The sequence below is a fragment of the Nocardia sp. NPDC004123 genome, from assembly GCF_053603795.1.
The window spans coordinates 280,161-337,508 of the sequence record NZ_JBSGGG010000001.1 but is presented as its reverse complement, the minus strand read 5'-3'; the positions used below and the strand labels follow the sequence as shown (position 1 = coordinate 337,508).

Annotated in this window: 48 protein-coding genes, 3 tRNA genes and 1 pseudogene (2 of these 52 running past the window's edge); 23 read left to right on the top strand and 29 right to left on the bottom strand. The window is 68.3% G+C overall.

Going from position 1 to position 57,348, the window contains the following annotated elements; genetic code table 11:
• On the bottom strand, window positions 1-911 hold the beginning of the coding sequence (locus ACWEQQ_RS01540; RefSeq protein ID WP_452346771.1) for an arabinosyltransferase domain-containing protein. The gene continues 2,449 nt to the left of window position 1, outside the view; 911 of the gene's 3,360 nt are visible here — the first part of the coding sequence; its start codon is at window positions 909-911; its stop codon lies off the left edge, out of view.
• A 153-nt stretch (window positions 912-1,064) separates the two neighbouring features.
• Window positions 1,065-4,316, bottom strand: a complete 3,252-nt coding sequence (locus ACWEQQ_RS01535; RefSeq protein WP_452346770.1) for an arabinosyltransferase domain-containing protein — start codon at window positions 4,314-4,316, stop codon at window positions 1,065-1,067.
• A gap of 158 nt (window positions 4,317-4,474) precedes the next feature.
• Here ACWEQQ_RS01535 and ACWEQQ_RS01530 point away from each other — a divergent pair, with 158 nt between their 5' ends.
• Window positions 4,475-6,352 carry a serine/threonine-protein kinase gene (locus ACWEQQ_RS01530; protein ID WP_452346769.1) on the top strand — a complete coding sequence of 626 codons (1,878 nt, stop codon included), beginning with the start codon at window positions 4,475-4,477 and terminating at the stop codon, window positions 6,350-6,352.
• Between the two features lie 14 nt (window positions 6,353-6,366).
• Window positions 6,367-8,016, top strand: coding sequence for a serine/threonine-protein kinase (locus ACWEQQ_RS01525; RefSeq protein ID WP_452346768.1), 1,650 nt, complete (start codon window positions 6,367-6,369; stop codon window positions 8,014-8,016).
• Here the strand turns inward: ACWEQQ_RS01525 and ACWEQQ_RS01520 are convergent, their stop codons facing one another.
• The 4 genes from ACWEQQ_RS01520 to ACWEQQ_RS01505 form a co-directional block, all read right to left on the bottom strand.
• Complete coding sequence (locus tag ACWEQQ_RS01520) at window positions 8,017-9,882, bottom strand: glycosyl transferase (RefSeq protein ID WP_452346869.1); 1,866 nt, start codon at window positions 9,880-9,882, stop codon at window positions 8,017-8,019.
• 303 nt (window positions 9,883-10,185) lie between these two features.
• Entirely contained in the window at window positions 10,186-12,120 is a 1,935-nt protein-coding gene (locus tag ACWEQQ_RS01515) for a galactan 5-O-arabinofuranosyltransferase (RefSeq protein ID WP_452344421.1), read from the bottom strand.
• Window positions 12,121-12,295: 175 nt separating this feature from the next.
• Window positions 12,296-13,057, bottom strand: coding sequence for a decaprenylphospho-beta-D-erythro-pentofuranosid-2-ulose 2-reductase (locus tag ACWEQQ_RS01510; RefSeq protein ID WP_354838564.1), 762 nt, complete (start codon window positions 13,055-13,057; stop codon window positions 12,296-12,298).
• Window positions 13,054-14,559 carry an FAD-binding protein gene (locus ACWEQQ_RS01505; protein WP_452344422.1) on the bottom strand — a complete coding sequence of 502 codons (1,506 nt, stop codon included), beginning with the start codon at window positions 14,557-14,559 and terminating at the stop codon, window positions 13,054-13,056. The genes ACWEQQ_RS01510 and ACWEQQ_RS01505 overlap by 4 nt, the downstream gene beginning before the upstream one ends.
• Window positions 14,560-14,624: 65 nt before the next feature.
• On the opposite strand from ACWEQQ_RS01505, the gene ACWEQQ_RS01500 reads away from it, so the two are divergent.
• Window positions 14,625-15,080, top strand: a complete 456-nt coding sequence (locus tag ACWEQQ_RS01500; RefSeq protein WP_354838570.1) for a GtrA family protein — start codon at window positions 14,625-14,627, stop codon at window positions 15,078-15,080.
• Window positions 15,081-15,092: 12 nt separating this feature from the next.
• Here ACWEQQ_RS01500 and ACWEQQ_RS01495 read toward each other — a convergent pair whose 3' ends face one another.
• The 3 genes from ACWEQQ_RS01495 to ACWEQQ_RS01485 form a co-directional block, all read right to left on the bottom strand.
• Window positions 15,093-15,710, bottom strand: a complete 618-nt coding sequence (locus tag ACWEQQ_RS01495) for a pyridoxamine 5'-phosphate oxidase family protein (protein ID WP_452346767.1) — start codon at window positions 15,708-15,710, stop codon at window positions 15,093-15,095.
• 440 nt (window positions 15,711-16,150) lie between these two features.
• Window positions 16,151-18,364: a molybdopterin-dependent oxidoreductase gene (locus ACWEQQ_RS01490; protein WP_452346766.1), complete on the bottom strand. Its 2,214-nt coding sequence runs from the start codon at window positions 18,362-18,364 to the stop codon at window positions 16,151-16,153.
• A gap of 205 nt (window positions 18,365-18,569) precedes the next feature.
• Window positions 18,570-19,034 (bottom strand): hypothetical protein, encoded by a 465-nt coding sequence (locus tag ACWEQQ_RS01485; RefSeq protein ID WP_379393126.1) that lies wholly within the window; start codon window positions 19,032-19,034, stop codon window positions 18,570-18,572.
• 350 nt (window positions 19,035-19,384) lie between these two features.
• On the opposite strand from ACWEQQ_RS01485, the gene ACWEQQ_RS01480 reads away from it, so the two are divergent.
• Both ACWEQQ_RS01480 and ACWEQQ_RS01475 read left to right on the top strand, forming a co-directional pair.
• Window positions 19,385-19,972: a DUF4282 domain-containing protein gene (locus ACWEQQ_RS01480; RefSeq protein ID WP_354838582.1), complete on the top strand. Its 588-nt coding sequence runs from the start codon at window positions 19,385-19,387 to the stop codon at window positions 19,970-19,972.
• 129 nt (window positions 19,973-20,101) lie between these two features.
• Window positions 20,102-20,974: a helix-turn-helix domain-containing protein gene (locus ACWEQQ_RS01475; RefSeq protein ID WP_452346765.1), complete on the top strand. Its 873-nt coding sequence runs from the start codon at window positions 20,102-20,104 to the stop codon at window positions 20,972-20,974.
• On the opposite strand, the gene ACWEQQ_RS01470 is transcribed toward ACWEQQ_RS01475, so the two are convergent.
• Entirely contained in the window at window positions 20,971-21,384 is a 414-nt protein-coding gene (locus ACWEQQ_RS01470; protein WP_452346764.1) for a MarR family transcriptional regulator, read from the bottom strand. The two genes, ACWEQQ_RS01475 and ACWEQQ_RS01470, sit on opposite strands and share 4 nt — an antisense overlap.
• Before the next feature lie 161 nt (window positions 21,385-21,545).
• Between ACWEQQ_RS01470 and ACWEQQ_RS01465 the strand changes: the two genes are divergently transcribed.
• On the top strand, window positions 21,546-22,937 hold the full coding sequence (locus ACWEQQ_RS01465) for an MFS transporter (protein ID WP_452346868.1): 1,392 nt from the start codon (window positions 21,546-21,548) through the stop codon (window positions 22,935-22,937).
• Between the two features lie 177 nt (window positions 22,938-23,114).
• Here the strand turns inward: ACWEQQ_RS01465 and ACWEQQ_RS01460 are convergent, their stop codons facing one another.
• Together ACWEQQ_RS01460 and rfbA are read right to left on the bottom strand one after the other, a co-directional pair.
• A complete protein-coding gene (locus ACWEQQ_RS01460; RefSeq protein WP_452344426.1) occupies window positions 23,115-23,699 on the bottom strand; it encodes a dTDP-4-dehydrorhamnose 3,5-epimerase family protein in 585 nt (194 codons plus the stop codon).
• Window positions 23,700-23,701: 2 nt separating this feature from the next.
• A complete protein-coding gene (gene rfbA, locus ACWEQQ_RS01455) occupies window positions 23,702-24,577 on the bottom strand; it encodes a glucose-1-phosphate thymidylyltransferase RfbA (RefSeq protein ID WP_354838594.1) in 876 nt (291 codons plus the stop codon).
• A gap of 247 nt (window positions 24,578-24,824) precedes the next feature.
• Here rfbA and ACWEQQ_RS01450 point away from each other — a divergent pair, with 247 nt between their 5' ends.
• The gene (locus tag ACWEQQ_RS01450; protein ID WP_452346763.1) at window positions 24,825-25,823 is read left to right on the top strand and encodes an alpha/beta hydrolase; all 999 of its coding nucleotides are present in this window, start codon (window positions 24,825-24,827) and stop codon (window positions 25,821-25,823) included.
• 159 nt (window positions 25,824-25,982) lie between these two features.
• On the opposite strand, the gene ACWEQQ_RS01445 is transcribed toward ACWEQQ_RS01450, so the two are convergent.
• Window positions 25,983-26,693, bottom strand: coding sequence for a hypothetical protein (locus ACWEQQ_RS01445; protein WP_452346762.1), 711 nt, complete (start codon window positions 26,691-26,693; stop codon window positions 25,983-25,985).
• A gap of 434 nt (window positions 26,694-27,127) precedes the next feature.
• On the opposite strand from ACWEQQ_RS01445, the gene rfbB reads away from it, so the two are divergent.
• On the top strand, window positions 27,128-28,132 hold the full coding sequence (gene rfbB / locus ACWEQQ_RS01440; RefSeq protein ID WP_452346761.1) for a dTDP-glucose 4,6-dehydratase: 1,005 nt from the start codon (window positions 27,128-27,130) through the stop codon (window positions 28,130-28,132).
• On the opposite strand, the gene ACWEQQ_RS01435 is transcribed toward rfbB, so the two are convergent.
• The 3 genes from ACWEQQ_RS01435 to ACWEQQ_RS01425 form a co-directional block, all read right to left on the bottom strand.
• Window positions 28,129-29,181: a hypothetical protein gene (locus tag ACWEQQ_RS01435; RefSeq protein WP_452346760.1), complete on the bottom strand. Its 1,053-nt coding sequence runs from the start codon at window positions 29,179-29,181 to the stop codon at window positions 28,129-28,131. The genes rfbB and ACWEQQ_RS01435 overlap by 4 nt on opposite strands.
• Window positions 29,178-30,722: a DUF2142 domain-containing protein gene (locus ACWEQQ_RS01430; protein WP_452346759.1), complete on the bottom strand. Its 1,545-nt coding sequence runs from the start codon at window positions 30,720-30,722 to the stop codon at window positions 29,178-29,180. The genes ACWEQQ_RS01435 and ACWEQQ_RS01430 overlap by 4 nt, the downstream gene beginning before the upstream one ends.
• Window positions 30,723-30,784: 62 nt before the next feature.
• Window positions 30,785-31,756, bottom strand: coding sequence for a glycosyltransferase (locus tag ACWEQQ_RS01425; protein WP_452344433.1), 972 nt, complete (start codon window positions 31,754-31,756; stop codon window positions 30,785-30,787).
• A 96-nt stretch (window positions 31,757-31,852) separates the two neighbouring features.
• On the opposite strand from ACWEQQ_RS01425, the gene ACWEQQ_RS01420 reads away from it, so the two are divergent.
• Window positions 31,853-32,356 carry a GtrA family protein gene (locus ACWEQQ_RS01420; protein ID WP_452346758.1) on the top strand — a complete coding sequence of 168 codons (504 nt, stop codon included), beginning with the start codon at window positions 31,853-31,855 and terminating at the stop codon, window positions 32,354-32,356.
• 249 nt (window positions 32,357-32,605) lie between these two features.
• Window positions 32,606-34,501, top strand: a complete 1,896-nt coding sequence (locus ACWEQQ_RS01415; RefSeq protein ID WP_452346757.1) for a glycosyltransferase — start codon at window positions 32,606-32,608, stop codon at window positions 34,499-34,501.
• A gap of 59 nt (window positions 34,502-34,560) precedes the next feature.
• Here the strand turns inward: ACWEQQ_RS01415 and ACWEQQ_RS01410 are convergent, their stop codons facing one another.
• Together ACWEQQ_RS01410 and ACWEQQ_RS01405 are read right to left on the bottom strand one after the other, a co-directional pair.
• On the bottom strand, window positions 34,561-35,403 hold the full coding sequence (locus ACWEQQ_RS01410) for an SDR family NAD(P)-dependent oxidoreductase (RefSeq protein WP_452346756.1): 843 nt from the start codon (window positions 35,401-35,403) through the stop codon (window positions 34,561-34,563).
• Window positions 35,404-35,493: 90 nt separating this feature from the next.
• On the bottom strand, window positions 35,494-36,342 hold the full coding sequence (locus tag ACWEQQ_RS01405; protein ID WP_452346755.1) for an SDR family oxidoreductase: 849 nt from the start codon (window positions 36,340-36,342) through the stop codon (window positions 35,494-35,496).
• A 265-nt stretch (window positions 36,343-36,607) separates the two neighbouring features.
• Here ACWEQQ_RS01405 and ACWEQQ_RS01400 point away from each other — a divergent pair, with 265 nt between their 5' ends.
• Both ACWEQQ_RS01400 and ACWEQQ_RS01395 read left to right on the top strand, forming a co-directional pair.
• A complete protein-coding gene (locus ACWEQQ_RS01400; protein ID WP_452346754.1) occupies window positions 36,608-37,795 on the top strand; it encodes a serine hydrolase domain-containing protein in 1,188 nt (395 codons plus the stop codon).
• An 11-nt stretch (window positions 37,796-37,806) separates the two neighbouring features.
• Window positions 37,807-39,333, top strand: a complete 1,527-nt coding sequence (locus tag ACWEQQ_RS01395; protein WP_452346753.1) for an alpha/beta hydrolase — start codon at window positions 37,807-37,809, stop codon at window positions 39,331-39,333.
• On the opposite strand, the gene ACWEQQ_RS01390 is transcribed toward ACWEQQ_RS01395, so the two are convergent.
• The 7 genes from ACWEQQ_RS01390 to ACWEQQ_RS01360 all read right to left on the bottom strand — a co-directional run bounded on the left by ACWEQQ_RS01390 (window position 39,334) and on the right by ACWEQQ_RS01360 (window position 45,975).
• A complete protein-coding gene (locus ACWEQQ_RS01390; RefSeq protein ID WP_452344440.1) occupies window positions 39,334-39,981 on the bottom strand; it encodes a response regulator in 648 nt (215 codons plus the stop codon).
• Window positions 39,969-41,297 (bottom strand): sensor histidine kinase, encoded by a 1,329-nt coding sequence (locus ACWEQQ_RS01385; protein WP_452346752.1) that lies wholly within the window; start codon window positions 41,295-41,297, stop codon window positions 39,969-39,971. Before ACWEQQ_RS01385 ends, ACWEQQ_RS01390 begins: the two co-directional genes overlap by 13 nt.
• A 21-nt stretch (window positions 41,298-41,318) precedes the next feature.
• Window positions 41,319-42,425: a ribosome small subunit-dependent GTPase A gene (gene rsgA, locus ACWEQQ_RS01380; protein ID WP_452346751.1), complete on the bottom strand. Its 1,107-nt coding sequence runs from the start codon at window positions 42,423-42,425 to the stop codon at window positions 41,319-41,321.
• Window positions 42,426-42,651: 226 nt separating this feature from the next.
• Entirely contained in the window at window positions 42,652-43,575 is a 924-nt protein-coding gene (gene glfT1, locus ACWEQQ_RS01375; protein ID WP_452344443.1) for a galactofuranosyltransferase GlfT1, read from the bottom strand.
• Window positions 43,572-44,393, bottom strand: a complete 822-nt coding sequence (gene wzt / locus ACWEQQ_RS01370; protein ID WP_452344444.1) for a galactan export ABC transporter ATP-binding subunit Wzt/RfbE — start codon at window positions 44,391-44,393, stop codon at window positions 43,572-43,574. The genes glfT1 and wzt overlap by 4 nt, the downstream gene beginning before the upstream one ends.
• Window positions 44,394-44,400: 7 nt before the next feature.
• Window positions 44,401-45,255, bottom strand: a complete 855-nt coding sequence (gene wzm / locus ACWEQQ_RS01365; protein WP_354838645.1) for a galactan export ABC transporter permease subunit Wzm/RfbD — start codon at window positions 45,253-45,255, stop codon at window positions 44,401-44,403.
• Between the two features lie 123 nt (window positions 45,256-45,378).
• On the bottom strand, window positions 45,379-45,975 hold the full coding sequence (locus ACWEQQ_RS01360; protein ID WP_452344445.1) for a bacterial proteasome activator family protein: 597 nt from the start codon (window positions 45,973-45,975) through the stop codon (window positions 45,379-45,381).
• A gap of 347 nt (window positions 45,976-46,322) precedes the next feature.
• Between ACWEQQ_RS01360 and ACWEQQ_RS01355 the strand changes: the two genes are divergently transcribed.
• Entirely contained in the window at window positions 46,323-47,528 is a 1,206-nt protein-coding gene (locus ACWEQQ_RS01355) for a cysteine desulfurase-like protein (protein ID WP_452344446.1), read from the top strand.
• Here ACWEQQ_RS01355 and ACWEQQ_RS01350 read toward each other — a convergent pair.
• Complete coding sequence (locus ACWEQQ_RS01350; RefSeq protein ID WP_452344447.1) at window positions 47,525-48,517, bottom strand: NAD(P)H-quinone oxidoreductase; 993 nt, start codon at window positions 48,515-48,517, stop codon at window positions 47,525-47,527. The genes ACWEQQ_RS01355 and ACWEQQ_RS01350 overlap by 4 nt on opposite strands.
• Before the next feature lie 347 nt (window positions 48,518-48,864).
• Here ACWEQQ_RS01350 and ACWEQQ_RS01345 point away from each other — a divergent pair, with 347 nt between their 5' ends.
• The 5 genes and pseudogenes from ACWEQQ_RS01345 (at window position 48,865) to ACWEQQ_RS01325 (ending at window position 52,145) form a co-directional block, all read left to right on the top strand.
• Window positions 48,865-50,043 (top strand): lactate 2-monooxygenase, encoded by a 1,179-nt coding sequence (locus tag ACWEQQ_RS01345; RefSeq protein WP_452346750.1) that lies wholly within the window; start codon window positions 48,865-48,867, stop codon window positions 50,041-50,043.
• Between the two features lie 172 nt (window positions 50,044-50,215).
• The gene (locus tag ACWEQQ_RS01340) at window positions 50,216-50,650 is read left to right on the top strand and encodes a MarR family winged helix-turn-helix transcriptional regulator (RefSeq protein ID WP_452346867.1); all 435 of its coding nucleotides are present in this window, start codon (window positions 50,216-50,218) and stop codon (window positions 50,648-50,650) included.
• Between the two features lie 64 nt (window positions 50,651-50,714).
• A tRNA-Ser gene (locus ACWEQQ_RS01335) sits at window positions 50,715-50,799 on the top strand.
• An 84-nt stretch (window positions 50,800-50,883) separates the two neighbouring features.
• Window positions 50,884-50,976: pseudogene (locus ACWEQQ_RS01330) on the top strand (HoxN/HupN/NixA family nickel/cobalt transporter); the annotation flags it as partial.
• 119 nt (window positions 50,977-51,095) lie between these two features.
• Window positions 51,096-52,145: an alpha/beta hydrolase gene (locus ACWEQQ_RS01325; protein WP_452346749.1), complete on the top strand. Its 1,050-nt coding sequence runs from the start codon at window positions 51,096-51,098 to the stop codon at window positions 52,143-52,145.
• Window positions 52,146-52,153: 8 nt separating this feature from the next.
• Here ACWEQQ_RS01325 and hisC read toward each other — a convergent pair whose 3' ends face one another.
• Window positions 52,154-53,233 (bottom strand): histidinol-phosphate transaminase, encoded by a 1,080-nt coding sequence (hisC, locus tag ACWEQQ_RS01320; RefSeq protein ID WP_452346748.1) that lies wholly within the window; start codon window positions 53,231-53,233, stop codon window positions 52,154-52,156.
• A 165-nt stretch (window positions 53,234-53,398) separates the two neighbouring features.
• Here hisC and ACWEQQ_RS01315 point away from each other — a divergent pair, with 165 nt between their 5' ends.
• The 3 genes from ACWEQQ_RS01315 to ACWEQQ_RS01305 all read left to right on the top strand — a co-directional run bounded on the left by ACWEQQ_RS01315 (window position 53,399) and on the right by ACWEQQ_RS01305 (window position 54,375).
• A complete protein-coding gene (locus tag ACWEQQ_RS01315; protein WP_452344451.1) occupies window positions 53,399-54,088 on the top strand; it encodes a dienelactone hydrolase family protein in 690 nt (229 codons plus the stop codon).
• Window positions 54,089-54,176: 88 nt separating this feature from the next.
• Window positions 54,177-54,266: transfer RNA gene (locus tag ACWEQQ_RS01310), tRNA-Ser, on the top strand.
• Window positions 54,267-54,302: 36 nt separating this feature from the next.
• Window positions 54,303-54,375: transfer RNA gene (locus ACWEQQ_RS01305), tRNA-Arg, on the top strand.
• Window positions 54,376-54,441: 66 nt separating this feature from the next.
• Here the strand turns inward: ACWEQQ_RS01305 and ACWEQQ_RS01300 are convergent.
• Complete coding sequence (locus tag ACWEQQ_RS01300) at window positions 54,442-54,903, bottom strand: hypothetical protein (protein ID WP_452346747.1); 462 nt, start codon at window positions 54,901-54,903, stop codon at window positions 54,442-54,444.
• Window positions 54,904-55,409: 506 nt separating this feature from the next.
• Window positions 55,410-55,565 carry a hypothetical protein gene (locus ACWEQQ_RS01295; RefSeq protein ID WP_452344453.1) on the bottom strand — a complete coding sequence of 52 codons (156 nt, stop codon included), beginning with the start codon at window positions 55,563-55,565 and terminating at the stop codon, window positions 55,410-55,412.
• Window positions 55,566-55,661: 96 nt separating this feature from the next.
• On the opposite strand from ACWEQQ_RS01295, the gene ACWEQQ_RS01290 reads away from it, so the two are divergent.
• Together ACWEQQ_RS01290 and ACWEQQ_RS01285 are read left to right on the top strand one after the other, a co-directional pair.
• Entirely contained in the window at window positions 55,662-56,282 is a 621-nt protein-coding gene (locus ACWEQQ_RS01290; protein WP_452344454.1) for a TetR/AcrR family transcriptional regulator, read from the top strand.
• Between the two features lie 141 nt (window positions 56,283-56,423).
• Window positions 56,424-57,348, top strand: partial view of a flavin monoamine oxidase family protein gene (locus ACWEQQ_RS01285; protein ID WP_452346746.1) — the 5' portion only. The gene runs 425 nt beyond the window's last position; the window shows 925 of its 1,350 coding nt (coding positions 1-925); its start codon is at window positions 56,424-56,426; the stop codon falls past the right edge of the window.

Here is a 57,348-nt window from a genome sequence, read left to right as displayed (position 1 = left end):
TGCGGGGCCGCCCGCACCATGGTCAGGATGTAGCCGTCGTCGGAGGTGTTGGCGCCCACGAAGTGCCACAGCAGCAGGGTGCCGATGATGCCGCCGTCCGCCCAGGTCGGCTTCAGCCAGTGCGCCGGCAGGATGCGCCGGTGCCCGCGGCCGTCACTGGTGTCCAGGACCGCGAGCGCGCCCATGGCCAGCAGAGTGAGCAGGACCGCGGCGATGATGGCCACCAGCTTGATGACCGTCGGCGAGGAGGAGAACCGGGAGTCCACGGTCATGTGGAACGAAAGGCCCGCCGGCACGCCGCCTTTCATGTCGGTGAACACGCCCACCACCTGGGGGCGCAGATCGCCGAGCAACCGGCCGTCCACGGGCACGGTGACCATTTCCCGTCCGCCGTCGGCGGTGGGCTTCTCGACGGTGCGGGTGACGCCCTCGAAACTGGCGTAGGTCTGGGCGCTGTCGGAGGTGATGACCAGCTGCGAGCACTGGCTCATCTCGGTGCGGGTGGCGCTGGCCACCACGGCATTCCGGTCCAGCACGTCCACGCTCTCGCCCGAGACGCGGACGAACAGGGCCTCCAGGTCCGCGCCCTTGCCCTGCGGCGGCGCCGTTGCCAGCAGGATGCCGCCGCGCGGATCCAGTTGCTGGACCGCGGAACACGGGATGGTGGCGTTCGCGTCGATGGGCACCTGCGACATCAGTGCCGCCTGCACCGGATCGAGCGAGCCGCCCTGCGGCCAGCTCACCTCCGCCTGGGTCTGCTGTACCGGCAGGAACGGTGTCGCCAGCGCGAACAGCGCCCCGAGCACGCCCGCGACGATCGCTATGAGCTTCGCGAAACGATAGTCGCGCGATGTCGCGGGGGCGGTCGCCGGGGGATTCGGCTTTGTCAGTACAGCGGAGGCGTCTGGCACGGTTGCTGATGGTAGTCCCCCGGCCTCCCCGAGACTGGGCGCACGGCGTGGGAGCCGTTGCCAGTTTCGCACGTGTGCCGGCGGTTGGGTGCCAACCCGATTTCGGCCGTACCCGACGAGTTACCCTCACCTCACGAAATCAGTGGTCACCTCTCATTTCGTCTTGATGGGCGAATCCTTGGCCAGGCCGGAGCGGGACTGGACGGTGACGTCCAGGGTCGGCGCGAAGTTCGCATTCGGGACATAGGGGGTGAACTTCTCGAGCGAGCCCCAGTCCCGGCTCCAGTCGTGATTCAGGTACGACGGCCGGGTCTCGGACTTGAGTAGCAATCCGGTCCAGCCCAGTGGGCCGCCGCCGATGTCGTCCTGCCAGGCATTGGAGGCGTCCTGGCCGACGCGGTCCGGCAGAATGCGCCATTCGGGCACCTCGGCCACGCCGTCGTGGTGATCGAAGGGGCGCTGGCACGGGAAGGCGAGGCCGACGTGCCAGTCCTCCAGCACCGGAGCGCTGTCGCCGACAAGGGAATTCAGGGTCTGCAGCCGGGGCAGCCGGGGCGGGGTGACGGCCAGCCACTGGCGCGGGGTGATGTCGGCGTCATTGAGCACCAGGCGAATCGCATTGGCGCCCGCGGGAATCTGATCCAGCGGCACGCGCAGGTTGCGCCAGGACGGGCTCGGGCCGATATCGATCGGCCGGATCCGCCCGGTGTTCGTGACCGTGCCCTGGGCGTCGCGGGTGCCGTACTCGACGAACAGGTCCTGCCCGTAGGTCTCCACACCGTCCTTGTTGAAGGACCGGATGCGCCCCGCGGCCGTCACGACCAGCACCTTGTAGGCGGGATCATTGCGGAGAGTGGTCAGCTTCTCCGCGTTGTACCACTGGGTGGTGAGCTTCGAAACCTGCTGCTCGCCATCGGAGTAACTGCCCTCGACCGGAGTCTTGGCCGGGTCCAGGCCGAAGGGCAGGGCGACGGAGCTGCCGTTGATGCCGGCCTCTTCGCTCTTGCCGCCGCCGGTGCCCGCGCCCGTGGTCTTGGACGTCTTGTTGCCGGACTTCTCGTTCACCGAGTTGGCCCCGCCGGTGACGGTCTCCTCCGCGTCCGCGGTGAGGTCGGAGGCGACGCCATTGGGCGTGAATCCGGTGCTCTCGGCGGACAGACCGTCGGCGTCGGATCCGGTCCACGGGTGCAGCAGCGAATCGGCGGTATCGGTCTCCACCAGCACCTCGTTGGCCAGCGCGCACGAATCACCCTGCAGCGCACGCAGATTCGACTCCGCGATGGAGTAGGCCGGGTACTGGCCGACGGCCGCCTTGGCCAGCGACAGCACCTCGAACAGCACCAGCACGGCCGCCGCGATGGTGAGCGGCATGCTGGCGAACTTGTCGAAGCCGCGCGCCGGTTTCGGCTGCGTGTACGGCTCGCGGAAGTGCTGGTAGGCGGCGATGAGCAGGCACAGCACCGCCAGTCCCAGGAACAGCGTGGAGAAGCCCTTGCCGGCGATGAGCGGCGCCTTGTCGAACCACGGCACGCCGTAACTGGACACGTACCACCAGCCGTTGGGCCCGGTGAAGGTCATGGCCAGCAGGAAGAACACCGCGGCGGTGAACAGCGTCCGGTTGCGCGGCGAGCGAATCCCGTTGAGCCCCACCGCGACCGCGGCCAGCGCCGCCACCGATCCGGCCAGTCCGGCATACACGCCGAAGTGGTGGGTCCACTTGGTGGGCGTGAACATCATCAGGAACAGCGACATGAAGATGATGCCCAGGATCCGCGCCGACGGCCCGCGCGAGGTCCCGGGGATGCGGCCGTTCTTGCGCAGCATCACCATCACGCACACGCCCAGGCACAGCAGCATGGCCAGGATGCCGAAGCGGCGGGCCAGCGAGCCGTCGGGGGAGAGCATGAGCAGCGCGTCCCAGCGCGTGCGCTCGTCGAACCAGGCCACATTGGGGCCGATGAGCTTGCGCACCCGGGTCGCCTCCATGACCGAGGCGAGGGTCTGATCGCCGAAAACCACCACCAGCACCAGGGTTCCGGCGGCCACGCCGGGCGCCAGCAGCGCGCCGTAACGCAGCAGCCACGATCCCGGGCCCTTGGCGCGCTTGTTGACGACCATGAGCACCGGCCGCGCGCCCGCGATGAGCGCCGCGATGCAGATGAGCCCGGTCGGCCCGGCGGCCAGCGAGAAGGCCGCGATCAGCACGCCCACGGCGGCGGGCAGCAAACGCCCGGTGGCCACGGCCCTTTCGATGGAGCACCAGGTCAGCAGCGCGCCCGCGGCGATGAGCGGCTCCGGGCGCAGGCCGTTGTCGTAGGGCATCCAGGCGGCCAGGAACACCAGTCCCGCGGTCCAGATGGCGATGGTGTCGCGTCGCACCCGCGAACCCAGGCGCGGCAGCACTTCCCGGCTGATGACCAGCCAGCACACGATGCCGGCCAGCAGTGCGGGCAGGCGCATCCACGGGCTCGAATCGCTGATCCGGGTCATCCAGGCCAGCACCTCGTACGGCCAGCCGAAGGGCGCCTCGGCCACCCCGAACCAGCGGTAGTAGTTGGCCATGTAGCCCGAAACCTTCGAGGCCCGAGCCATATTCAGGATGTAGCCGTCATCGGAGGTGTTGGCGCCGATGAGGTGCCACACCACCAGCGTGCCCAGCACCGCGACGTCGGCGAGCCGCACCCGCCACCAGTGCGCGGGCAGGAATCGGCGCGGCTTGCGGCCGTCGGAGGTGTCCAGCAGGTGCAGGGCGTAGAGGGCGAGCAGGGTGAACAGCACCGCCCCGAGCGTCGCGAGGCGCTTGACCCAGGTCGGGCTGGAGGTGAAGCGCGCGTCGATATCCACGGTGGCGGAGGCGTTCCCGAGCTGATCCCGCTTCAGATCGGTGAACAGGCCCACCACCTGCGGCCGGGTGTCCCCGCCGACCCGGCCGGCGAAGGGCGTGCCGTCCTGGCGGTGCACCCCGGCGAATTCGACCCGGGTCTCGGCGGCGTCCGAATGCACGGTGATCGCCGTGCAGTCCTGGATCTCCGCCGCCGGCGCACTGAGCAGCGGAATCAGCCGCACCAGCACCGATACCGTGCGTCCCTGGCCGGGCTCGTCGGTGACCTTGACGACCAGGCCCTTCGACTCGGCCTGCCCCGAAGCCGCGGGCACGGTCGAGAACAACGTGCCGGTCGGCAGTTCCCGCAGCACCTGGCACGGCAGGCTCACGTCCAGGCTCAACGGCACGTACGACACCAGTGGCGCCGCGACGTCGGCCGTATCCCCTTGCGGCCAACGCAGTGTCGGCCGGTCCTGGTTCACCGGCAGGATCGGCGTGATCACCGCCAGCAGGAATCCGAGTAACCCGGACACCAGGGCGAGGATGCGGAGGCGGTGGAACGCTCGGGAGTCTGCGCGCACGAGCACCGACTCTAACCATCGCGCCCGCGGCGTCTGTACATCTCCCGGCGTTCCAGCCGCCTCGAACCGGCTGACCTGTAGCCGAATCGGCGGATGTCCGTCAGGATGGTTGTTATCCGAACTGGGCGTGGGGCCGGGCCGGAAGACGAAGAGGAAGCATGACCGAGCTGCGACCTGGCGAAATCATCGCCGGGTATGTGATCGCGCGGCGAATCGGGGCCGGTGGTTCGGGCGTCGTCTACGCGGCGCGGCATCCGCGGTTACCCCGGCTGACGGCCCTCAAGATCTTGAAGCGCGACGATGTCGCCGAGGATGACGAGGTCTGGCGGCGCTTCGAGCGCGAGGCCGATATCGCGGCCCACTTCGACCACCCCAATATCGTGCAGGTCTACGACCGCGGCGTCGCCGAGAACCAGTTCTGGATCTCCATGCAGTACATCGACGGTGTGGATGCCGCTGAACTGCACCATGTTTCGCCGGATCGGGGCCTGCGCATCGGCGCCGAGATCGCTGCCGCACTGGATTACGCGCACGGCAAGGGCGTCCTGCACCGGGATGTGAAGCCCTCCAACATCCTCATCGCCGATCCCGACAGCGGCCGCCCCGAGCGCGCCCTGCTCACCGACTTCGGCATCGCCCGGCTGCGCGACGAGACCACCAAACACACCCATACCGGAAATATCTCCGCCACTTTCGCTTTCGCATCACCGGAGCAGGTGAGCGGGCTGCCGGTGGGTCCGCGCTCGGACCAATACTCGCTGGCCTGCACACTTTTCGTGCTGCTCACCGACCGCCGGCCGTTCCGCGCCGACAATCCGCTGGGCTGGGTGCACGCCCACACCCGGGAGCGGCCGCTGCGCCCGAGCGAGGTGAATCCCGAGCTGCCGGCAGCCCTGGACGAGGTCTTCGACCGGGCCCTGGCCAAGGATCCGGAGGACCGCTTCGACAGCTGCGCGGATTTCGCCTTTGCCGCCACCCAGGCGTACTACTCCGATCCGGCCCTGGCGGTGACCGCCGCGGCCGGTCTGCTGCCGCATCCGCCGCCCCGGCACCTCCGGAGCTGGGGCCGGAAACCGTTGTGGCAGCGCGTCTTACACCGGCGCGTCCTGGTCCCGGTGGCGGTGGCCGCGGTGACGGCCGCGGGCGTGGGTTTCGCACTGCACCAGGGCGATTCGCCACCGGCCCGATCCGGTCCGGGCCTGGTGCCGGACACGTTCGTGGGCACCTGGCTGGCCACCGAGGGGCAGACCAACTACCGGCTGACCGTGCAGCAGGCCAAGATCGGCGATCCGGTGCTGTCCAATCGCGTGGACGGCGTGCTGCCCGACGGTTCTCCGTTCCACTGCGAATTCTCCGCGCCGCTGGACCGGGTGCCCCACGAGGGCGACCGCCTCATCATCGGCACCTCCGAGATCGTGGTCCGGGAGCCGGCCAATGCCTGCCGCGCCAACGGTCCCACCACCCTCACCCTGCTGCCCGACGGACGGATCAGCCGCAAAACCGATGTGAGCGGGCTGATCACGTACAGCAGTGCGAATACGCTGGTCTCGTCCTGGGGGCGCGACGCCGCCGCCATCGCCCGCGCCTTCCCCAGCCTGGTCGGGCAGCTCGCCTCCACCGGCACCGCGGTGGGCTGGCAGGGCGGGTCCTGCCGGCCGCGGGATCCGGGTCCGGGCGAGGCGGCGCAGGGCGCGCATCGCGTGCTGTGCAATGGCGACGACGGCACCGGCCAGGTGCACTTCGACGTCTTCGACTTCGACACCCGGCCGGGCAGTTCCGTCGCCGCGATCTTCTTCGGCAACAACGCCCACATCACCACCCGCACCCACGAGGACGTGGCCGGTGCCTTGACCGTCACCACGGCTGCCGGCGTGGATCCGGCCGCCACCCAGGACACCGACGCCCATCGCGCGCTCGCCGCCGTCTCCTTTCCCGACGGTGATCCGAGATCGCGCTTCGTCATGGTGCTGCGCTGGCCCGGGCACACGGTGAACAGCCTCCTGACCGACTGGCTCGAAAGGGCTCCCCTGAAGTAGGTAGGTGCGCGACCATGGCCGATCTGAAGCCGGGCGAGGAGATCGCCGGATACCTCATCGAACGCTGGATCGGGGCCGGGGGTTCGGGCACCGTCTATGCCGCGCGGCATCCCCGGCTACCGCGCCTGGCCGCCCTCAAGGTCTTCAACCGGGACGAGGTGACCGCCGACGCCGAGGGCTGGCGGCGCTTCGAGCGGGAGGCCGACATCACCGCCCGCTTCGACCATCCGAACATCGTGTCGGTGTACGACCGCGGCCTCGACGACGGACGCCTGTGGATCGCCATGCAGTTCGTGGCAGGCCCTGACGCGGACAGTCTTTCGGGCCTGGCCCCCGAGCGGGCGCTGCGCGTCGGCGGCGGCATCGCCGCCGCGCTGGACTACGCGCACGGCAAGGGCGTGCTGCACCGGGATGTGAAGCCGTCGAACATCATGCTCTCCCCGGCCGAGGACGGCCGCCCGGAACGGGCCCTGCTGACCGACTTCGGCATTGCCCGGCTGCGTGACGAGACCACCCACGTCACCAGGACCGGGGACATCTCCGCGACCTTCGCCTTCGCCTCGCCGGAGCAGGTGTCGGGCCGCTTCCTGGATCCGCGCACCGATCAATACTCGCTGGCCTGCACGCTTTTCGTGCTGCTCACCGGATCCCGGCCGTTCCTGGCCACCGATCTGGCGGGGCTGATCTACGCGCACACCAGCACGCCGCCCCTGCACGTCACGCAGGTGCGCCCCGATCTGTCCGCGGGCTTCGACGCCGTCTTCGACCGTGCGCTGGCCAAGCATCCGGACGAAAGGTTCCCCAGCTGTACGGATTTCGCCGAGGCCGCCTGGGCGGCGTGGCGAGTGGCGACCACACCTACCGTGCTGACCACGCCGCCGATCGGCTTCGTCACCGATCCGGCCGCGCTGCGTTCGCCCCGCACCGATCCGACGGTGCTGCGTTCACCGCACACCGATCCGGCCCTGCTGCGTTCGCCCCGCACCGATCCGACCGTGCTCGGTCCGGGGCGCTACTACACCGAGCCCGGCGCACCCGCGTACGGCGTGGCCTACGGTGCGAGCACCGGATCGTTCGAAGACGCTGCGCCGCACCGGCATCGGGTCCCGGAACCGGCGCGGACCGGGTCCGGGGTGGGCCGCGGCGTGCTCACCGGCCTGCTGGCGGTGCTGGCCGCGACCGTGATCGCGGGCGGCGCCATCCTGGTGACGGTCGATCTGGAGAGCCACGGAAGAACAAGTGGCGCACCGGTATCCGCGTCGGTGCCGACCGTGGCGACCGCAATGTCCACCGGCGGGCAGACCCCGGTCGCCGCCGTGCCGCCCTCGACTCTCGCGGGCCGGGTGCCGGGCGACTTCATCGGTCAGTGGGCGGGCACCAGCGACGCCAATGCCGACGACTACCGCCTGGTCATCCGGCAGGGCAACCTGAACGACGATGTGGTGACCTCCACGGTGCTGCGCGACAACCGGCCGATCTGTGTCTTCGACTATCGCCTGCTGGGCGTTCCCGGCGCCGGCGACATCACGGTCGGCGCCGGCACCCTCGTCTCCGGCGGCTCCGGCTGCAACCCGCAGAGCACCCACGAATTGCTGCTGAGCAATGGCAGGATCACGCGCGCGCTCTCGACCAGCGGCTACGTCACCTACACCCGCGTCGGCTGACTACGCCGGAGCGTTCGCGCCCACCAGGTCGCGCACGTCCCAGAGCCAGACGCCGTCGACGTATCGGGCGGGGAATCCGATCAGCTGGTCGACGGTCAGGCGCAGGGTGTCGCTGTTGTCGGTGGGCGGCAGCACCACCACGTCGGCGCGCCAGTAGCGCAGATCGGCCAGCGCCTGCGCCCGGGTGGCGTCGTCCACCACCGGAATGGTGTTGGACCGCTGCGCCTTCATCAGCAGGCTCGCGGTGGGCCGGTCGTCCGGGCCGTAGCGGCCCTTCTTGGAGGTGCCGGTCGGGCCGACGAAATAGCCTCCCGCGAGCGGGAATTCGAAGCCGGAGTCGGCCTGCCAGTGCAGCGCGCGGGCGTCCGGCGGGGTCGGCGGCGGTGCGACCACCACCGAACCGTGCGAAACGTATTGGCGCACCGTGCCATCCGCGAAGAAGTCCGGGGTGGGCGGGCGCTGCACCGCGGGCAGGATGGTCGGGGTGAGCGGCAGCAGGGCGAAGGCCAGCGCGCCGAACAGGGCCAGCGGCCGCCAGTCGGTCGCCGAGACCTTCCAGTAGTCCAGGGCGCGCTGGGTGGCCAGCGCCAGGATCAGGGCGATGGCCGGAATCGCGGCCATGGTGAAGCGCGACTCCAGCACCGAATTCAGCAGCGGCACATCCTCGAGCCGCTTCCACGGCAGGGTGATGCCGGTGTTGTGATGGCCGATCATCAGGGTCGCGCCCAGTGACAGCACGGTGAACGCGACGATCACCGCGGCGGCCGCGCGCACCGCCCGCTCCCGCCACATGAACGCCACGGCCACCGTGACCACGATCCACAGCGGCCAGCCGAAGTACGAATTCTCCTCGGTCGGATTGATGGCCACGTTCTGCCCGTGCGAGAACATCCCGCCCAGCGACTCGGACGGGAACTGGAACAGCGCCTTCAGGTCGTTGTTCATCGGCCCGTGCTCGATGGACCGGTAGGACTGCGGGCCGAAGAATTGCCACCACAGCGGAATCTCGGTGAGCGCCACCGTGATCAGCGCGGCCAGCAGCACGGTCGGGGTGATGGCGCGCAGCGCGCGCCACCCGGTGCGCGGGGTGTGCAGGTGGTAGACGAGCGCGAAGACGCCGAAGGACAGCGCGAAGATGAGCAGCGGCTCCTCGCCCAGCGCGATCTGCAGGGCCACCAGCAGGCCCAGCAGAAAGCTGTGTTTAATTTGCCCTCCGCTTCGCTCCGGGCGGGTTCGCGGCGCTGAAGGTCTCGTTCTTCCCTCCTCCGCTCCTCCGCTTCGCTCCCCCGCTCCGTCAGTCCAGAACGAGCGCTCCGCCTCCCCGCGCTTGCGCCGCGAACCATCCAGGCGCCGGGCCATCCGGATCAGCTGCAGCACGATCAGCGGAAGCAGCGCCAGCACCACGAAATTCGGGTGTGCGTTGGCGTGCGAGATCATGGCCGGGGCGAAGCCACAGAACAGACCGCCCACGGCCGCTGCGAATTTCGACGCCACCAGTTCCCGTGCGAACAGCCAGTACCAGGCGAACGCGGTCCCGAACAAGCCCACGGTGAGCACCAGCACGAAGGTGACGGTCGGCCCGAACATCAGGGTGACCGGGGTGAGCGGCACGCCGACGCCGAACATGGCGGTATTGGCCATCATGTTCACGCCGTCGGGATAGTTCTGCAGCAGCGAGCCCAGCGGGTTCTCCAGATGCGCGACATTGTGGGCGGTGACCGCGAAGAACCACTCCCACATGGTCTGATCCTGGCCGCTCTTGATCAGGTAGCCGCGATCGGTGTGCAGCCACTGACCCGACAGCACCAGCACCGCCAGCGACAGATAGGCCGCGGCGACGATCAGATCGGCGCGGGCCAGCCGGATGCGGCGGGCGACGCGCTGTGGCCGAGAAAGCTTGGGGGAAACCGTTTCCGGGGCGGCGTGGTCGAGAACCGCTACCGCTGAACCGCCGTCGTCCCCCGGGCTGGATGCCCACCCCTGTTTCACGCGCCAACTCCTCGGTGCCTTGCAACGCAAACTCTTGGGTGCCTTGCAATCAGCGGCCCACGCTACCGCGTTCGACTGGGATTGCACTGGCAAGCCATGCAGTTATCCACAGAAACCGGTGTTTATCCACAGAAACCGGAGGATTTCTGGGGATAAGTGATCCTGGTCTCGCACAGGTGTTCAGACACGCACAACCAGAGTGAACGGTCCGATATTGGTGATCCGATAGTGCGCGTCGTCGAACAGCGACTTGGGGAAGGACACTGTGAAACGCTTCACATTCGGGTCGTTCGGGTACACGTCCTGCGAGAGCCGCAGCGTGTAGTCGTCGCCCGAGCGCCGGAACAGGAAGGCATCCGGCGCACGCCAGCGGCAGTGGTTCAGCGCGTCGGTCAGCTCCTGCGGCGTCTTCAGCGTGCTCCAGCGCTGGATTTCGGCGGTGCGCGCCGCGAAGTCGGCCAGCGGGTTCGCGTAATGCGAAGTGAGAGCCTGGAATCCGTAGTACGGGTAGATGGCCAGGAAGCTGGTGTCCGCGGTGAGCACCACGCTGGCGTCACGCGGCCGGCCGGTCTGCTCCAGCAGTGTGGCGTCGACCTCGCGGTAGTTCGACACCGCCGACGGCGGCCGCGTATCGGCACGGAAACCATTGCCGTCGGTATCGGTGTAGGCGGTGGTGATCTCCGCCGCCAGCACCGTCGGAATACCCTGACTGAACCCGATCGCACCGGCCACCGCGACCGCCGCCGCGGCGATCCGGAACCGCCCGGGCTCGTTCAGCGCCTGGTAGATCGCCCGCGCGCCCTCGGCGAAGGCGAACACGCCGGCGGCCGACAGTAGTGCCAGGAGCGGGGATTCGAGCCGGAACGACAGCAGCGTGGTCCCGGCCGCCGTGGCGGCCATGGACAGCAGACACCACAGATAGATGGCGACGACGCCGATGCCGAGCGCCTGCGCACGACGCGAACTCGCCGCGCGCAGCACCAGCCAGATGGTCCCGGCCAGGCAGAAGACGCCGAGCAGATTGAATTCGGTCATCGGCAGCGGCAGCCGTGAGCCCGTCTCGGGCAGGTAGTGGAAGGCGGAGCCCGAGCCGAGAGATGCTTTGCCGGACAGGAACTTCAGTAGGAACGGCGTCCACACGGTGAGCGCCAGCAGGCCCGCAACCGCACCGATTCCGATGAGCCGCACCAGGATCGGCAGGATCGCCCGCCAGGTGTGCCGTGCCCGGATCGAGAGTCCCGCGGCGATCACCGCCATGAGGCACACCGCGAATACCGCGACACCGAAGTACAGGCTGTAGAAGGTGGCGGCGAGCCCGAGGAACAGGCCGGTACCCAGCACCGCTCCCCATCCGCCCGCGGTCGGTTGCGTCGCATCGCCGCCGACCTCGGCTGGCCGGTGCAGCGCACCCCAGGCCAGCACGAGTGCGGGTCCGAGCAGCAGGGTGAGCACCGCGCTGTACGCCTCGGGAGAGCCGTAGGCGAGGGTCACCGCCGTGGTCGCGGCGGCGACAGCCACCGCCCAGTCCGCCCGGATCAGGTTGGACCACAGCACAAGAGCGACAACCGCCGCCACTGCCAGGCCGATGATCGCGAAGGGCTTGAACGCCTCCCACCCGGCCATCCCGGTCAGACTGGCGAACCGGCCCCCGATCCAGAACCAGCCCGCGGGATAGAACGGCGGCAGGTCGATGTAGTTCATGTCGTGCAGCGCCGCGCTGTCGGTCAGCCGCGTCAGATACTGCGTCCGGAACTCCTGGTCCACGGACATCCCGAACAGGTACAGCTTCGTCGCGGCCAGCGGCATGCCCAGCGTCACGGTCACGAAGGCCGAAAGTCCGGCCCAGGACAGCACTTTCGCCAGCCGGAGCCACCTGTGCAACCGCAGCAGCACCACTGCGACCACCAGCACGGCCAGGGCGGCCACCTGCCCCACGGTGGTGAGCGCGCGAGTCACATTGGAGGAGTTGAAGGCCGGCCAGTGCACGGTCGCGAACGCCTCGAGCCCGACCGCCGCCACCACGCCCGCCACCACCGCGGCGAGCACTGCCTCTCCGACAGCCCCACCGGCCTGGCGCGCCAGCACCCCCAGCCGTCCGCTCGCCCGCTCGCTCATCCGCACCCTGCCTCCGCATTCGTGTCCATGGACCGCGCGCCAGCCTAGCCAGTGCGGTGCACGCGAACCCGACCGCCGGGCCCAACCACCGATGTCCGGGGTCTTCGGGCCGGAACGGCGCATGCCGCGCCCGGGTGCCGGACGCGGCATGCGTATCGGTGCGAGAACGTGTCGCCTAGATGGGGAGGCGGCGGAAGATCGGGCGCGGCACGTGGCGCAGGATCATCATGACGTAGCGGAAAACGCCGGGGGCCCAGACGATTTCCTTGCCCTTCTCGGAGGCGGCGACCGCGAGGAGGGCGACGTCCTCCTTGTTCACGGTGAGCCCGTTCTCCTTGGCGTGCGCGGAGAGCCGGGTGCGCACCATGCCGGGGCGGATGACCGTGACGCGCGGACCGAACTTCGCGACCGCCTCGCCGAGACCCAGGTAGAAGCCGTCCAGGCCGGCCTTGGTGGAGCCGTAGACGAAGTTGAACCGGCGCACGCGCTCACCGGCGACCGAGGACATGGCCAGGATGCGGCCGAAGCCCTGCGCCTTCATCTTCTCGCCGAGCAGCACGCCGACGGAAACCGCCGCGGTGTAGTTGATCTCGGCCATCATGACGGCCTTGCGCTGGTCCTGCCAGAAGATCTCGCCGTCACCGTCGATGCCGAACGCGACGATGGCCACGTCGACGTCACCGTCCGCCCACGCCGCGTCGATCACGGCCGGGTGGCTGTCGGTGTCGAGCGCGTCGAAGTCGATGACCTGCACCTCGGAGGCGCCGGCGGCCTTCATCTGCGACACGGCGTCCTCGCGCAGCGGGTCACCGGGCAGGGCGGCCAGGATGATGCGCGCGGGACCCTTCTTCAGGTACTCGGCGCAGATCGCCAAGCCGATCTCCGAGGTGCCGCCCAGCAGCAGAATGGATTGCGGGTTCCCTACCGCGTTGATCACTGAAGCTCCAGCCTTCTCGCCATATCGGACATGAAAACGCCTGTGGGATCCACGCTTCGGCGGATCTTGATCCACTCGTCGATCCGCGGGTACATCTTGTGGAAGGTCTCCGCGTCGGTGCGCGAATCCTTGGCAGTGTAGAGACGTCCGCCGAATTCCAGGACGCGCCGGTCCAGTTCGCGCACGAAGTCATTGAGACCGGGGCGGACCGGGAAGTCGACGCAGATGTTCCAGCCCTCCATGGGGAAGCTCAGCGGCGCCGGGTTGCCCGGGCCGAAGAACTTCAGCACATTGAGCGCCGAATGGTGACCCGAACGCTGGATATCCACGATGATCTTGGTGAATTCATCGAGCGCCTCGGGCGGCAGCACGAACTGGTACTGGATGAATCCCTTGGACCCGTAGGCCCGATTCCACTCCGAGACCACGTCCAGCATGTGGTAGAACTGCGTCAAGTTCATCAGCTTGCCGGTGTAGTTGCCGCCGAGCGCGTAATACGCCTCGCCGACCATCCCCAGCGTGAACTTGTTGGCCGCGAAACTCGGGAAGATATCCGGCACCGTCAGCAGATTCGGCGCATCGAACTTCAGCGGATTCTTGCGCAGCTTCTTCGGCAGCTCGTCGAGCTTCGCCAGCCGTCCGCGAGACACATTGGCGCGTCCCAGTTTCGGCGGCCCGGAGATCGCATCGAACCAGGTGGAGGAGTAGGTGTAGTTCTCCTCGGACCCGTCCTTGTGGACCGCGATGGTCTCGTCCAGGCCGGTGGTCTTGATGCCGTCGGAGATGAAGTACGCCGTCTCGGTGGGCGTCATCTCGATGGTGGCACGCAGGATGATGCCGGTCAGGCCATTGCCGCCGACGGTGGCCCAGAACAGCTTGGCGTTCTTCTTCGGCCCGATGGTCTGCACCTTGCCGTCGGCGGTGAGCAGATCGATGGACCGCACGTGATTGCCGAAGCTGCCCGCGCTGTGGTGGTTCTTGCCGTGGATGTCCGAGCCGATGGCCCCGCCCACGGTCACCTGCCGGGTGCCCGGCAGCACCGGAACCCACAGGCCGAACGGCAGCGCCGCCTTCATCAGCTGGTCGAGGCTGACGCCCGCGTCCACGTCCACCAGCCGGGAGTCCCGGTCGATGCGGTGGATGCGGTTGAGTGCGGTCATGTCGACGACCAGGCCACCCGCGTTCTGGGCGTGATCGCCGTACGAACGGCCGAGGCCGCGGGCGATGACGCCGCGACGCAGGTGCGCGGGCTTGGAGTCGTTGTCCTCCGCGACCATGGCGACCGCCTTGGCGATCAGCTCCGGGTCATCGGTGGAGAGCACTTCCGAGGTGGTGGCTGCGGTGCGACCCCACCCGGTCAGGCGCCGGGTCTGCGTCGGCAGGTCGAACGAACCCGATGACGCCGTGCCCGCTGTGTCTTTGCCTACGACGGGGCCCTCGCCTGCCGAGCTGGGCTCGGTGGCGGCCGCGGTGGTGGTCTGAGCTTTCGTGGACATCGGCATAGAGGCTACAGGCATAACCGTCTCGAGGCTTGTGTCCTTTGTCCCGGGCATTACTCTTCTGCGTTGTGACCGCGGAACCCCATCTGCCCCTGCCGCCCGAGCTGCCCCTCGTCGATGAACCGGGTGGTACGGAGGTTGATCTCAAGACGCAGATCATCCGATTCGCGGTCACCGGTGGCCTGTCCGCCATCGTCGACTTCGGCCTGTACACGCTGCTGTTCAAGCTGGTCGGACTGCCGCTGCCGGTGGCCAAGTCCATCAGCTTCATCGCGGGCACGACCACGGCCTACCTGATCAACCGGCGCTGGACCTTCCAGGCCGAGCCGAGCCGCAAGCGCTTCATCGCGGTGGTGCTGCTGTACGCGGTGACCTTCGCGCTGCAGGTCGGCATCAACCAGCTCTGCTATTACGCGCTGCCCGATGCGTGGTGGCGGATCTGGCTCGCCTTCTGCGTCGCGCAGGGCACCGCCACCGTGATCAACTTCATTGTCCAGCGCGCGGTGATCTTCAAGATCGACTAGGCGGCGCTGAAGTCACGACTCGACCAGGGCGTTGGTCTCTTCCTTCGCCCGGAAGTAGTCGCCGCCCTTGGCGCGCACATTGTCGGTACCCCACTGGCGCTGCTCGCGCTGGGCCGGGACCAGGTGCGGAATGTGCTTGCGGCAGTGGATGTAGGCCTCCTCCACATCCACCACCACCCAGCGCTCCGGAATGCGGCCCCGGGTATCGGCCGGCAGGTCGGGGACACAGCGGCGCATGAGCGCGTCGTCCACGATGCGCGCGGTGCCATTGAGGTGCAGGCCGATCAGGTCGTGCACGAAATCGATCATGAGAATGCCGACGTGGGGGTTCTCGAGAATATTGCCGAGGCTGGCCATGACGCCGTTGCCGCGGTATTCGGGATAGGCGACGGTGCGATCGTCGATCACGTGCAGGAAGCCGGCTTTGCCGGCCCGGAAGCTGGCATCGCATTCACCGTGCTTGTCGGAGGTGGCGATGAAGGCCATGTCCATGCGCCGGATGAAATCGATCATGTGGGTATTGAGCCGATCTCGCACCTGATCGGAGTAGAAGCGTTGTGCCCGTTCCTCGGTACCGTATCGCTCCTGCAGTTCCCGTTCGCCGTCGCTGCCGTTTCTGATACCGGGCATCGTGCGCCCCCTTTGGTAGCTGAATACCGGATGGAAGAGGCTCGGCCACGAACTTCGGCCATCCGAAATCCTATACGGTTTAACTATTTTCGTGTGGCAAATGCGTGAACCGGCATATCTGCCCTGGTGGGGCTTTCTCGGCTGTTGCCGGACAAACCTTCCCGGGGGAGGATCCTCCCGGATGGAAGGGTCCACAAGGGACCTTCGGCCCTTAGCTGTGGGGATGCTGCTCGTCGTTTCGGACCGCAGGAATGCGAGATCCCCAGGGGACAAGGGGATTTCGCATTCCTGATTTGTCCATTTCGCAGAGCTGCCGGGGTGTCGTGCGGCCGTCATCCCCCTAGGTGGCGCCGATCTTCGGTGCTCGAAACATAAATACCGGGAGGTCTTTCAGGGCGCACCGGCTCCGGTCGCAACGCGCGGTGTGGTCCGGCTCCGCCTCACACCCGGGTGAGCGTCACCGGCACACCATTGAACACGGCATTCCCGGACGGGGCGTCCACCAGCGAATCATCGGTCAGCACATTGGCATTCACCCCGGCGTGCTCACGCGCGACGGTCTGCGTGCTGTCCCCGTGTCCCCAGCCGTGTGGCAGGCTGACCACACCGGGCATGATGTCCTCGGTCGGTTCGACGTCCACGGTCAGCGTGCCCGCCGCCGATTTCACCACGGCCTGCCCGTTCAACCCCAGCCGCGCCGCGTCCTCGGGATGAATGTGCAGCGTGCACCGATTCGACCCGCCCACCAGCGGCGGCACATTGTGCAGCCAGCTGTTGTTGGATCGCAGCTGCCGCCGCCCCACCAGCACCATCTCCGGCCGCTCGACCCTCAGCCGGGCCCGCAGCCGGTCCAGGTCGGCCAGCAGTTCGGCGGGCGCCAGCTCGACCCGGCGAGAGGCCGTCCGCAGCACACCCGGCAGCCGGGGCTCCAGCGGACCCAGGTCGATGCCGTGCGGATTGTCCAGCAGCACTTGCAGATTCAGCTTGCCGCGCCATTCGTTCTCGTCGTCCGGCATGGTGGACCATGCGCCGAAGGGGCCCAGGCGCAGCATCAGGTCCAGCCGCTGCTCGGTGGTGTCGGCGCCGAGCAGTTCGCCGCGGCGGTCGGCCAGGCCGGCCTTGTGCAGGGTCCCGGCGATGACGATCTCGTCGACCGCGCCGAGCGGATCCAGCCCGGGCTGGGCTTCCTGGCCCGAGACGGCCAGGGCCAGCCGCGCCAGCACCTCGGCCTCGGACAGCTCGTTCGCGCCCAGCGGCACCAGCGGCCGCGAGTAGCGGGCGTAGTTGTGGACCGCGAAATTGAGCAGCGCGAAATCGTAGTGCGGCGACTGCAGGATGCGCGGGGGCGGCAGGATGACGTCCGCGTGGCGGGTGGTCTCGTTGAGGTAGCGGTCCACACTCACCATGAATTCCAGTCCGGCGAAGGCGGTGTCGAGGCGCGCGCCGCTGGGTGCGGACAGCACCGGATTGCCCGCCACCGTCACCATGGCCCGGATCTGCCCGTCGCCGGGCGTGCGGATCTCGTCCGCCAGCGTGGCCACCGGCAGTTCGCCCATGGCCTCGGGCAATTCGCGCACCCGGCTGGCCCAGCGCGCGAGGCGGAACGGCCGCGACCGCACGATGCCCAGCGCCGCCCCCGTCGCGAACATGGCCCCGCCGGGCGAGTCGAAATTGCCGGTGAGCACATTGACGACATCCACCAGCCACTGCGTGAGCGTGCCGAATTCGGCCGTGCAGGTGCCGATCCGGGCGTAGACGGCGGCCGTCGGCGCGGCGGCCAGCTCGCGCGCGATCCGCACGATGGTCTCGGCGGGCACGCCGGTGCGCCCGGACACCAGCTCCGGCGTGAATTCGGCTGCCGCGGCCCGCACCTCGTCCAGCCCGTTCACCTCGACCCGGACGTCGGTCAGACCCTCCGCGAACAACGTGTGAACGATCCCGAACAGCAGGTAGGCGTCACTGCCCGGCCGCACGAACACGTGCTCGTCGGCCAGCTTGGCGGTGCGCGTGCGCCGTGGATCCACCACCACCAGCCGCCCGCCGCGCTGCCGCAGCGCCTTCAACCGGCCCGGGAAATCCGGTGCGGTGCACAGCGATCCATTGGACTCCAGCGGATTCGCGCCCAGCATCAGCAGGTAGCCGGTGCGGTCCAGGTCCGGCACCGCCACGGTGAGCGGATCACCGAACATGAGCCCGCTCGACACCTGCTTGGGCATCTGGTCGGCGGTGCTGGCGGAGAACAGGTTACGGGTGCCCAGCGCCCGGATCAGCAGCGGCACGTACAGCGCCCCGGCCACGGTGTGGGCATTGGGATTGCCCAGGTACAGCCCCACCGCCTGATTGCCGTGCGCGGCCGTCACCCGCGGCAGGCGCTCCCGGATCACCCCGAAGGCCTCGTCCCAGCTCGCCTCCCGCCAGGTGTCGGTGGCGCGGTCGCGAATCATGGGCGCGGTCAGCCGATCCGGATCGGCGTCGAGATGTCCGAGGGTGGCGCCCTTGGGGCAGATGAAACCCCGGCTGAAGGGATCGGCGTGGTCACCGCGCACCGAGACGATGTGATCGGTGCTGTCCAGGGTGAGCTCGAGGCCGCACACCGCCTCACAGAGCGGGCAGGTGCGTAGCAATGTCCGGGGGCTGTCCGTGACGTGGGTCATACCTCATGATCGCCCGGAAACGTACCGGGCGGAACACCTCTGGCCGCCGGGAATGCCGGACGCGGGCTCCCGGCGGCCGCCACTGCCGGAGCCTCGGATTATGTCCGTTATCGCTTAATTCGCAACGTTCGGATATGGACACGGCAAAACCCGCGAGCGCCGGGGTGCACTCGCGGGTTTCGTGTAGTTGTGAGAGCCGGCGGCGTCAGGAAGCGATACGAGCCGCCTGCGGCGCTCCCTTGGCGGCGGCGCGGACACCGGCGGCGATGGCGACCACCGGCGGGATCCAGCGGGCCTCGTGCGGGGCGACGCCCCAGCAGGCCGCGCCGGCGGACAGCTTGGTCGGCGGCAACGGGATGCCCGCGCCGTCGGCGTAGACGACCACGCCGGACTCGCGCAGGGCCTCGATGGCGCGTTCGGCCTTGCGCAGGCCGGTGACGAGGTGGATCTCGCGGCGCTCGGCGCCCGGGATCTCGATGACCGGGCCGGTCAGGTCATTGGCCCGTAGGTAGCGGCGCACGAAGGCGGCGGTGTCGCCGGTGACCTCGATGCCCGCGATGTTCTCGTCGGTGACCAGGCACACGCCATTGGCGGTTTCGGCGACCGTCCAGCCGCGCTGGATGTAGTCCTGCGCGGATTCCGCAACGGCTGACGAAAACGTCGTACGCACTGGTTTCTCCATTCCCCGGTAGTTCTGATTCCTGCTCTGTGCCTCGTATCGGAGCGGGGGGTTCATGGTGTTACACCTTCTTTTTCAACTCGCTTCCGGTTGTGTCCCGGAGGGGCATTCGTCCGGTTTGTTCCGACCCGATGGTGACCATGGCCCAGCTGCGACACGACCTCGAGGTGGCGGCCCTGCCTGCGACAACACCGTCAAGGGGTCTGCCGTCGGATCCGGAGCCCAGCGCCCGCCCGCGAGCGTGACGTGTTCTACACCACACTGGCTCGTCCTGCGGCACCCCGGCGTTACCGGAGACACTGAGTCGGCCGAAAAGGTCTGCGGGAGAGGAGATCGTCGGCATGACCGATCAATCGGGCGGGAACACGGCCGAACTCGAGGAATACGACGAGTTCGACGAGATCATCACCGAGGGGCGCTGGGCCGCCTTCAAGGAGTCCGCCACCCGCCGCATGTCCCGGCGGCTGGCCGCGGACGAGGAGGCCGAGGAGCCGGTCGAACCCTTCGCCAGCCCAGGCGCTTTCGGCTCCTGGAGCGTGGACGCCGCCCGCGCCCTGCTGGACCTGCAGTTCCAGCGCGCCGCCACCCGCACGCTGCTGCCCCTGGCGTATCTGCTGGGGCTGGCGAGCGCCGTCGCCATCCCGATCGTGGGAACCATAGGGCTGTGGCGAATCTCGGCCTGGCTGGGCATCGTGTTCGCGGTGGTGTTCGCGGTCCCGCTGGGCCTGGTGATCGCCGCGGTGGTGCGCCTGCTGCTGGAGTTCGTGCTCAATGCCTCCCGGCTGGCGGCCCGGGTCGCGCACATCTCCGATATGGCCGACGATCTGTTCCAAGCCCTCTCGGATGTGGCCGAACCGGTCAATCAGCTGTCCAAAGATGTTCAGGCAGTTCAGTTCTGGCGCTTCCGCCGGCGCTCGTCCCGGAAGTAGGCCGGTCGGCGGCCGCTATCCTGGCCACGGGGCGGTGCGAAATCTGCGCCCCAGGCCGCGTCCCGCGTCCATGGATCGCTGAGTTTTCCTGTGCAACAATGCGATCGCAACACTGTTTTAGGGGGACGAATGGCTCTACCGCAGGGGATTACCGGATCGACCGTGCCGCGCCGCCAGCTCGGCCGGCACCTGCGCGACCTGCGCAATCGCGCGCGCATGACGACCCGGGTGGCCGCGCAGCGCTTGGAATGGTCCGAGGCCAAGATCTGGCGAATCGAAACTGGACAGACGTCTTTGCGCAGTCTGGATGTCGAGGCCATGTGCCGCATCTACGGCGCTCCGGAGGACGCCATCGAACCGCTCACCACGCTGGCCCGGGAGACCAAGGCCCGCGGCTGGTGGACCGAGTTCAGTGACGTGATCGACGAGGGCTACGAGGTCTACATCGGGCTCGAGGAGGCGGCGAGCCGGCTCACCAGCTATGAGAACGAGCTGGTGCCAGGGCTTTTGCAGACCGAGCAGTACTACCGGGCGGTGCTGGCCGGAGCCTACCCGGACATCTCCGCCGAACAGCTGGACCGCCGGGTCCGGGTGCGGACCGCGCGCCAGTCGCTGCTCACCCGCGCGGAATCGCCGCTGCAACTGGATGTGGTGATCGCCGAGGCGGTGCTCTGGCATCGCATCGGCGACGACGACGTGACCCGCGGCCAGCTGGACCGGCTGCGTAAACTCGCCGAACTGCCCAATGTCCGGCTGCGGCTGCTGCCCGCCGAGTGCGGCTATCACCACGGCATGGACGCGGGCCGCTTCGTGCTGCTCGAATTCCCCACCGCCGCAGGCGAACCCACCGAGCCGCCGGTGGTGTACGTGGAAGCCCTCACCGGCTCCTCGTATCTGGACAAGGAGCACGAGGTCGAGCGCTACCGCGAGGCCTTCGCGGCGGTGAGTTCCATTGCGGTGGACGCGCTTCCGGTCATCGAGACGCTGCGCGCGGCGGTCTAGCCCAGATTCTGGGCCAGCACCTCACGGTGCGTGGGCGCGGCCTGCCGATGCAGTTCGCGCCCTTTTTCCGTGACGCAGACGAAGATCGCGCGGCGATCCTCGGTACACAGCGTGCGGTCGACCAGTCCGTCGCGCTCGAGTCTCGCCACCGTGCGGGAGAGCGCGCTCTGACTGAGATAGATGTCATTGGCCAGATCGCTCATCTTGCAGCTGTCGCTGCCGGATTCGACGAGGCGGTCCAGGGTTTCGAATTCGCTGAGCCCGATGTGGTGGCGGCCTTGCAGTTCCTTTTCCAGAGCGCACGAGGTCGTCGCGTGCCGGGCCAGCAGATCGCGCCACTCGCCCACTAGCCCTGACGCCTGCACCGGCGTGATGACGGGCCGGTCGACGGGCGCTGTCGGCTTCGGCATGCGGTCATCCTAGTCTGTCCAGCAAAAATATGCAACTGCATTAAATGCTTGTGCATTTGATGCACGCGCATGTACTGTCGCTTCTCGTGACTTCCACCGAGACCCGCCCCGCAGTGAGCACCGCGGCCGATACCACGCAGTGGACCGCCCGGCTCTGGGGCATGCTCATCACCCTGTGCATCGTGCTGTTCCTGGACGGCCTCGACGTATCGATGATCGGCGTCGCGCTGCCGTCGATCGGCACCGAACTCGACATTCAGACCTCCACCCTGCAGTGGCTGGTCAGCGGTTACGTGCTGGGCTACGGCGGCCTGCTGCTGCTGGGCGGCCGCACCGCCGACCTGCTGGGCCGCCGCAAGGTCTTCCTGATCGCCCTGGCCGTCTTCGCGCTGGCCTCGCTCGCGGGCGCGCTGGTGAGCTCGCCGGCGCTGCTCATCCTGACCCGCTTCGTGAAGGGCCTGGCCGCCGCGTTCACCGCGCCGACCGGTCTGTCCATCATCACCACGAATTTCCACGAGGGACCGGCCCGTAACAAGGCGCTGTCCATCTACACCGTCTTCGGCGCCGGCGGCTACTCCATGGGCCTGCTGTTCGGCGGCCTGATGACCGGTCTCGGCTGGCGCTGGACCTTCCTGCTCCCGGTTCCGGTGGCCCTCGCCGCACTGGCCTCCGCGTATTTCCTCGTCCCCAAGGACAAGCCCGCCGAGGAGGGCGGACACGACCTGATCGGCGCGCTGCTGTCCACCGCCACCATGCTGCTGCTCGTCTACACCGTGGTCTCGGCGCCGCAGGCGGGCTGGGGCTCGGCCCGCACCATCGGATCGTTCGTCGCGGTGGCCGTGCTGGGTGCGGCGTTCGTCTACGCCGAGAGCAAGGTGCGTTACCCGCTGGTGCGGCTCGGCATCCTGCGCAAGCCCACCCTGGTCCGGGCCAGCCTGGCCATCATCGCGGTCGCCGGTTCGTACTTCAGCTGGCAGTTCATCACCACGCTGTACCTGCAGGACACCCTGGGCTGGTCGCCGCTGAAGCTCTCGATGGCGCTGCTGCCGGTCGGTCTGCTGGTGGTCGCCTCGGCCTTCGTCTCCGACAAGCTGGTCGACCGCTTCGGCACCGGCCCGATCATCGCGATCACCATGGTGATCATGGCCGTCGGCTACCTGCTGTACCTGCGCATCGACACCGCACCGTCCTACCTGACCGTGCTGCTGCCCGCGGTGCTGCTGGTCGGCATCGGCTGGGTCGGGTTCCCGGCCATCAATATCCAGGCCACCAGCGGCATCGACGATGACGAGCAGGGCCTGGCGGCCGGTGTGCTGCAGACCGCCATGCAGGTCGGCGCGGCCATCGTGCTCGCGGTGACCACCGCCATCGTCACCTCGAGCGTGCCGAGCAGCCCGACCCCCGCGGCCATGCTCGACACCTACCGTCCCGGCCTGGAATTCGCCGCCGGCGTCTCCATCGTCGGCGCCCTGGTCGCCCTCACGGTCTTCCTCCCGAGGCTGCGGGCCCGCCGCCAGGAGGCCCGTGACCTGGAGGTCGAACTGGTCGGCTGACATGACACCGGGTCCGCTCGCCGCTCACACGGGCGCGGCCCTCGAAAATTGCCGGGGCGCATCGCATTACGCGGTGCGCCCCGGCTGCGTAACAACTGATTTCGCAAGGCTCCGGGTAACTCACCGGGGACGTCCGGAGTCGGGTTGGCACCCGACCGGCGCCACGGGTAACGGCTCTCAGCCGTCCGCTGAGGTGGCGGGGAGGCGGGGGAGCTCCGCCAGGCGCGGGGCCGCGGCGTCCTTGTCCGAGCGGACGAAGGTGAGCGGTTCGCCGTTACGGCCGACGGCCGGCCACGCGATGGCCAGGTCCGGGTCGAAAGCGTCCAGGTCCCGGTCGAATTCGGGGGAGTACTCCAGCGAGCACAGGTAGTTGACGGTGGAGTCGTCCTCCAGCGACAGCAGCGCGTGCCCCAGGCCCTCGGCCAGGAACACCGACTTGCGCTCCACATCGTCGATGACGACCGCGTCCCAGCGGCCGAAGGTGGGGGAGTCGCGGCGCAGGTCCACCACCACGTCCAGGAACGCCCCGCGCACACAGGTCACGTATTTGGCCTGCCCGGGCGGATTCTCGGTGTAGTGGATGCCGCGCAGCACACCCGCCGCGGAGGTGGAGATATTGACCTGCAGCAGGTCGAAGGGCCGTCCGACCGCCTTCTCGAATTCCGAGGCCTTGAACGACTCGTAGAAGACGCCGCGCTCGTCTCCGTGCAGCCGGGGCGTGAACTCCCACGCGCCCGGCACCGACAGTTCCCGAATCCGCATGCCTACTCCCAGCTTCGCCCGTGGTCCAGCAGGCCCAGCAGGTACTTTCCATAGCCCGAGCGCACCAGGGGTTCGGCCAGCCGGGTGAGTTCATCGTCGCCGATGAAGCCGAGCCGCCAGGCCACCTCCTCCGGCACGCCGATCTTGAGGCCCTGCCGCTCCTCGATGGTGCGGACGTAATTGGCGGCGTCCAGCAGGGAGTCGAAGGTACCGGTGTCGAGCCAGGCGGTACCGCGAGCCAGCACCTGCACGTGCAGCCGGCCCTGCTCCAGATAGGTGCGGTTGATATCGGTGATCTCGTATTCGCCGCGCTCCGACGGCTTCAGATCGCGCGCGATGGCGAGCACGTCGTTGTCGTAGAAGTACAGCCCCGGAATCGCGTAGTTGGAGCGCGGCGCCTTGGGCTTCTCCTCGATGGAAATGGCTCGGCCCTCGGCGAATTCGACCACGCCGTAGGCGGTGGGGTCGGAGACCCGGTAGGCGAAGACCGCGCCGCCGTCCAGGTCGTGGAAGGTCTGCAGCTGGGTGCCCAGGCCCGGGCCGTGGAAGATGTTGTCGCCTAGCACCAGCGCGGCCTTCTCGGTGCCGATGTGGTCGGCGCCCAGCACGAAGGCGCGGGCCAGCCCATCCGGTTTCGGCTGCACCACATAGGAGATGGACACGCCGAACCGGCTGCCGTCGCCGAGCAGCCGGGCGAAGGCGTCGGCGTCCTCGGGAGTGGTGATCACCAGGATGTCCCGGATCCCCGCCAGCATGAGGGTGGACAGGGGGTAGTACACCATCGGCTTGTCGTACACCGGGACCAGCTGTTTGCTCACCCCGCGCGTGATCGGGTGCAACCGCGATCCGGTGCCCCCGGCCAGGATGATTCCGCGCATGTCACGACAGTCTGCCAGCTCGATGGTGGAGCGCGGCGGTCAGGTTCCGACTGGACTTCGAATCGATCACGGCCGTTTACGTACGCGCGGATACGGCGATATCTGTTGCGTAGGTCACGTTCTCATGGTGTTCTGAAATAACGCTATGTGAGATGTCAGCGCCGACTCTCGCGCGCCGGGTGCCGAGCCAACGTATCGGTCGCTCCGGACGAACGGCTCGGCGCGCCAACAACGAGGTAGGTGCGCGATGGCTCACGAACGGCCTGTCCACGAAACGGCCCACGCCGTCCAGAACCCGAACCGGACCAGTGCCGCCGCCCGTGCGCTGACAGTGGTGGCTCGCACCATGATCCGCCCGGCCGGCGAGCTGGTACCCGTCACCGTCGCATCCATGCCGGTGGCCAGCACCGTCATCAACAGCCTGGCCAAGCTGCGCCCGGCTCCGCGGGGAGTGGAGCGGGAACAGGTACGGCTCAATGGCTTCCGCATGGAGATCGTGCGGCCCGCCGGGGCCCGCAAGGCATTGCGCGACGGCGCGGTCCTGTACATGCACGGCGGTGGCTTCTTCCTGTGCGGGCTCGATACCCACCGCCCCGTGGTCGCGGCTATCGCCCGGCGTACCGGGCTGCCGGTGGTGAGTGTGGAGTACCGGCAGCTGCCCGAGACCGATATCGCCGGATCCGTCACCGACTGCCTGACCGCCTACAAATGGTTGCTGGCGCACGGCGTCCCGGCCTCCAAGGTGGTGTTCGCCGGTGACTCCGCGGGCGGCTACATGACCTTCGCCACCGCCCTGCGCGCCCGTGACGCCGGACTGCCCGTCCCCGCCGGACTGGTCGGGCTGTGCCCCGCACTGGACCTGGACTGCACCGAGAAGCGCGCCCACCCCAACTACCGCCGCGACGCGCTGATCCCGCTGTCCGCGCTGGAGTCCGTGATCAAGCTGGGCGCCGAGGTGAACGGCCGCCTGGATCCGCGGCTGTCGCCGGTCAACAATGTGCTGGCCGGCCTGCCGCCCGCGCTGCTCATCGTCGCCGAGGACGAGGTGCTGCGTCGCGACAGCGAGATCATGGCCCAGCGCCTGGCCCAGTCCGGCGTGCCCGCCACCCTCGAGATCTGGCGCGGACAGGTGCACGCCTTCATGGCCATCTTCCCCGCCATGCCGGAGAGCCGGGCCGCCCTGGCCCACGTGGCCCGCTTCGTCCGCGAGCGCATCGAGGCCGGGCAGGTCGCCCGCACGGCATGACTTGGTGACGTGCGGCCCGGTCGATTCGGGTGGGGTGCAGCCTGATTGATGATGTGGGGCTCGGGGCGCCGATCTCGGGCCCCACATCTGTTCCTGCACAAAGCGAAACCCCCACCCGGACGAACCGGGCGGGGGTTTCGACGTGCAGCGTGCGCAGTCTTACTTGGACTGGATGTGCGGCTCGTTGATGGTGGAGAAGTACTGGATCGCGGCGGCGATGGCGACCGGCGCGGTCACGAACAGCTGACCCGCCAGGGTGCCCAGGAAGCCGATGGCGGCAGCGCCACCGAGGCAGCCGACGATCGGGCCGGCACCGAACAGGGCCGCAAGCGGAGCGGTGGCGACGCCCGCGAGGCCGAAGCCGAGGATGCAACCGACGGTCGCGCCGCCGAGACCGCCGACCAGGGTGCCGATGGTGGCACCGGTGGCAATGGTGTCCTTCATGCGGTTCCAGGCGGCCTGCTCACGGTCGTAGTCCGACTTCCACGGAGCCTGGTCCTCGTACGGCAGCGCGACGTCCTTGACGTTGCCCGGCGTGTAGACCGCGTGGTCCATGTCGTACTGCGGGGTCAGGGTCGCGGTGTGGTCCGAGATCTCCGCGGCGATCGGGAAGGTGAAGTCGTCCACCTGCACCTTCAGCGGCATGCCGGCGACGACGTTGCCGTTGGCGGCCTTGATCTCGAAGTTGCCGTTCTCGACGACCATGGAACCGGCATCCGTGTGGATGACGGTGTTGGTGCCGGAGTTGGTGGCGGTGTAGTTGATCGCCGCGTTGTCGTCGGCGGCCGGCGCGGCGTTCACGGTGCCGGCGGTGACGGCCACGGCGGCTACGGCCAGCGCCGCGGTGGCGGCGAATTTCCTCATCAGCATTTGTAGAAACCTCATCGAAGAGCTCGGGGGGACACGTCGAATCGAAATGGAGAACAGCTAACGAGCGGTGAACCCATCGTGTCCGTCCGTTCAAATTTTGTTCACCAAGACGATCGCGCGGTCTGCAAGGTAGTGGAAACGCGCTGCAAGGGAAAGGTTTTAACGCAGATATACGATCCGCCTGATCGTTACCCGCGGCAGTCCGTGTGAGGAAGGTCACACGCGTCGCATGGAAAGTCGTGACGCTGGTCGCACGAATGTCGCGGCAGCACCGTGGAATTGCGACATTTGGACCGAGCGGCCGCCTTTCAATTGCGTGCGTTTGTTTCAACCGGATGTCCGATTCCGCGCACAACGACCGCCCGGCTGGTGTAAAGACGGCAACTTCCCGTACCCAGCGCGGGCCTGCGCCCCGGCCGACGTAGTGTTTCCCTGTGCGACTGCTCGTAACCGGCGGCGCCGGGTTCATCGGCGCGAACTTCGTTCATCAGACCGTGACTGCGCGTCCCGGTGTGCAAGTCACCGTGCTGGACAAACTCACCTATGCGGGCAACCGCGCCTCACTCGACCCGGTCGCGGACCGAATCGAGTTCGTGCACGGCGACATCGCCGACACCGCGCTGGTGGATCGCCTGGTGGGCGGCGTGGACGCGGTGGTGCATTTCGCCGCCGAATCGCACAACGACAATTCGCTGGCCGACCCGTGGCCGTTTGTCCAGACCAATATCGTCGGCACCTATTCGCTGCTCCAGGCGGTGCGCCGCCATCAGGTGCGCTATCACCACATCTCCACCGACGAGGTGTACGGCGATCTGGAACTCGACGACCCCTCGGCATTCGGCGAGAACACCCCCTACAACCCGTCGAGTCCGTACTCGGCCAGCAAGGCCTCCAGTGACATGCTGGTCCGCGCCTGGGTGCGGTCGTTCGGGGTGCGGGCCACAATCTCCAACTGCTCCAACAACTATGGGCCCTACCAGCACGTGGAGAAGTTCATCCCGCGCCAGATCACCAATCTCATCGACGGTATCCGCCCCCGCCTCTACGGCGCGGGTCACCAGGTGCGCGACTGGATCCACGTGGACGACCACAACAGCGCGGTCTGGGAAATCCTGGAGCGCGGGCGCATCGGCCAGACCTATCTGATCGGCGCGGACGGCGAACGGGACAACAAATCCGTGGTGGAGCTGATCCTGGAGGCATTCGGCCGTGCCCCGGACGATTTCGATCATGTCACCGACCGTCCCGGCCACGATCTGCGCTACGCCATCGACGCCTCCCTGCTGCGCACCGAACTCTGCTGGGAGCCGCGATACCACGATTTCCGCCAGGGCCTGGCGGCCACCATCGACTGGTACCGCGACAACGAATCCTGGTGGCGCCCACAGAAAGCCGCGACCGAATCCGCCTATGTCGCTGCGGGTGAAAAGGTCATCTAGCCGCTGAGGGCGGCGGACCGGGCCCAGTCCTGCCGGTAGTCGGCCCAATCCTGTTGAGTGGCCGCGAAATCCACGTAGAGCGCGACCCCGAATGTCCGGCGGTCGCGCGCGGTGCGGCCCAGACCCAGGCGCACCCCGCGCAGCGCGGCGGCGACGGTTTCGGCCGCACCGTGATGGGCCGCGTTCTCCGCCCGGAAAGCGGGCAGTCCCATGAGCAGATCCGTGCTCGGCGGTGTGACCTGCAGGGCCAGACCGGTCTGCTGCGCGACATATCCGCCGTACAGGGCGCGGGTCGGCATGGCGGTGTCATAGGACATCACGGCGATTTGATCCACGCGCCGGGCCACCTCCGCGAAATAGGCTTGCGACCACCATTTCCCGTGATCGAACAAGGCCACGCCGAGCGAATGCAATCCGGGTAGCGGATCGATAACCGGAGCGGAGACCGACAGCAGCGCGTGCCGGGCCGAAGTGACGGCGCGGACCCGATCCAGGATGGTGATATAGCCGTTCGATCCCGAGCGCACCGGTTCGAAATCGAAGTGAATACCGTCGAATCCGAGATCGAGTACCTGCGACGATGTCGTGACGACATGATCGCGAGTCCCCGGATCATCGGTATTCAGACCGTCGAATTCGGGAGTGAGCACATCTCCGAGCCACGCCTGTACGCGAATTCCGGGCAGCGACCGATGCACGGCCTCGAGGAACCAGCGGGCCTGTGGATAGAGCTGGGGAGACAGCGTGCCGTCATTGTCGAGCGGCCCGGTATACACGTAGAGATCCTTGATTCCGGTCCCGGCCAGCAGAATTCCCAGCTGGGCGATATCGGCGTCGGATTTACGGCCGTCGACCCAGGCGTGCCCCAGCCAGACGGCGTCGTGGCCGCGGGTGCGGGCATCGCCGCGCAGGGTGCCGGCGTCCTGCAGGCGCAGGAACACTGCGGCCGCCGCAACGGGAGTCAGCAGGATGGCGACAATGATCAGCAACACCACGGCAATTCGCCGCGCCCGTGACCATCGACGCCATCGGACTCCCCAGCGGGTCATCCCCAGACGATAGTCGAATACTTGATCACCGCGGCGATGAGCGCGACCGAGGTGGCCGCCACCACCGTGATCGCCACGCCGCGCACCGGGACCCGGCCCGCGGCGTCGGTGAGCCGCAGCGGCATCCAGCGCAGCACCACCGCCAGGCCCAGCACCGCGAGTGGCACGAAGTAGCGGCCCTGCACTCCGTCGATGATGAAGTAACCGACCGGTGTGAAAGACATGTACAGCGTCACGTAGATCATGGCCACGCTGGCCGCGATGGTCAGCAGCACCAGCCAGGTGCGCGTGCGGTCCGCGCCGCGCGCCGGGAAGCGTTCGGCCGCACCGATGCTCATGGTGAAGGCCAGCAGGCTCGCCAGGATGGTGAGCGCGGGCACCTCGACGTAGGAGAAGCCGAGCTCGCCGAAGAACTGGGTGAACCAGTGCTGGTCGCGGCGGGCGATGCTGTCGCCGAATATCCGCAGGAAGTGCAACGGGTCGGTGAGGATGCCGTGCAGCTGGTCGCCCGGACGCACAGTGCCCCACTGCTTCTCGGGCCGCATCAGGCTCATGCCGTCACCGGTCGGGGCGGCGATCTTCATCCACACCGCGAACGCGATCGCGCCGACGCCCGCGGCCGCCCACGGCAGCACCCGCTGCCACACGGCGATCCGCTCGGTGCCGCCGAAGCCGAAGCGGCGCACCGGGATCAGCACGGTGAGCATGGCGATCAGGACGTAGGTCGGCTTGCACACCGGCAGCAGCACGGTGGTGGCCAGCGCGGCCACCGTCTCCGGCCGGGTCAGCCGCTCGCCGAGGAACAGGCCCTTCACCACCAGCGCCGACACCAGCAGGGCCAGCGCATTGGTGACGGTGTCCGCGGTGACGGTCCCGGCCTGGAACAGCGCGATGGGCAGCACCGCGACGGTGAAGGCCAGCCACTGCACGCGGTGGCCGCGCAGCGCGCGCAGCGCGAAACCGACGATCACCAGGTAGGCGACCAGCCCCGCCCAGCGGGTGGCCAGCACCATGCCGCCGACACTGAGGTCGAAGGTCTCGGCGATGCGGATGCCAGCGGCGGGCGGCAGGTACGGAACCGGGGAGTAGGCAGCGGTATTGGTGAACCACACCTGCTTGGTCCGATCGGAGACCGCGGCCCCGCCCAGCTGGTCGTAGACGTGCGGATCCTGGACCATGGGCTCCGGCTCGTCCGGGTTGTCCTGATAGTCGTTGAAGGCGTAGCTCATCAGCGCGTCGATGCTGACCGGCACGTCGCCGCCCCACGCCGGCCCGCGATCGTCGTGGATCTTCTCGGGCAGGAAGCCGCCGTGCGCGACCTGGTAGGCCCGGCCGAACTGGGTGATCTCGTCGTGGCCCCAGAACGGGGGCGTCAGCACCGACCACACCGCACCGAAAATGCCGGCGATCAGCACGAAAACCACGGCGGCCGAACCGAACCGCCGCTCGATGCCGATCACCGCGCGCCGCAGCCCGGCCGTCTTCGGCGCGGGAGCGGCCGAGGCCGATGCCGGGGCTGGGATGGTCGTGCTGTCGTTCACTTCGGTTACCACGGTGTCCGATTCTGCTTTGCCGTCGGGATTCTGCCCGGCAAGCCGCACCGTCATCGCAGCGAACCGCCCGGCCGGGCATCGGGGCCGGTCTCGCCGACCGCCGAATAACGCAGGTACATCAGGCGGGCGGCCTCGTGCCGGGAGCGGCGGATGCCGTCCAGGATCAGGCCGGCGGTCCAGGCCAGGCTGCCGAGCAGCAGCAGCGTGAAGCCCAGGAACAGCGTCGGGAACCGCGGGACCTGGTGAATCTGATAGAACTCGATCACGATCGGCGTGATGAGGATGACCGAGATGATCCAGGCCAGCGTGCCGAACAGGCCGTAGAAGGCGACCGGCCGCTCGTGCCGGGCCAGGCCGATGATCAGGCGCAGGATCTTGAAGCCGTCGCTGTAGGTGCGCAGCTTGGACTCGCTGCCCGCGGGCCGATCACGGAATCCGACCGGAACCGCGGTCTGCGGGACCCCCAGGTGCTGCGAGTGCACGGTCAGCTCGGTCTCGATCTCGAACTCCCGCGACACTGCCGGGAACGACTTCACGAATCGGCGCGAGAAGACCCGGTAGCCGCTGAGCATGTCCTCGACGTTCTCGCCGAAGACCTTGCCCACCACGCCATTGAGGATCTTGTTGCCGGTCTCGTGCCCGGCCCGGTACGCCGAACCGGCCTCGACCTCGCGGCGCACACCCAGCACGTGGTCGTACGGGCCCGCCAGCAGGGTGCGGATCATCTCGGGGGCCGCGGCGGCGTCGTAGGTGTCGTCGCCGTCGACCATCAGGTACACATCGGCCTCGATGTCGGCGAAGGCCCGCCGCACCACATTGCCCTTGCCCTTGCGGTTCTCGGTCCGCACGATCGCCCCGGCCGCGCGCGCCTTGTCGGCGGTGGCGTCCGTGCTCAGGTTGTCGTAGACGTAGACGACTATGCCCGGGACGGCGGCCTTGAGGTCGGTGACGACCTTCGCGACGGCGGCCTCTTCGTTGTGGCACGGCACAATGGCGGCAATACGAAGCTCGGTGGAGTCCACCCGGTCAATCCTCTGATCGGAGGCGAATATGAACACCGGGAGGGTACCCGACCTTCACAGGTATAGGGGTGCGGCGGGTTGCGGTACCGTCGGCCGGTGCCTGCGAACGAGTCCACGGCGGTGGATGAACCCACCCCGAATGCCTCTCTGACCGGCAAGGTCCGGGCCCTGCTGCAGCGGGGCGGGGCATTTCTGGTGGTCGGCGCGATCGGCTTCGTGGTCGATGCGGGCACCTACAACCTGCTGGTCTTCGCCGGCGGCGAGGGCCCGCTGTTCCACGCCCCGCTGGTCGCCAAGATCATCTCCATCGGGGTGGCCACGGTGGTCACCTATTTCGGCAACAAGTGGTGGACCTACTCCGACCACCGGGGCGATACCGGGGCGCGGCACATCCTCGTCTACGCGCTGCTGAATGTGTTGGCCATCGGCCTGCAGCTGGGGTGTCTCGGATTTTCACGCTACGTTCTCGGACTGGACAGTCCGTTGGCGGACAACGTTTCCGGGACGCTCATCGGACAAGCCGTCGCCATGGGTTTCCGATTCTGGGCCTATGGCACATTCGTCTTCACCAAGCCCGCTTCGGGACCGAATGGCGCTTGATCGCCGAAGGGTTCGCGGCCCGGCTCGATTCTGGACTGCGGCTGGAATAGACCTCCGCCTTGGAGCGGGGGAGCGAAGCCGAGGAGCGGAGGAGGGAAGAATCGAGCTGCAGGGCCGCGAACAGCCGGAGCGCAGCGGAGGCCAATAGGCACTGATATTCTCGCCCCGCCGAGCAAGACAGTGACAGTGGCGGTGCGACCACGTCGGATGAGCCGGTGTCTTAAGTATTCAAAGGATGTCGAGGGATTCATGGATGCGTCGGCTGGGCAGGCCGTGACCGAAACCGAGGACCGGGAGAACGCTGAGGAGGCCCCCACCACCCTGCGCGCGGCACAGACCGCGCCGGAGCGGCTGGTGCTGGCCCGCGGCATCTTCTGCGGACCCGCGCCGAAGATCAGCGACGACCTGTACGCGGTGGCCAAGGGCAAGGTCACCCGCGAGCGGCAGACGCTACGCCTGGAAAAGGGTGCGTCGGTCAACACCAACACCTACTTCGGGCGCTTCGCCGCCGCCTACTGGCAGCGCTGGACCAAGGTCACCGAGGTCGAGGTGGGCATGACCCTCGAGGCGACCGGCAAGGTACGGATCCGGCTGGCCGCCTCCGATATCGCCGGGCACCGCCGGGTGGTCGACACCGCGGTGGTCAAGGAGACCGGCCGGGTGGTGCTGCGCGCACCGCTGGACATGTACATCGACGGCGGCGCGCTGTGGCTGGAGATCGAGGCCCTCGGCGGCGAGGCCGTGATCACCGATCTGGAGTGGACCGCGGCCGCGCCCGGGCAGCTGCGCCCGGTGGCCATCGCCATCTGCACCTTCAACCGCGCCCCGGACTGCGCCGCTACCGTTGCGGCCCTGGCTTCCGATCCCACGGTGCTGTCGCTCATCGACGCCGTCTACGTGGTCGACCAGGGCACCGACCTGGTGCAGGACCAGACGCTGTTCACCGAGACCCGGCCGAAGTTCGGCGACAAGCTGCGCTACATCCGGCAGCCGAATCTCGGTGGCGCGGGCGGCTTCACGCGCGGCCTCTACGAGGTGTCGGGCGCCAACGAGCACGCCGACGTCATCCTCATGGACGACGACATCCTGTGCGAGCCGGAAACGGTGCTGCGGCTCAACGCCTTCGCCAACCTGACCGTGGAACCCACCCTGGTGGGCGCGCAGATGCTGTTCCTGTTCAACCCCGACTACCTGAATGTCGGTGCGGAGGAGACGAATCTGGGCAAGCTGCGCCACGGCCAGAAGGTGGCCAAGGCGCTGCGCAACACCAGCATGCTCAAGAAGCACCAGGAACGCCGCGTGGACGCCGGCTACCAGGCCTGGTGGACCTGCCTGATCCCGGCCGAGGTGGTCAAGAAGATCGGGCTGCCGGTGCCGATCTTCTTCCAGTGGGACGACGTGGAATACGGCCTGCGTGCGCGGGAGAACGGTTTCGTCACCGTCACCCTGCCCAATGCCGCGGTCTGGCACGCCGACTTCTACTGGAAGGACTTCGACGACTGGGCGCGCTACTTCTCCTCGCGCAACTCGCTCATCGTGTCCTCGCTGCACCACGACCTGGACGGGAAATCCATTACCCGCCAGCTGCTCCGGGAGATCGGTGAGTACCTGGTCGGCATGCAGTACGGCCTGGCGCACACCACCCTGCAGGGCATCGAGGACTACCTGCGGGGTCCGGAGATCTTGCGCGACGGCGGTATCGAGGCGCTGGCCAAGGCCCGCGGCTCGCGCTCGGACTACCCGGAGACGGTCAAGCATCCGGCCGCCACCTCCCCGGTCCCGAACGCGCACCTGCACGTTCGCCGCGCCGGCGGCGAGCCGAGCCACCCGCTGCTGGTGCTCTACAAGCGCGCCCTCAGCCAGTGGACCGGCCGGGTCATCCCCGGCCCGGTCGCGGTCACCCGCGAGGACGCGCACTGGTGGCACGTCGGCCTGTTCAACCACGTGGTCGTCACCGACGCCTCCCAGTCCGGCGTCCGGGTCCGCGTGCGCGACAAGGAAACCGCCCGCCGCCTGCTGCTCCGCACCGTCCGCGTGCTCCGGCAGCTCCGCAAGGACCTCCCCGACCTGCAACGCCGCTGGCGAGCCGCCATGCCGGAACTCACCAGCCGCGAGAACTGGGAACGCCTCTACGGAATCGACTAGCGGTCAGGATATTCGCCTGACCATGGCCCGGGACCCCATGTCCCGGGCCATGTTTCGTCTCAGCGCCGGTCGGGCTGCTCCGGACCGCCACCCTCGGAGGCCGTCCAGCCGATCACCACCCGATGCTGGACGAGCTGCGCTGCGAAGGCCGGATTCACCGGATCCACCAGCAGCGACACCACATCCACCGCCGCCGCCTCGGGCGGCTGCGCCTGCGACATATCGGTGAACCACGGCCGCGAGGCCTCGGTATCCACCAAACCCGGACAGGCCGCGCCGGTGAAGACATCGCGCCCGGCCGCGCGGGCGAAGATCCGGACGGCGGCGACCTGGCCGATCTTGGACGGGTAGTTGACGGACTCCGGCCAGCCGGCCGTGCGGGCCTTGCCGTTCTCGACCAGCTCGGCGTACTCGCGCATGACTCGGTCGAGGTCGTCGAGGGTCATGACGTCGGTGTCGAACAGGTGGTGCAGGCTCGGATCCAGATAGCGCAGGCTGCCGAAAGCGCTCGCCACGACCAGGAATCGGCCGCCGGGCCGCAGCAGCGGTCCGAACTCACGGATCATGCGGGTGGCGCCGAGATTATTGGTGTTCACGAACTCGCGAATCGTCTCGGCGTCACTGCGTTCCGCGGTGCGCCGCGCCGCCGCGTTGGACACCACGATGTCGATTCCGCCGTGCCGTTCCCGGACCAGCCGGGCCGCGGCCGCCACACTCTCGTCATCGCCGACATCCAGCACCAGCGGCGCCGCACCGGGAATCCCGGCCGCCGCCTCCGCGACCCGCTCGGCGTTGCGTCCGGTGACATAGATGGTGGATCCGGCCCCGAGCCGCTCGGCCAGCAGGGCCGCGACGGCCCGTCCCAGCCCTTGGTTCGCACCTGTTACGAGGGCAATGCTCATGCGTCCGGTCAACCACGCACGACCGCGCGTATTCCCTTGTGTGCCAGCCGACCTCGGCTGAGCTCGCGCAGCCGAGGCCGCCGATCCGGGTCAGAGGAACAGGTCTGTGGTGAGCGGGCCGTCGCCGGGCACCACCCGGTACTTGTCGAGATCGGTGATGCCGTGTGCCGCAAGGACTTCGTCGTCGATGAAGAAGTTGCCGGTGGTGTCCTTGGCGGGCGAGGTGAGCACCAGGTAGGCGGCGTCGGCGTAGATGTCCGGTGTGCGGGAGGTGGCGACCATCTCCGCGCCGCCGAGCAGGTTCTGCACCGCCGCGGTGGCAATGGTGGTGCGCGGCCACAGCGAGTTCACGCCGATCCCGTACTTGCGCAATTCCTCGCTCAAACCCAGTGTGGTGAGCGACATTCCGTACTTGGCGATGGTGTAGCCCAGCGCCGTGCCCGCCCACTTCGGATCCAGGTTCAGTGGCGGCGACAGGGTGAGAATGTGCGGATTGCGACCGGCCTCGGCGGATTCCCGCAGCGCCGGGATGCTGAGCTTGGACAGCAGGAAACTGCCGCGGCAGTTGATGTCCTGCATGAGGTCGTACTTCTTCATCGGCAGGGATTCGGTGGGGGACAGATCGATGGCCGAGGCATTGTTCACCACCATGTCGATGCCGCCGAAGCGCGCGACGGTCTGCTGGACCGCGTCCGCCACCGCCTCGTCGTCGCGCACATCGCCGAGGTACTTCAGCACGGTGCCGCCCGCCTGCTCCAGCTCGGCCGCCGCGGTATGAATGGTGCCGGGCAATTTCGGATGTGGCGCATCGGTTTTCGCGATGATGGTGATGTTCGCGCCGTCGGCCGCCGCCCGCTTGGCGATCTCCAGCCCGATGCCGCGGCTGCCGCCCGACATGATCATCGTCCGGCCCGCCAGCTGCTTCGATGCGTCGGTCATGGTCCGCTCCCGTCTGCTTTGTATCGCCCCCGGGTTCGATCATCCGCGTCTCGGAGGCCGAGTGGGGCGGAAATTCTCCCAACTCGAACAGTAGGTGAGAAATGAGCTATATGCAACAAGGTGCATATAGGTAGCGCTGGCACCACCTCCGTCGCGGTACCGGGCGCGACCTCGATCGGGGTGCGCGGGGCATGGGCCGCCGACCCCTGCGTTCCTAGGCTCGAACCGGCCGGAGAACCCGGCCTGAACAGGAGGAATGTCGTCCATGAGCGCATTGCGGCGGCCGCCCGGCCGAGTCGTACTGGCCGGTTTCGGAGTGCTGGCGGTACTGGCGGCCCAGGCGTGCGGCACCGAATCCGGACGCGGTGAGCCGGCGCGCAAGGAGCTGTACCGCACCGTCACGCAGGCCCTCGACACCGTGATCCGTAGCGGCTTCCCGGGCGCGCAGGTCGTCATCGACGGCCCCGCCGGCCATCACGTCCTCACCGCGGGCACGGGCGACCTGGGGACCGGCGCACCCATCCCCGACAATGCCCGGGTCCGGATCGGCAGCAATACCAAGACCTTCGTCGCCACCGTGGTGCTGCAACTGGCCGGCGAGGGCCAGGTCGAACTGGACGCTCCGATCGAGCGCTACCTGCCGGGCGTGGTGCGCGGCAATGGCAATGACGGCAACCGCGTCACGGTCCGCCAGCTGCTGCAGCACACCAGCGGCCTGCCCGACTACCTGGCGGGCGGCCGACCCGAGCCGACCCCCGTGCCCGGCTCCGCGCAGCTGGCGGCCGACACCGAGAGAATCCGCTGGGGCCATTACGAACCCGCGGACCTGGTGCGCATCGCCATGTCCATGCCGCCGCGCTTCGAGCCCGGCGCGCGTTCGGTCTACACCAACACCAACTACATCGTGCTGGGCCTGCTGATCGAAAAGGTCACCGGCCGCCCGGCGGCCACCGAGATCGGCAGCCGCATCCTGGAACCGCTGGGTCTGCGCGACACCTACTTCCCGGACGCGCGGGAGACCGGTATCCGGGGCCCGCATGCGCGGGGGTATCAGGAAACCGACGGCAAGCGTATCGATTTCACCGATCTGGACCCGTCCTGGGCCGGCACCGCGGGCGCGATGGTCGCCACCCCCGCCGACCTGAACCGATTCTTCACCGCGCTGCTCGCCGGGAAACTGCTGCCCGCGGCCCTCCTGGACGAGATGAAACAGACCCTCCCCTGGGACCGCGGCGAACCCGGTTCCGGCTACGGACTCGGCCTGATCCACCACCCGGTCTCCTGCGGCACACAGGTGTGGGGCCACGGCGGCAGCATCCCCGGCTTCGGGACCCGCAACGGCGTGGCCGCCGACGGCACCGCCGTCGTGGTGACCGTCAATCAGCTCGCGGCCGATGAGGCCGACGACGACGCGGTGTCGAAGCTGTTCGATGCCGCCATCTGTTCACGATGAGGAGACCATTCGTGCTTCGACATACAGTGGCCTGGGCCCGAAATGTTGCGGTGGCCATCGCGGTCACCGGACTCGTCGGCGCGGTCGCCTGCACGACGACCGCCGTCACCGATCGCGCCACCGCGGCCGAGCCCTTGGACAGCTTCTACCACCAGACGCTCACCTGGAAGTCCTGTGATGCGCCGGGCCTGGACGACGTGGGCGCGCAGTGTGCCGATGTCACCGTGCCGCTGAATTACGCCGAGCCGCAAGGCCGCACGATCACCGTCGCCATCTCGCGCATCCCCGCCACCGACCCGGCCCAGCGGCGTGGTGTCATATTGTCCAACCCGGGCGGTCCCGGCGGTGCGGGCCTGGATTACTTCGTGGAGACGAGCAAGGCCCTGACCCCCGGGGTCCGCGCCCGCTACGACCTGATCGGAATGGACCCGCGCGGTGTCGGCCGCTCCTCGGCGGTGAACTGCCACTGGCCGCACGGGTTCGGCTTGCAGTTCGCCGGTATCGATGCCAAGGGGTTCGCCGAATCCGTCGCCGACCAAGCCGATCTGGCGGCCCGCTGCGCCACGGCGGAAGGAGATCGCCTGCCGCACTTCACGACTCGCAATACCGCTCGGGACATGGACGTGATCCGGACGGTGCTCGGCGAAACCAAGATCAGCTATGTGGGCACCTCCTACGGCACCTACCTGGGTGCGGTGTACATGCAGATGTTCCCGGAACGTTCCGATCGCATGGTGCTGGACGGCAGCGTGGACCCGGACCGCTACGGCGCGGTCGGCATGGTGCAGGACATGGGCTCACCGAACGAGGCCGCGCTCGATGCCTGGGCGGCCTGGACCGCACAGCGCGACGACGAATACCACCTCGGCACCACCGGTGCGGCCGTGCGTGGCCTGGTCGAGCGGCTGATCGAACACGCTGCCGCCCACCCGATCCGGATCGGCGACTACGACCTCGACGCGCATTCCCTGCCATTGGTGCTGTACATCGCCTTCAATTCACCGCACGACTACGGTCTTGCCGCGCAACAGGTCCGGGAGCTGGCCGACGCCGCCGATGGGAAACCGGCGCGGCCGGACGAGGATCTGGCGGGCAAGCTGGCCATGATGCTGCGCGCGCAGCCGCGCGACATGTCACCCCAGATGGCCATCCTCTGCGGTGATGTCGGCGCACCCCGCGACCCCGACTGGTACCGGCGCAATATCGAAGCCTCCCGCGCCACCCAGCCGGTCTTCGGCGCGATGGCGAACAACATCACGCCGTGCGCGTTCTGGGCCCCGCCCGCCGAATCCCCCACCGCGCTGGGCAATTCGGTGCCGAACCTGATCATCCAGGCCACCGGCGACACCCGCACCAACTACGGCGGTGCGCTCGCCATGCACCGGGCGCTCACCGGTTCTCGCATGGTCACGTTGCAGGACGTCGCCATCCACTCGATCCTCGGCCGCTACCCGAATTCCTGCGTGTACGACGCGGTGAACACCTATTTGGCCGACGGCACCCTGCCCGCCGCCGATCTCACCTGTCGTGACTACTGATCATCCGGCATTCAGATAGGCGAGGACGGCCAGCACCCGCCGGTGGCCCACCTCGTCGGCGAACAACCCCAGCTTGGCGAAGATGCTCCGAATGTGTTTGAGCACAGCACCTTCGGTGACCACGAGACGCTCGGCAATGGTGGCATTGTCGAGCCCCTCGGCCATGAGTGCCAGCACCTCGCGTTCGCGCGGGGTCAGCGCGGCCAGTGGATCGTCGGTCTTGCGCCGCACCAGCAGTTGCGAGATCACCTCCGGATCCATGGCGGTCCCGCCCTCGGCGACCCGCCGCAGCGAATCCAGGAACCGATCCACCTTCCCGACCCGCTCCTTGAGCAGGTATCCGATCCCGCCGGCGCCATCGCCGAGCAGTTCGGCGGCATAGCTGTCCTCGACCCAGGCCGAGAGCACCAGCACCGGCAGGCCGGGGTGAATCTCGCGGGCCCGCACCGCGGCTCGCAATCCGTCATCGGTGAAGGTGGGCGGCAGCCGCACATCCACGACCACGGCATCGGGCCGATCGGCGGTCACCACCGCGAGAAAATCGTCCGCGTTGTCGACCGCGGCGGCCACCTCGATCCCCGCCGTCTGCAACAGCAGCGCCAGCCCCTCCCGCAGCAGGGCATCATCCTCGGCGATCACAACCCGCACGGCAGCTCCACCCGCACCACGGTAGGTCCACCCGCCGGACTGCTGAGCACCATCCGTCCGTCCAGCGCCTCGGCCCGCCGCCGGATCCCGGCCAGCCCGCCGCCCTCGGTCTCCCGCGCCCCGCCGACCCCGTCATCCAGGACCTCGACGGTCAGCAGCCCGGCATCGCCTCCGAGGCAAACCCGAAGATGTTCGGCACCAGAATGTTTGGTTGCATTGGTGATCGTCTCGGAGATGACGAAATACGCGGCCGCCTCGACGGCCGCGGGCCAGCGGGGCCCTGATCTGCTCGAATCCGGTACTTCGGTCGTGCCCGGACGCAGCGCGACGGTACCGCCGAGAGCGAGTTCGACCGGAATCGGGGAGCGCGCGGCCAGCGCCGAAATCGCGCTCGCCAGACCACGATCCGCGAGCACCGGCGGATACACGGTCCGCACCACATCTCGGAGTTCGGCCAACGCGGCCTCGGCCGTGTCCTGCGCCTTGCGGACCAGGTCGGACGATGCGGCCGGATCCCGTTCGCGCAGCTGGTCGGCCAGCCCGAGCTGCATGATGACCGCCGCGATCCGCGCCTGCGCGCCATCGTGCAGATCCCGTTCGATGCGCCGCAGTTCCGCCCCGTGCGCGTCGAGCGCGGCGGCCCGGGTGGCGGTCAACTCCGCCACCCGCACCGCGAGCTCGGTGCCCGGCGCCGGACCGAGCAGTGTCCGTGCCATTAGCGCCTGCCACCGGGCCACCGTGGGCAGCCGGAGCGTCAGGGCCGCCAAGGGAATCGCGATGAGGGCGCTGAGCCCGGCCAGCGGCCAGGAATCGACCACGAAGCCGAAGCTGTCGACGGTGCCCGGCGGCACGATCTGCCAGTACACCGGAATCGCCAGCTGATTCAGCACACCCGCCGGCAGTCCGATCGAGAACAGCGCCACCACCATGCCGGGCACCCCGTGCACACACAGCCACGCGATATCCCGGCCGTTCGCCGGATCCCGGAAGGCGCCGGCCAGCCGTTGCCGCAGCCCGCCGGACATCGGCCGATAGGCCACCACGATCGGCGCGCCCAGCCGCTTGCCCGCCCGCCGCCGTTCGAACTCGGTCAGCGGGCGGATCAGCCGCAGATATTCGGGAATCGCCGGAATGCCCACCCCGCCGAGGCTGGTGGCTGCCACCACGAACAAACCGACCGTGGCGAACGTGGCCGCCACGCCGGTAGCGCCGCCGACCAGCAGATAGCCGATGCTCCCCGGCAGCACCCGCAGCCGACCCGCGACCCACCGCCGCACGGCCACCGGGCCGCGCTCCGGCATGGGGTCGGCACTCATGCCACCAACCTACTGATCCGGTCAGCGCTGCTTGCCGCCACGCTCCTTGTACAGGCGGCGCTGGTCCTTGTTGATCTGCTTCCAGACCTTCGCCCGCTCGGCGCGCATGCGCGCGTCGCTGCGGGCGGCCAGCCATTCGTTCTCGCGGCTCAGCTTGCGGTAGCTGTCCAGACGACGCCGGGGGAGCGCGCCGGATTCGATGGCTGCCAGCACCGCGCACCCCGGCTCGCTCTCGTGCGAGCAGTCGGTGAAACGGCATTGCCCGGACAGGGATTCGATATCGCTGAAGGTCCGCCCGAGCCCTTCGGCGGCATCCCAGAGCCCGACCGACCGCAACCCCGGGGTATCGATGAGGGTGCCGCCGCCGGGCAGTGGCCGCAGTTCGCGGTGCACGGTGGTGTGGCGGCCGCGCTTGTCGCCCTCGCGCACCGCGCTGGTGGCGAAGACTTCCGCACCGAGCAGCGCGTTGGCGAGGGTGGATTTGCCCGCGCCCGAGGGCCCGATCAATGCCACCGTGCCGGAGAGCAGCGAGCTCAGCATATCCATGCCGACACCACCGGTGGCGCTGACCGCCACCACGGTGACGCCCGGCGCGGCGGCTCGGACGTCCTCGATCGGAATATCGTGCGCCAGATCGGCTTTGGTGAGCACCACGGCGGGCTGGGCGCCGGATTCCCAGGCCAGCGCGAGCAGCCGCTCGATGCGCCCGAGATCGACATCCCCGTCGCCGGCGGTGCACACCAGCACGGTGTCCATATTCGCGGCCAGCACCTGATCGGCCGATTTGGCGCGGGCATCGGGCTGCCCGGACACGGCGGCCCGGACGATGGCGGTGCGGCGCGGCAGCAGGGCCCGCACCGTGCGCCCGGCGTCGATCGCCACCCAGTCGCCGGTGCAGAGCCCGCTGATCTCGGAATCCGAGCGGGGGAGCCGGGCCCGCACCACCGCGGCCGTCAGGCGGCTCTGGTAGTCGGCGGTGGGAAGGGGTGCGGCGATATCGCATTCACTGCGATCCATACGGATCAGGCGGGCCGGAATCAGATCGTCACCCAGCAGCGGCCGGTAGTCGGCGGCGAGGGTGGTGTTCCAGCCATAGGGAACGAGCAGGTCGAAATCGACCGAAGCCATGTGTGGAGTCCTTTGACGGGCCGAGCCCGGATCACGGACTCAGCGAGAGGAATTCGAGGTGGATGCGCGTGGGGCGAACGTTCGCCCGAGCACGGCAATCCGCACTGCCGTCGTCACGTAACTCCACCTCCCATCTCTCCTCATGCCGTCACCGTGGTGACCGCGCCGAACAAGAACGGGGACAACCCTGTCAGGCTGTCCCCGTCGGCGCAACGTATTTTTCCGGTCAGGATTTCGGCTTGTCGAACTGCTCGCGGCGGCCCATCCGCTGCAGACGCAGCCACTCCATCAGCCCGGCCGGATCCTTCTGCTGGACCAGGAAGAACCATCCGAAACGGGCGACCTCCTGCGGCAGCAGTTTTCGCATGCCCGGCTGCGCCATCAGGTAGCCGCGGTTGCGGTAGGTGAAGTGCCGCTTGATCGGGTCGTCCGGGTACTGGGTGTGCATGCGCCCGCCCAGGATCGGCTTGAACTCCGCCGACCCGTTCGGGTGCAGGTATGCGGTCTGCAGGCAGGTGCCGAACGGCAGCCCCGAGCGCACCAGCCGCCGGTGCACCTCCACCTCGTCGCCGCGCACGAACAGCCGCAGATCCGGCACGCCGATCTTGTCCACGGCCTCGGCCGAGATCAGCGCCCCGTTGAACAGCGAGGCGATCCCGGGTAGGAAGTCCTCGTCACCCAGCTCCGACCGCAGCCGCCGCCACACCACGCCCCGGCGCAGTGGGAAGGCCAGCCGATCCGGGTCGTCGATATCGGCCACCACCGGCGACACCTCGACCAGCCCGTGCCGCTTGGCGCAATCGAACAGCTTGGCGAGCACGTCCGGTCCCTCGGGGCGGCCGTCGTCATCGGCCAGCCACACCCAGTCCGCGCCCAGGGTCAGCGCGTGCAGCATGCCCAGCGCGAACCCGCCCGCGCCACCCAGATTGTGTTCCGAACCGACATAGGTGGTTTCCATGGGCTGCTGCTTCACCAGCTCGCCGACCTCGGCCTCATTGCCGTTGTCCACCACGATCAGGTGGTCGAGCTGCCGGGTCTGGGTGCCCAGCACCTTCAGCGACTCGGCCAGCTGCTCCCGGCGTTTATGGGTGACCACGATGGCGACGATGCGCGCATCATCGCCGTACACGGGGGTGGACTGTTCACTCATGCGGGATTCCGTTCCGGTTCACGTTCACGTTCCAGATCCCGCAGCACCTGCGCCACGTGATCACCCGCCTCCGGGCCCTCGTAGGCTCGCACGACATCCTCGATGCCGCCCTGCATGCGAATCTGCCCGTGATCGATCCACATCGCGGAATCGCACAGCTGGGCCAGGAATTCATTGGAGTGGCTGGCGAAGACGAGAATGCCCGAGCGCGAGACCAATTCCTGCAGCCGGACCCGGGCCTTCTTCATGAACTCCGCGTCGACCGCGCCGATGCCCTCGTCGAGCAGCAGGATCTCCGGATCGATGGAGGTGACCACGCCCATGGCCAGGCGCACGCGCATACCCGTCGAGTAGGTGCGCAGCGGCATCGCCAGATAGTCACCCAGTTCGGTGAACTCGGCGATCTCGTCGATCTTGGCGAGCATCTGCTTGCGGGTCTGCCCGAGGAACAGGCCGCGAATGACGATGTTGTCGTAGCCGGAGATCTCCGGGTCCATGCCCACGCCGAGATCGAAGACCGGAGCCACCCGCCCGCGGATGCGCGCGCTGCCGCGGGTCGGTTCGTAGATGCCCGAAAGCAGCCGCAGCAATGTGGATTTGCCCGCGCCATTGTGGCCGACCAGGCCCACGCGATCGCCTTCCTTCAGCGACAGCGTGATATCCCGCAGCGCCTCGACGACCACCACATCGGATTGATTGCGCCCGATGGCGCCGCCGGCCGACCCGAGCACCGCCTTCTTCAGCGATCGGGATTTGGCGTCGAAGATCGGGAATTCCACCCACGCGTTCTGGGTCTCGATACTCACATGGTCGGTCATTGAGCCTTCACACCCAGTAGGGGACTCGGGAACGGAACTTCTTCATAGCCAGTATCGCGACTATCCAGCCGACGATGGTGATCGACAGCACCACCACCCAGCTGCGCAGGTGGATCGGGTCGCCCAGCAGGGGCGCGCGCACGATCTCCAGATAGTGGAAGGTGGGGACGAGCTCGGCCAGCTTGGCGCGATCGCTCGCGGCGCCCGACAGCGCCGAGGTCTTCCACATGACCGGGGTGAGGACGAACAGCATGAGCGTGGTGCTGCCCAGGATCGGCGCCAGATCGCGGTAGCGGGTGCTGAAGATGCCGAACACGATCGTCACCCAGATGGCATTGAGGAACAGCAGCAGCAGACCCGGAATCGCGAGCAGGGCCGACCAGTGCAGGTGCCGCCAGATGCTGAAGGCGGCCACCATCACCACGTAGATGATCAGGTTGTGGGCGAAGAAGAGGAACTGCCGCCACACCAGGCGGTACACGTGCACGCTCAGTGCCGACGGCAGCTGCTTGATCAGGCCCTCATTGGCGATGAAGACATCCGAGCCCTCGAGGATGCTGGCATTGATCACATTCCAGACGATCAGGCCGACGGTCACATAGGGCAGATAGGAACTCAGCGACTGCCCGAAGAGGGTGGCGTAGAGGACACCCATCGCCGCCGCCTGCAAACCGGTGGCGATGGTGATCCAGAACGGACCCAGCACCGAGCGCCGGTACCGCTGCTTGATGTCCTGCCAGCCCAGCGCCAGCCACAGTTCACGCTGGGAGAATCCGTCGCGGAAATCCTTGAATGCGCGACCGAAGGACTGGGAGTCCGACACGAGCGGCACCGGTTCATGGTCCGGGCGCACGTCGGTCATCGCCGAGTCGGGGGGAGCAGCAGCAGGCACAGCACCCGACCTTATCTAATTGCCATCGCATTGCGCGCAGAACCTGCCGCCGACGCGGACATCTCGGCGGCAGGGGTGCCCACGGCCACGCCGTCAGAGGTACTGGCCGCCGCCCGAATGCTGCTGCCCGCGGGCGTCGCCGTGGCTCATCCCCGGGGGCAGCGCCTGACGCATCTGCTCGAGCTGGGCGCGCGCGGCCATCTGCTGAGCGAACAGCGCGGTCTGGATGCCGTGGAACAGGCCCTCCAGCCAGCCCACCAGCTGGGCCTGGGCAATGCGCAGTTCCGCGTCGGAGGGGACGGTGTCGTCGGTGAAGGGCAGCGCCAGCCGCTCCAGCTCCTCGCGGAGTTCGGGGGCCAGGCCGGTTTCCAGCTCGCGGATGGAGGTGCGGTGGATCTCGCGCAGCCGGGTGCGGGAGGCGTCGTCCAGCGGTGCGTGCCGGACCTCCTCGAGCAGCTGCTTGATCATCGTGCCGATGCGCATGACCTTCGCGGGCTGCTCCACCATGTCGGCGAGCGACTCCTCTTTGTCGTGCGCGTCGCCCGACTCGCGCGAAAGATCCTCACCGACAACCTGTCCGGTGATCTCCACCGGCTCCCCGCCGATCTGCGCCGCCGCCGGGATGAACAGCGGCTTTCCCTCGGGACCGATCACGACGATGGATTCCGGAACCCCATCCGATTGCGTCATGCCCCCATCCTGCCCAATGCGCACCGAACCTGCCCAGTGCCACCCCAAGTTCGTAACACGCCGAAGATGCGACACGAAGGGACAAGTCGAGATGGTTCGCGGCCGTCTCGATTCTGGACTGCGGCTGGAATAGACCTCCGCCTTGGAGCGGGGGAGCGAAGCGGAGGAGCGGAGGAGGGAAGAATCGAGACCTCGGGGCCGCGAACCCCGCCCCGGAGCGAAGCGGAGAGGCAAAACCAGCACAGCCCGTCCAGTTTGTACGGTAGGCGCTGGTCGTCCTGGTCCTCGTAGGTTGCTTCCCTCCCTACCGTTACCCTGTTGTGCCCTCTCCCTTTAGAGTGGCCACCATGACTTACGACGTCGCAAGGGTGCGGGGCCTCATACCGTCCCTGGGCGACGGCTGGATCCACCTCGACCCGCAAGCGGGCATGCTGGTCCCGGATTCGGTATCCCGGGCCGTCTCAACAGGTTTCCGGACCTCCGCCTTCTCGCACAGCAATCGGCACGGCGCCGCCAAGCGCAGCGCCGCGATCCTGGAGGCCGCGCGCGAGGCCGTCGCCGATCTCGTCGGCGGCGATCCGGCGGGCGTGGTGCTCGGACCCGATCGCGCGGTACTGCTGGCCTGGCTGGCCGAATCGCTGAGCTCCCGGCTGGGTCTGGGCACCGGGATCGTGCTGTCGCGTCTGGATGACGAGGCGAATGTGGCGCCGTGGCTGCGGATAGCGAATCGCTATGGCGCGCACGTGCGCTGGGCGGAAGTGGAGATCGAGACCTGCGAGATGCCGGCCTGGCAGTTCGAGGAGCTCATCGGACCCACCGCCCGGCTGGTGGCGCTGACCGCCGCCTCACCCATCGTCGGCTCCGCGCCCGCGGTGCGGGTGGCCGCGGACCGCGTGCACGAGGTCGGCGGGCTGCTGGTCGCCGACTGCTTCGGCGCCGCGCCCTACGCGCTCCTCGACATCGACGAACTCAATGCCGACGTGATCGCGCTGAGCGCGCCCGCCTGGGGCGGTCCGCAGATCGGCGCGCTGGTCTTCCGCGATCCGGCGTTCCTGGACCGGATCCCGTCCATGTCGCTGAACCCCTACGCCAAGGGCGCGGAACGGCTCGAGGTGGGCGGCCACCAGTACGCCCTGCTGGCCGGCCTCACCACCTCCATCGACTACCTGGCCTCGCTCGACGAGCGCGCCGAGGGCACCCGGCGGGAGCGCCTGGAAATGTCGATCACGTCCCTGCAGGACTATCACGACCATCTCTTCGAGCACCTGATGTCCGTGCTCGACACCATCCCCAACCTGACCGTCATCGGCCGGGCCTCCACCCGCATCCCGACGGTGAGCTTCACCATCTCGGGCACGCAGGCGGAGAAGGTCTCGGCCAAGCTGGCCGACGCCCGCATCGGCACGCTGAGCGGCTCCCACGGCGGCAGCCGCCTGCTCGACGCGCTGGGCGTCAATGACGAAGGCGGCGCCGTGACCATCGGACTCGCGCCCTACACAACGAAATTCGAGATCGACCAGCTGGGCCGCGCACTGGTGGCGCTGGACACCTAGAGCTCGCGAATCTGCAGGATCACCTTGCCGACCGTCTCGGCGGAGTCCAGCAGGCGGTGAGCCTGGGCAGCGTCGGTGACCGGCACCTCCGCCGACACCACCGGCACGACGGTCCCGTCGGAGATGAGCGGCCAGAGGTGGCGGCGCAGCTCGGTGATGATCTCCGACTTCGATCCGCGCCCGGTCTCGGGGCGGCGCCGCAGATTGGTGGCGTGAATCGATCCCCGCTTGCCCAGCAGCGTGCCCAGATTCAATTCCGCGGTGACCCCGCCCTGCATGCCGATCACCACCAGGTGCCCGTCCTCGGCGAGCGCCTGGACATTCCGCTCCAGATACGCCGCGCCCATATTGTCGAGAATGATGTCCGCGCCCGGATATTCACTGTGCAGCGTGGTCACGAAATCGTGCTCGCGGTAATTGATCAGCAGCGTCGCGCCCAATTCCGCGCACCGGTCCAGCTTGTACTGCGAACCCGCCGTGACCGCGACCCGCGCGCCCAGTGCCCGCGCCACCTGGATGGCGTGGGTGCCGATTCCGCTGCCGCCCCCGTGAATCAGCAGCAACTGCCCGCTGTGCAGGCCCGCGGTCATCACCAGGTTGGACCACACGGTGGCCGCCACCTCCGGCAGTGCCGCCGCCGCGGCCACATCCAGTCCCTCCGGCACGGGCAGCAGCTGGGTCGCGGGCGCCACCACCCGCTCGGCGTAGCCGCCGCCGGAGAGCAGCGCGCACACCGGATCGCCGGCCCGCCAATCCCGCACGCCCGGACCGACTTCCGCGACCATCCCGGACACTTCGAGGCCCAGAATCTCGCTGGCTCCCGGCGGCGGCGGATAGAAACCCTGCCGCTGCAGCAGGTCGGCGCGATTCACCCCCGCGGCCACCACATCGATCGCAACCTCGCCCGGTCCGGGCGCGGGCAGGTCGTCCACCTGCGCCCATTTCATGACCTCGGGCCCACCGAAACCGTCGAGCGTCACCGCATACATGAAAACGAGCGTACGGCCGGAGCTCACCGATTACTGTCAGGCCGTCCTCGGCGTGGGCCCAGCATCTTCTCAGCATCGGCCGTCACCGTGGAGTGAACGGATTCGAGAGGAGATTCCATGATCACCACCCTGGCCGTCCTCGGCGGCATGGTCATCCTGGCGGCTATGGCGATGTCCGGATTCATCGCGACCGATGCGCCGCGTGCTCTGGTCCGCGTCCGCAAGCGCTGAACCGGGGCGCGGCGTAAACCCTGATAACGCGGCACGTCCGGGCCGGAAGGTTACGCCCGGGGAAAGTAACTTCGACCCCCTCCGCGCAGGGGTGGAAGGTACTAGCGTTCCGGGGCATGAGCAGTTTCGTCGATTTCCAGAACGAGATCTATCTCTCCGGCCTCGCGGGCATCGTCCCGGCGCTACCCATGACGGCGGCGGGCCTGGAGCAGAAGGCTCGGGAGGTGCTGGATCCGGCGGCCTTCGCTTATGTGGCGGGCAGTGCGTCCACCGAACGCACCGCGCACGCCAATCTCTCCGCCTTCGAGCGGTACCGGCTGCTGCCGCGCATACTGCGCGGCGCCACCGGGCCCGGGGCGCGCGACCTGTCGGTGAACGTGCTCGGAACCCATTTGGCCGCACCGATTATCACCGCGCCGATCGGCGTGCTGGGCTTGCTGCACGAGCGCGGCGAGACCCTGGTCGCCGAGGTCACCCGGGAACTGGGCATCGGCATGTGCCTGTCCACCGCCGCCTCCTCCACGATCGAGGAGGTCGGGGCGCGGGCGGGCGACTGGTGGTATCAGCTGTACTGGCCCGATGACATGGAGCTGGCCCGCTCCTTCGTCGAGCGCGCCGAGGAGTCCGGCGCCAAGGCCATCGTCGTCACCGCCGACACCCCCAGCCTGGGCTGGCGCCCGCGCGACCTGCAGCTCGGTCACCTGCCGTTCCTGCAGGGCAAAGGTATTGCCAACTATCTGTCCGATCCGGTCTTCCGCGCCAAGCTCAGCGCCCCGCCGGAGGAGAGCGAGGAGGCGATGCGGGCCGCCGTGCTCACCTGGATCGGACTGTTCGGTAACCATGGTCTGCGCCCGGCCGACATCGCCCGGCTGCGGGATTGGACCGAATTGCCCATCGCGGTGAAGGGCGTGCTGCACCCCGACGACGCCCGCCAGGTGGTCGACGCGGGCGCGGACGCGGTGGTGGTGAGCAATCACGGCGGCCGCCAGGTGGACGGGGCGGTCGGTGCGCTGGACGCGCTGCCCACCATCGTGGCCACCGTCGGCGATCGCGCTGATGTGCTGTTCGACTCCGGCATCCGCACCGGCTCCGATGTCATGATCGCGCTCTCGCTGGGCGCCAAGGCCGTCCTCTACGGCCGCCCCTGGGCGTACGGCCTGGGCCTGGCCGGCGCCGACGGCGTGCGCCACGCGCTGCGCTGCCTGCTCGCGGATTTCGATGCGGCCATGGGACTTTCGGGCTGCACCAGCCTGCACGACCTGAGCCGGACCATGATCTCCACCTATCGCGTTTAGGCCTTCCCGGCGGAAGGAATCCTGCTGTGGGAACGCGTTCGTCCGGGCCGCGAGCTGAGGAGGAGCGATCAAACGCCGTCACAACAACGAGCCGGTGGCCGAGTCCGGAGGCCGGGCCGCGGCCGAAGCGCGGTGGCTCACCCCGGAGCAGCAGCGCGCCTGGCGGGCCTACATGGACGGCAGCCAGCGGCTCATGGCCGACCTCAACCGGCAGCTGCAACGCGACTGCGACCTGTCCTTCGCCGACTACCGCATCCTGGTGAAGCTGTCCGAGGCGCCCGGCCGTGCGCTGCGCATGAGTGATCTCGCCGACGGCGTGCTCTCCTCCCGCAGCCGGCTCACCCACCAGATCCGCCGCATGGAGGCGCAGCAGATGGTCCGCCGCATCGCCTGCGAGGACGACGGCCGCGGCGTACTGGCCCAGCTCACCGAGGAGGGCCTGCGGCGCCTGCGGGCCGCCGCTCCCGGCCATGTCGCCGCGGTGCGCCGCTTCTTCGTGGATCTGCTCACCCCGCAGCAGCTGGCCGCCGTGGCCGCCGCCCTGGACCTGGTGAACCTGGCCGCCGACCACCGCGCCGGCGCCCGCGCGACAGCCGATCTCGACTGACCGGTCCCCCCGAATCGGAAGTGGGAGGCAGACCGCACACGCCATCAGTTAGGATCGATCGCCTGGAAGCGTGGCAGAGCGGCCGAATGCACTCGCCTTGAAAGCGAGCGTCGTGAAAGCGACCGGGGGTTCAAATCCCTCCGCTTCCGCTGAGAACCCGCAGGTGGGTAAGGCTTTTCGAGCCCGAGAACGCCTGCGTGGTCATCGTCGTCGACGGATGAGGGTGTCGGCCGGGTATCACCGCCTGCACCCTCGGCATGCGGCACGCCTTCGACGCCGATCACATCGCCGCCATCGGCAACACCACGCGAAAGCTGGTGGCGGACTGCCGAATCTGGTTCCCCTGGTGGGAACGCGATCTCGCCGCGGAGTGACGATTCCCGGCCAATGTGGATCGACGTCGTCTGCTGAACGCTGACCGACGGTTTCTGGTAAATGTGGCGGGGTGGCCAGCCGTCGCATCGCGAGTCGCTTGTTCGGTGCCTTCGCGAGCGCTGCCCTACTGGCCGGCGCGGCGACCGTCGAAGCCCCACTCGCCGTGACCGATCCACCCGTGGAGACCGGCTCCAATGAGGAGTCCGCGCCGGGCCTCGATCCGGTCCACCCCGCGCAGGCTCGCATCGAACGGGTCGAGACCGTGGCCGGGAACCTGTTCGCCGTCTTCATCGCCTCCCCGGCCATGGGCCGCACCGTCGAGGTGCAGGTGCTGCTCCCCGCGCACCGCGACAGCCCCCGTCCGACCGTCTACATGCTCGACGGGCGCAGCGCCGCACCCGATGTCAACAACTGGACCGCCCGCGGCGGCGCGCTGCCCTTCTTCGCCGACAAGAACGTGAATGTGGTCTTCACCCTCGGCGGCCCCGCCAGCTACTACACCGACTGGCAGCGCAGCGATCCCAAGCTCGGCACCAATCGCTGGGAGACCTTCCTGACCCGCGAGCTGCCGCCGCTCATCGACTCCCGTTTCGGCGGGGACGGCATGAACGGCCTGGAGGGCGTCTCCATGGGCGCGGAGGCGGCCATGATGCTGGCCACCCGCAATCCGGGCCTGTATCGCGCGGTGGCGGCGCACAGCGGTTGCTACGCAATGAGTTCCGACTTCGGGCAGGCGCAGGCCCGCGCCGTGGTCGGGACGTTCGGCGGGGATCCGGACAATATGTTCGGCCCGTCCGGCGATCCCCAGTGGGCCGACCACGACGTGCTGGCCCGAGCGGAAGCCTTGCGCGGCACGGCAATCTACCTGTCGTCCGGCAGCGGGCTGCCCGGGGAGCACGACACCCCGGGCAATCCGGACCTGCGCAACGCCGTGCTGTTCGGCGGGCCGATCGAGGCGGGCGCCGACATGTGCACCCGCCAATTGGCCGACCGGCTGGCGCAATTGGCGATCCCGGCCACGGTCGACCGCCGGCCCGCGGGAACGCACTCCTGGCCCTACTGGGCCGACGAACTGCCCCGCTCCTGGCCGACCATGGCCGCGGGGCTGGGCATCGGGTAGCGGGCCGTTCAGCCGACGAAACGAGCGACGATCTCCGGATCCGTGGCGAAGCGCAGGAAGGCGTCGTTCTCGTGCGGGTCGCCCGCGGTGATGCGGACGCCGTCGGTGCCGTAGGGCCGGATGATGACCCCCGCCTCGGTGCTCGCCACGCCGTACTCGGTACTGCGGTCGCCCAGTGGCAGCCAGAGGAAGTTGGAGTGGCTCACCGGCACCCGGTAGCCCGCCGCGAGCAGCGCCTCCCGCATGCGATCGCGTTCGGCCACAACGGCATCGGTGCGCTCCAGCAGTTCGTGCCGCGCCTCCAGCGAGGCGATAGCCGCCGCCTGCGCCACCCGGCTCACGCTGAACGGGATGTGCACCTTCATGAGCGCGGTGATCACCTCGGGCGCGCCGACCGCGTACCCGACCCGCAGGCCCGCCAGGCCGTACGCCTTCGAAAACGTGCGCAGCACCAGCACATTCGGCCGGGTGCGGCCCAGCTCGACGCCGTCGGGGAAGTCCTCGGCGGGCATGCGCAGGTACTCGAAGTACGCCTCGTCCAGCACCACCAGTACGTCGGCGGGCACCCGGTCGAGGAAGTCGACGATCTCCGCCTTGCCGCGGGCGGTGCCGGTCGGGTTGTTCGGGTTGCAGACGAAGACCACCCGGGTGTTCGGGGTGATGGCCGCCGCCAAAGCGTCCAGATCATGGGTGAATTCGCCGTCCAGCGGCACCTGCACCGCCTTGGCGCCCGCCACCTGGGTGACGATCGGGTAGGCCTCGAACGAGCGCCACGCGAACAGCACCTCGTCCTCGGGATGGCGGCAGGTGATCTGCACCAGCTCCTGGCACAGCGCCACGCTGCCGCAGCCGGCCGCCACGTTCTCGAGCTCCACACCCAGGAAATCCGCGAGGGCGCCGCGCAATTCGATGGCGTGGTTGTCCGGGTACCGGTTCGACAGCTCGACCGCCTCGGCAATGGCCTTGGTCACCGACGGCAGCGGCGGGAAGGTGGTCTCGTTGCTGGCCAGCTTCACCGCGCCGGGGTGCGTCTTGCCGGCGACGTACGCCGGGATGGCATCGAGGTCCGGGCGAATGTGCGCGCTCACCCCTCCACCCTATGTCCCGCTCGCCCGCGCCCGCTCCGGGGTGCCGACTGGTTTGCCGATCGGGACTCGCGTGGGACCGAATGGAACTCGGCCGGAATATCTCCGGGATATCGGACCCTGGGAAAGATTTATCTCGTTTTTACCTAGCGCAACTACAGTGGCCCTATGTCGGGCATTTATCGAGATATCGCCCCTGTGCACGACACGACCACGGTTCCGCTCACTGTGCTAGAACCCGAGGGGCATGCGCGCGGCGGCATCGTGGTGTTGCACGAATCACGTGAATTCACCGAGCCATTGCTGGAACTCATGCGTTCGCTCGCCGACGACGGGTGGACCGTCCTCGCCCCCGACCTCTTCCACCGCCCCGCCAATGGCAGCACCCACCCGATCTTCGGCGAGGACCTGTTCGCCGCCTTCGACGCCTGCTTCGAGTGGCTCACCGGGCACGGCGTCTTCCGCGACTGCATCGGCGTGCTCGGCTTCGACTCGGCCGGCACCGCCGCCGCCCTGGTCGCCACCAATCGCCGCATCGGCGCGGCCGTGAGCGTCGCGGCCCCCGGCATCGAAACCCCGCTCACCCCGCAGGCCGTCGCACTGCTCGCCGCCGCCCCCGCCTTCCAGGCCCCCTGGCTCGGCCTCTTCGGCGAGGACGACCCGCTGACCCCGCCCGACCAGGTCGACCGCCTGCGTGAGGCCGCCGCCCACGCCGACGTCGCCACCCTCGTGGTCACCTACCCCGGACTCCACCACCGCCCCGACCACCCCGGCTTCGACCCCGCCGCCCTCGACGACGTCTCGGTCCTCGACGCGCAAACCAGAATCTACGAATGGTTCGACTCGCACCTACGCTGACCAGCCGATTTGGCCTATTGGTCACCTGCTGTGTAATCTTCTGTCCCGGCGGTTCGAAAGGAACCGGCGCCCTCGAAGAGGGGCACCAGGAGGCGTGCCAGAGCGGCCGAATGGGACTCACTGCTAATGAGTTGTCCCTTCACGGGGACCGGAGGTTCAAATCCTCTCGCCTCCGCCACCGCCCGGTACGCCGGGTGCACATTTGAATAGACATGCGCCCGTAGCTCAACGGATAGAGCATCTGACTACGGATCAGAAGGTTGGGAGTTCGAGTCTCTCCGGGCGCGCTTCAGCTCAACGGCCCCACACCAGAAGGTGTGGGGCCGTTGGCTTTTGGCGCGTGACCCCGGCGGTTAGAGGCCGAGGGACTTCAGGACGCCGCCGATGACCGGAATCGAGTCGGCGCTACCGGTACCCGTCGTAGGGGCGGTGGTCACCTGGATGTCCAGCGGACCCAGTATCGGTCCCTGGGCGGAAACAAGCATGGCGACTGCTGTGATGTGGTGTGTGCCCGTGGTCGTCGGGGTCCACTGGACCGTGGCCGCGCCATTCTTGGGCAGTACTCCGGGTGAGTCCTGCCCGGGCGGAGTGATGGCCTTGTCCGTGTCGTAGAACCACACCATCCAGCAACCCGGAACGGCGCTGACATCGGCGGTGAGCGTGTACGGCTGGCTGACATAGTGCGAATTGCCGGCAACCGAAATGCTATTGCTCGACAGGTCGGCCGATGCCGCCGGTGCTCCGGCGATCACCGCCGCCATCGCCGCGAATCCGGTAACTCCGATGCCCGCCCGACGGATTCGAGTGTTCTTCACGTAGCTTCCCCCTCGATCGAAAAGCGCCTGTTGATCAGCGCTGTCCGCGAAGCTACAACGCCCCACCGACAGTGTGAAACAAGATCATTCACGACCTTTGTCGCACGCACTCAGCCGACCGGAGGCATCGATTGCTCATGAGGCCGGGTTTGCCCTGCGCGGTCGGTCCAGTTGGAGACACAGTGCTCCAGGCGTGAAAGTCGCTTCAGGCCTGTGGATTTCGTGCGCACGGCCTGTTGTCCGCGGATGGATCTGGTGGGATAGGGGCGGCGAGGGTCGTATTCTTCGCCGCTTCGACCCGTGGTGCCGACCGGGTTGTGTGGCCGGGCTGAGTGCTCGGATATCGCCTGCGCTCTGCGGCGTGTTGTACATCTGTGCGGCGCTGGCGATTCTGACCGGGGCGCCGGCGGTGAGGCTACCGAGAATGCCGCCGAGAGCGGCGAAGGTGGCGGCGCCGACGACGCAGCCTAGTGCCGCTATCGGCAGTGAGGCCACGGGTGATCGTGTCAATCGGGCAGCCCGACGATCATTCCTAGGGCGCCGCCGGCGAGGGTGCCGACAGGGGCGGCGAGCCGGAGCTGTGTTGCGGCGATGGGGAGGGCCCTGTTGAGGTCTGCGGACGCGTCCATGGTGGCGACCCACTGACCGAGAAAATCAGTCATTCGACTGACTGTAATAGGATCGCTGTAGCGTCGGCGATGAGATCGTGGCAAGCCCTGTGGTGGCAGAATTTCAGTCATCAGACCGAGAGGGGTGTCATGGTGTACGTGGAGGCGTCGGTTCGGCGGCAGCAGATGGTGACCGCCGCGCGCAGGGTGCTGTCGCGCGACGGTGTGGCGCGGACCTCGGTGCGCGCGGTCGCCGCCGAGGCCGGGGTCCCGCTGGGCACGATGCAGTATGTGTTCCCGTCCAAGGAGCTGTTGCTGCGCGCGGTGATCGAGGACGTGGTCGACGAGATCGCGGCGGTGCTCGAGGATGCGGCCGAGCTCGAGTACGGGCTCGAGCACGCGATCCGGCGCGGCATCACCAGCTTCTGGTCCCGGCTGGTCGTCGAACAGCGGGACCTGCAGGTCATGCAGTACGAGTTGACCACATACGCCCTCCGGACGCCGGGGCAGGAGAGCTTGGCCCGCTGGCAGTACGAGCGCTACGCCAGTGTCGTCGCCGAATGGTGTCAGCGAGCCGCCCACAATGCCGGCGAAACCTGTGCGGTTCCCTTCGGCCGACTTGGCCGGCTCGTCGTCGCCGGCATCGACGGGCTCGTGCTCCAGCATGTGTGCGATCCCAACATCGCCCGGTCGCGTGAGGATCTCGACGCCGTCATCGACATGCTCGTCGCGCTGGCGGATATCCGTCGCGGCACCCGCGCGGGGGCCTGAACCGGCGGCCGAACGCCGCGAGTCGTACGCCGATCAAGTCGGCCGTATTGGTTTTCCACTTCGGGGGCATTGCGCTGTCCCGAGTCGCGTCGTAGCCTGAGTCAAATCAGTCATACGACCGACTTTGCGAAGGAAACCAGGATGCATGATGTCGACGTCGTCGTGGTGGGGGCCGGTCTCGCCGGCTTGAGTGCTGCGCGCAAGCTTGTCGAGGCCGGTCGGAGGGTGACCGTGCTGGAGGCGCGGGACCGCGTGGGCGGCCGCACCGAGGGCGGCGTTCTGGACGGTCATCCGGTCGAACTCGGCGGGACCTGGCTCGGCGAGGGGCACGAGGAGATGTACGCCCTCGTCGAGGACCTCGGCCTCGAGACGTTCCGCACCTGGAATGACGCGGGCAAGCTCCTCCTGCAGCTCGGCGGGAAGCAGTCGCGCCTCGGCAGCCAGAAGGGCGCGACGCCCAAGCTCAACCCGTTCGCGCTCGCCGACCTGGCCCAGGGCCTCCTGCGGTTCGAGCGGCTCGCGAAGACCGTCGACCCCGCGCAGCCCTGGGCGCACCCCCGAGCGCATGAACTGGACGGCCAGACCTACGAGTCGTGGGTGCGCCGCAACTTGCGCACGCACAGCGGTCGTACCTACTTCCGCGTCGTGGCCGAGGCGCTGCTCTCCGCCGATTCGGTCGACGTCTCGCTTCTGCACATGCTGTTCTACTCGGTGAGCAACGGCGATCTCGAAACCCTCGTTTCCGTCGACAAGGGTGCGCAGCAGGACCGGGTCGTCGGCGGCTCGGTCCTCGTCTCCGAGCGACTTGCCGAGGGGCTCGACGTGCGCCTCGGGTCGCCTGTCACGACGGTCGCCCAGGACGACGACGGTGTCACGGTCACGACCCGCTCCGGCGAGGCGTTCTCCGCGCGGCACGTGATCATCGCGGTACCGCCGACCCTTGCCGGGCGCCTGCGCTACGACCCCCTGCTGCCCGCCTGGCGTGACCAGCTGACCCAGAAGCTCCCCGCCGGGACCGTGATCAAGACGTTCGCGTCGTACCCGACGCCGTTCTGGCGCGAGAACG

Bases quoted from the DNA above. Each gene is read 5' to 3' on its own strand.
- ACWEQQ_RS01470 (WP_452346764.1), bottom strand. From the start codon at position 21,384: ATGCCGAAGCCGACAGCGCCCGTCGACCGGCCCGTCATCACGCCGGTG.
- ACWEQQ_RS01295 (WP_452344453.1), bottom strand. From the start codon at position 55,565: ATGACTGATTTTCTCGGTCAGTGGGTCGCCACCATGGACGCGTCCGCA.
- ACWEQQ_RS01490 (WP_452346766.1), bottom strand. From the start codon at position 18,364: ATGACCCACGTCACGGACAGCCCCCGGACATTGCTACGCACCTGCCCG.
- ACWEQQ_RS01355 (WP_452344446.1), top strand. From the start codon at position 46,323: ATGACTTACGACGTCGCAAGGGTGCGGGGCCTCATACCGTCCCTGGGC.
- ACWEQQ_RS01515 (WP_452344421.1), bottom strand. From the start codon at position 12,120: ATGAGCGAGCGGGCGAGCGGACGGCTGGGGGTGCTGGCGCGCCAGGCC.
- rfbA (WP_354838594.1), bottom strand. From the start codon at position 24,577: ATGCGCGGAATCATCCTGGCCGGGGGCACCGGATCGCGGTTGCACCCG.
- ACWEQQ_RS01525 (WP_452346768.1), top strand. From the start codon at position 6,367: ATGGCCGATCTGAAGCCGGGCGAGGAGATCGCCGGATACCTCATCGAA.
- ACWEQQ_RS01435 (WP_452346760.1), bottom strand. From the start codon at position 29,181: ATGACCCGCTGGGGAGTCCGATGGCGTCGATGGTCACGGGCGCGGCGA.
- ACWEQQ_RS01450 (WP_452346763.1), top strand. From the start codon at position 24,825: ATGGCTCACGAACGGCCTGTCCACGAAACGGCCCACGCCGTCCAGAAC.
- ACWEQQ_RS01495 (WP_452346767.1), bottom strand. From the start codon at position 15,710: ATGCCCGGTATCAGAAACGGCAGCGACGGCGAACGGGAACTGCAGGAG.
- ACWEQQ_RS01415 (WP_452346757.1), top strand. From the start codon at position 32,606: ATGGATGCGTCGGCTGGGCAGGCCGTGACCGAAACCGAGGACCGGGAG.
- ACWEQQ_RS01480 (WP_354838582.1), top strand. From the start codon at position 19,385: ATGACCGATCAATCGGGCGGGAACACGGCCGAACTCGAGGAATACGAC.
- ACWEQQ_RS01405 (WP_452346755.1), bottom strand. From the start codon at position 36,342: ATGACCGACGCATCGAAGCAGCTGGCGGGCCGGACGATGATCATGTCG.
- ACWEQQ_RS01445 (WP_452346762.1), bottom strand. From the start codon at position 26,693: ATGCTGATGAGGAAATTCGCCGCCACCGCGGCGCTGGCCGTAGCCGCC.
- ACWEQQ_RS01350 (WP_452344447.1), bottom strand. From the start codon at position 48,517: ATGTATGCGGTGACGCTCGACGGTTTCGGTGGGCCCGAGGTCATGAAA.
- wzm (WP_354838645.1), bottom strand. From the start codon at position 45,255: ATGACCGACGTGCGCCCGGACCATGAACCGGTGCCGCTCGTGTCGGAC.
- ACWEQQ_RS01475 (WP_452346765.1), top strand. From the start codon at position 20,102: ATGGCTCTACCGCAGGGGATTACCGGATCGACCGTGCCGCGCCGCCAG.
- ACWEQQ_RS01340 (WP_452346867.1), top strand. From the start codon at position 50,216: ATGGACGGCAGCCAGCGGCTCATGGCCGACCTCAACCGGCAGCTGCAA.
- ACWEQQ_RS01400 (WP_452346754.1), top strand. From the start codon at position 36,608: ATGAGCGCATTGCGGCGGCCGCCCGGCCGAGTCGTACTGGCCGGTTTC.
- ACWEQQ_RS01290 (WP_452344454.1), top strand. From the start codon at position 55,662: ATGGTGTACGTGGAGGCGTCGGTTCGGCGGCAGCAGATGGTGACCGCC.
- ACWEQQ_RS01460 (WP_452344426.1), bottom strand. From the start codon at position 23,699: ATGCGGATTCGGGAACTGTCGGTGCCGGGCGCGTGGGAGTTCACGCCC.
- glfT1 (WP_452344443.1), bottom strand. From the start codon at position 43,575: ATGAGTGAACAGTCCACCCCCGTGTACGGCGATGATGCGCGCATCGTC.
- ACWEQQ_RS01360 (WP_452344445.1), bottom strand. From the start codon at position 45,975: ATGACGCAATCGGATGGGGTTCCGGAATCCATCGTCGTGATCGGTCCC.
- ACWEQQ_RS01385 (WP_452346752.1), bottom strand. From the start codon at position 41,297: ATGAGTGCCGACCCCATGCCGGAGCGCGGCCCGGTGGCCGTGCGGCGG.
- ACWEQQ_RS01505 (WP_452344422.1), bottom strand. From the start codon at position 14,559: ATGCCGATGTCCACGAAAGCTCAGACCACCACCGCGGCCGCCACCGAG.
- ACWEQQ_RS01410 (WP_452346756.1), bottom strand. From the start codon at position 35,403: ATGAGCATTGCCCTCGTAACAGGTGCGAACCAAGGGCTGGGACGGGCC.
- ACWEQQ_RS01345 (WP_452346750.1), top strand. From the start codon at position 48,865: ATGAGCAGTTTCGTCGATTTCCAGAACGAGATCTATCTCTCCGGCCTC.
- rsgA (WP_452346751.1), bottom strand. From the start codon at position 42,425: ATGGCTTCGGTCGATTTCGACCTGCTCGTTCCCTATGGCTGGAACACC.
- ACWEQQ_RS01530 (WP_452346769.1), top strand. From the start codon at position 4,475: ATGACCGAGCTGCGACCTGGCGAAATCATCGCCGGGTATGTGATCGCG.
- ACWEQQ_RS01315 (WP_452344451.1), top strand. From the start codon at position 53,399: ATGTCGGGCATTTATCGAGATATCGCCCCTGTGCACGACACGACCACG.
- ACWEQQ_RS01465 (WP_452346868.1), top strand. From the start codon at position 21,546: ATGCTCATCACCCTGTGCATCGTGCTGTTCCTGGACGGCCTCGACGTA.
- wzt (WP_452344444.1), bottom strand. From the start codon at position 44,393: ATGACCGACCATGTGAGTATCGAGACCCAGAACGCGTGGGTGGAATTC.